Consider the following 57,671-nt stretch of genomic DNA (forward strand, 5'->3'; position numbering starts at 1 on the left):
CAGGCATCCGCTCTTTTCTATTGAAGTTCAACCAGAATAGAGGTTCAAACCGTAATCAATGTTGAACAGAGTCACCCCTCCCCCTCGGGGAGGGGCCGGGGGAGGGTCTGCCACTCATAAAGTTTTAGCGAAAAAATCCGTGAAAATGCCGGCGGCTACCGCCTGTCGTGAATTGCGGGACGCTCTTTTGCTTAACTTGTCCGCCTTAAAACTTAGCCGAACATTGATGAAACGCACACTGCTCGTACCTACCCTTTGCCTGCTTGCCCTTGCCTCCTTTGCCCAACCCGATCGCTGGCAACAGCGCGTGAAATACACGATGGATGTGGACATGGACGTCAGCACCAACCGCCTCGCCGGGAAGCAGAAGCTCGAATACTGGAACAATTCGCCCGACACGCTGAAGCGTGTGTTTTACCACCTTTACTGGAACGCGTTTCAGCCCAACAGCATGATGGATGTACGCAGCCGCCGCCAGGGCACCGTGGTGCTGGCATCGCGCGGTGGCCGCGATATCGTTGACTGGGATCCGCGCGTGAAAGACCGCATCGTGAACCTGAAGCCCGAAGAGCAGGGCTACGAAAACGTAGGCACCGTGCGCATGGACGGACGCGTGCAGAAAACAAAGCTGCACGAGACCATCCTCGAAGTGGTGCTCGACCGGCCCATCCTACCCAAATCGAAAGTCACCTTCGACCTCGACTGGACCTCGCAGGTGCCCCTGCAGATCCGCCGCAGCGGCCGCGATAACCCGCAGACCACCGTGCGCTACACCATGACGCAGTGGTATCCGAAGCTGGTGGAATACGATTACGAAGGCTGGCACCCGACACCCTATATCGCCCGTGAATTCTACGGCGTGTGGGGCGACTACGACGTGACGATCAAAATCGACAAGAGTTACCTGCTGGGTGGCTCGGGCACCATCACCAATGCCAACGAAGTGGGCTTCGGCTACGAAGCCAAGGGCGCCAAACCACTTGACCCCGCGGGCAAGCGCAACTGGAAGTTTTCGGCACCCAACGTGCACGACTTCGCCTGGGCCGCCGATCCCGGCTACAAGCACCTCGTGCGCAACGTTCCCAACGGACCCATCATCAACGTACTGTATAAGAACGTAAGCGGCAAGCCCGAAGAAGACAAGCGCTGGAACGATCTTGCCGACGCCGCGGTAACGGTGTACCCGTTCATCGCAAAGACCTTCGGTCCCTATCCCTACAAGCAATACTCGTTCATCCACGGCGGCGACGGCGGCATGGAATATCCCAACGCCACGATGATCGTGAGCTCCAGCGTGGGCACCGCCTTTCACGAATGGATGCACACCTGGTACCAGGGCATGATGGCCACCAACGAGTCGGAATATGCCTGGATGGACGAAGGCTTTACCGAATGGGCCTCCGAGCGCGTAGGCAAGTACTACGAGGCAGCGCTCCGCGCGAAGAAGGGCGGCGATCCCGCACAGCTCCGCAAGGAAGATTCGGCGGCGCAGGCAACGATGTTTGACGATATCTACGCCGGCTTCAATTCGCTCGTAAAGAGCGGCCGCGAAGAGCCCCTCACCACCCATGCCGACCAGTTCAACACCAACTACGCGTACAGCAACGCCGCTTACCTGAAAGGTGCCGTGTTCATTGAGCAGCTGGGCTACATCACCGGTGCAGCCGTGCGCGACCGCATCCTGCAGGAATACTACCGACAGTGGCGCTTCAAGCATCCCAATGCCAACGACTTCATCCGTGTTGCGGAAAAGGTGAGCGGCCTGCAGCTTGATTGGTACCGCGGCTATTGGGTAGGCACCACCAAGACCATCGACTATGCCGTTGACAGCCTCTGGGACGAGGGCGGCCATGCCCTCATTCGCCTGCGCAACGACGGAATGATGCCCATGCCGCTGGATGTGAAGGTGACCTTTAAGGACGGCTCGTCGGAGTGGCATTACATTCCGCAGTACCTGCAGTTTGGCGAAAAGGCACCCGAGCCGGGCCAGGAAGGCCGCACGGTGTATGCTCCCTGGAAGTGGACGCATCCGCAGTACAACATCTCTTCGAAGCGCCGTCTTACCGATATCGTTTCGGTGGAGATCGACCCGAGCGGCCGGATGGCCGACGTCAACCGGAAGAACAACCGGCTGGAGCTGAAATGGTAATAACAAATCTCAGATCTCGGATCTCAGATCTCAGATCTTAATACGAAGCAGAAAACGGATCGCTATGCGATCCGTTTTCTTTTGCGGATATATTTCTGAGATCTGAGATCTGAGATCTGAGATCCGAGATATCTTAGGGGTTGTTGCTTATGGGGATAATTTGGGTGTATCCTTATCGTATACATACGGTAATTTCCTTGTCCCGATTGCTCCTGCCCTTGACTCGTGTGTTTGATGGGACCCTTGATGACACCTTCATGATTTGTTAACCGGTGTTTCGCATTACCGGTATCCGGATCATGCATCTTTACAATCTGTCCGCAAACCCAAAACCCACACACATATGTACCAAACCGTACGTACGCTCACGATCGGCTTCAGCCTTTCCCTGTTTATCGTCAGTTGTAGAAAAGAAAAAGTAAGCGCGCCCGAAGCGGCGGCCACCCCGGAAGTAGCCTGGCACGACCAGCAGACGCCTGTCTCGATGAGCGCCGACCTGTTGCGCACCTCGTCCGACAACATGGCTCTCGGCAACCCGAGCGGCGCCGTTGCCGACCCGGCACAGTACACCAACTACCTGATGGTGAAAACGCAGTACTCGCTCAGCTACAACCGCGACCGCGCCACCCCTAACTGGGTTAGCTGGCACCTCGATCCCACCTGGCTGGGAACCACGGCACGCCAGGACAACTTCAGCGCCGACGCAACCCTGCCCACCGGCTGGTACCGCGTTGGATCCACTTCCTACAGCGGCTCCGGCTTCGACCGCGGTCACAACTGCCCTTCGGCCGACCGTACCTACAGCGTGGCGGATAACAGCGCCACCTTCCTCATGACCAACATGATCCCGCAGGCACCCACCAACAACCAGCAGACCTGGGCCAACCTCGAAAACTACGCCCGTACACTGGTGAACCAGGGCAATGAAGTTTATATCATCATGGGCTCCTATGGTACCGGCGGCACCGGATCCAGCGGCACATTCAACACCATCGACGCGGGCCGCATCACGGTACCCAACCGCATCTGGAAAGTGCTCGTGGTGCTCCCGCAGGGTACCGGCGATCTTTCCCGCATCACCACATCCACCCGCGTCATCGCCGTCAACACACCCAACACCAACAGCGTCTCCACCACCTGGGGCTCGTACCGCACCACGGTAGATGCCATCGAGGCGGCTACCGGCTACAACCTGCTTTCCAACGTTTCCTCGACCATTCAAAGCACCATCGAGTCGCGCGTGGACAGCGGCCCGACACAGTAAGAATATCGAATATCGAGCAAGGAATAGCGAATTACGAAATACAAAGCCCCCGCCATTGGCGGGGGCTTTGCGTTTAATAATCAATGTTCAATGCTCAATGTTCAATTTTCAATCGGAGTAGCTCCAAACCTTGAGCCCTGCGAATTGAACATTGAATATTTCCTTCAGCTTTCGTTATTCCCTGATCGCTATTCGATATACCTCAGGTTTCCACCAGCTGCGTGCGCAGCCCGCCGCGGGTATCGTCGGGGAGCGTGCCGAGCAGGAAGGCATCAACCTGCACCGTGCCTACGCGGTATACTTTAAGGTCTATGAGCTGGTGCTTCAGGAGGTTAAGCAGGTTGCGGAAGCGGGCGGCACGCGCTTCGGCCTCCGGGTCGCCTTCGGGTGCCTGGGTGTGGTTGCGGAAGAAATAATCCGCCTCCTGTATTTCTACGGGCGCCGTTTCGTCTTTTCCCGAAAGGCGGCGCAGCCCGCTTTCAACCGGCTCGCCGGCCTCCAGCAAAAAGGGCGTGAAGGGTGCGTCGGTTTCGCTGAGAAAGAACAGCCCGGACGCGGCATCGGTAAGCTCCTGTAAAACGGATGGGTTCATGCGTATTTGTTTTGTTCAAGATAAGGTACCCGGCCCGGCCTGATAAACCGGTTAAGGAATGTTATGCGGTTGCCGGCCCGGTCATGTCCGACACGTTTCCCGTGCGTTTCAGCACGCCCCACTGTTGCAGTTCGCCTTTGAGCGCCCGCCGTACCGAGCGGAACAGCACGATCCACATCAGCCAGCGATACACGAGCCGTTGCGGCAGCAGCCACAGGAGCCGGCCGAGCCGCTCGCGCTCCATGCGGAAGGCCACCACCGCAATGGCGGCGTCGAGCAACATAAAGGCCGCATAATAGGGAAGTATGCGGCCGGCATTGCCGGTGGCAAGTCCCAGCACCATAAAGAAATCGGCCAGCGGAATAAAGGCCGGGATGATATACTGAAACAGGATGATGTTGGGAATCGCCAGCCAGCCGAGCCACCCGTAACGTCCGTTGAAAAGAAGATCCCGGTGCTTCCAGAAGGTCTGAAGCACGCCGAAGCTCCAGCGGTAACGTTGTTTCAGGAACTGCTGCAGTTTCTCGGGCGCTTCGGTAAAGGCAAGGGCTCCGTTCTCATTGCGTATCGAATAGCCGGCACGCAGGATGCGGATGCTCAGATCGCAGTCTTCGGCAAGCGTATCGGTGGTAAAGCCGCCGGCCGCGGCGATGGCTTCCTTCCGGAACCCGCCGATCGCCCCGGGAACGACGGTCACGGCATCGACGTAGGCGAAAGCGCGGCGGTCGAAGTTCTGCGAGGTGATGTACTCGATCGCCTGCCAGCGGGTCAGGTAATTGACCTCGTTGCCTACTTTGACGTTTCCGGCCACGGCGCCGATCGTATGCGCCTCGTCGCTGAGAAAATGTTTCATGAGCTCGGAAACCGCATCCGGCCGGAGCTTCGTATCCGCATCAATGCAAACCACATATTCCGCGTCTGTCTGTGCAATGCCGAAGTTGAGCGCGGAAGCTTTCCCTCCGTTTGCTTTGGTGAACACCTTTACTTTCGGATGCCCCTCGAAGGCTTCGGCAACACGGGCATACGTGCTGTCGCGGCTGCCGTCGTCAACGAAGATGATGTTGTAGTTCGGGTAATTTGTCTTAAGCAGGTTCTGCAGGGATGCCACCGCATTTATTTCCTCGTTGTAGGCCGGTACGATCACCGATACCAGCGGGTAGTGGCCGAGTTGCGGAAAGACCAGCGCGGCGCGCGTTTCCCGTCTCTTTTCAAGGAGCGCCAGGGTTGCCATGAGGAGGATGCGCGCCATCGAGAAGATGATGAACAGCACGAACATCGAAAACAGGATGCTGCCGAGCCAGTAGCCCGAAAGCGCAACCACGTAGTTGGCCTGGATCAGCCAGTAGCCGCTGCCCTTCGGAACGGGCGGCATCACGGCATCGCGTGTTTTACCCAGGTAGTCGGCCACGGTGGTAAACTGGTAGCCGCGTGCCTTGTAATAGTCGATGATCATCGGCAGCGCCTTCAGCGTTTGCTCGCGGCTGTCGCCGCCGGCGTCGTGCAGCAGGATGATATTGCCACCGGTAAGATCGCGGCCCTCGGCTTCGATGGCGGCTTTGCGCGCCACCACGCGGCGGAAGATCGTATCGGCCCTGATGCCTTCTTCCCAATCTTCCGGGTCGATCGACTCCCCTACGTCGAGGTAGTTGTGGCTGCGGGCGATGGCCACCGGCAGCAGTTCTTCGATTTTCTCCGGTGTGAAGTCCGCGTTGTAGGGAGCGCGGAACAGCACGGTGGAATGTCCCGTGATGCATTCGATCAGCAGGCGTGTTGACTCCATTTCCACCACGGCACGTTTGCGGCTAACCTCGGCGATGTTGGGATGGGTGAAGGTGTGGTCGCCGATCTCGTGGCCCTCGCGGAAAATGCGCTTCAGCAACGGGATGTTGTTCTCGCAGTTTCTGCCCACGACAAAAAAGGTGGCCGGTACTCCTTTTTTCGAAAGCACGTCGAGGATGCGGGGCGTCCAGGTGGGGTCGGGGCCGTCGTCGAAGGTCAGTACGATCTTCTTCCGGTTGCGGATCGTGTCGGGCCCGTTCCAGCCATATTTTTTGGCCATGAAAGATGTGGGCAGGTTGGTGTATACTTCCTCTGAAATAAGCAGTTCGGAGGAGTCGATCTCGAACCGGATATCGCCTTTTTCGGGCGTTGCCAGCACATCGAGCACTTCGCCATAGCCGCTGTAGGAAACATTCTCCGGGCTCAGCACCTGTGCCATCGAGCCGAAGTTGAGACGCCGGGCGGCTTCACGGGAAAGGTCGTTGTTGTAGAATTTCCAGATGCGCTGGTCTTCCACGCCCAGGCGCCACAGCGCGGTGCCGGCTAGCTGTGCTTCGGTGGCAAAGCGCAGGGCGTTGAAGGTAGTGGCGGCGTCGGTGAAGTAAACATCATGAATGACGTCGGCATCGTCGTAGTAGGAGAAATACAGGTTGTAGGAGTCGTTGTCGAACACCGGGATCGTCTGTGCTTCTTTTGCCAGGGAAATGGCACTGCGGTAGGCGACGACGTCTACGTCGGCGGGATTATTTTCTTCGCGGGGCCAGTCGTATCCATAGGCGGCGAGGCAAAGCACCACCTTTTGCGGCGGCAGGTGTTTGAGGGCATCTTCCAGGGCCGCCTCGATCCATTTCTGGTGTGCCACCGGGCCGGCTTTCGTGCCTTTATTGTTCTGGTCGTAGGCCATTACAAAGAGGTAGTCGTTGCAGGCACCCAGCGCGGCATAGTCATAATCGCTGTTGAACGGCGACACATCCTGGCTCAGGAGCAGCCCCTCGGCATGGAGGCGGCTGTACAGCTCGCGCTGGAGCGCCACAAGCGGCTCGTTGGTGGGTTCCTCGAGCTCCTCGAAGTCGATGTTGACGCCGGCAAAGTGGTTCGTTTTCAGCAGGCCGATCAGCTGGCGGATGAAGCGCTCTTTTTTTGCCGGGTCGGTCAGGATGCGGTGCACGATGGCGCCCCGGAACGTTTCCTTCCATGCGTTCGTCATCACCGGCATCACCGGCACGCGGGCTGCGCGCATGATGGCAAGCGCCTTCGGATCGATCTGCGTCACGATGCTGTCGCTGTAGGTGATGATCCGCCGGCCCTGCGCATTGATCGTGGTGTCGGCTTTTTGCGCGAAGAAGAACCACTCGGGGATCACGAGGTTCATCTTATGGATATTGCGCTGGAGCGATTGGAACGAGTTGGGGTCCCAATTGACATAGAAGCCGGCACGAAGGGCGGCAGCGCCATCGCCGAAGGGGTGCGGGTAGGCGACGCTCTTGCTGCGGTACGAAGCCTGCTTCGCGGTGAGGTCTTTTTCGGTGAAAAACTGGCGGAAGCTTTTATAGCGGCGGGCCAGCGGGCTTTTTTCCGCCAGCCGGCTTTGGGGGTCGCTGAGTGCCTGCTTGAAATCCTTGAGCTGCGGCAGTTCCGGGCTGCGTGCGGTGGCCAGGGTAAACACAACCGCGACTACAGCCAGCAGCAGCAACAGGATGATCAGCCTGGAACTCCATTGAAAGCGGTGCCAGCGCGTGGCCGATTGGGTCTGGAAAACTTGCCTGCTCTGCATACGGTGGTAGCAATAAGAGGCAAGTTAAGTTGGAAGTCCCGGCCGGTAAGCAAAAGGTGTCCTAAGACCGTTTTTTGCCAAAATGACGCGTTCTAAGTCATTGACCTCCAAATCGTTTCTGTGCGAACATTGGTGTTTGGTGCCTGCAAACGCGTTTTTAAGGACAAAACAGCCGTGTTTGGTGCCTGCATACGCGTTTTCAGGGGCAGAACGACCGTGCCTGGAGGTTGCAAACGCGTTTTCAGGGGCAAAACACCGGTGTTTCCTCCTTTCAAACGCGTGGGAAAGGGCAAAACACCGGTGTCCCGCCCTTACATAGACCGGTTTTCATTTTTGGCGGCGGTTCTTTCGCCGCAATGTTTTCCTGTATTTAAAACGCAATATTCGTTGTGCCGTCGTGCCGTGGCGCCGTCGTGAAAAAGAAAAGGGCCGCAAGGCCCTTTCCGTTATCTGAACTCTACTTTTCGTTAATAATCCAGCTCCAGGCGCAGGCGGTCGCGGAGCTCCTGCACCAGCGGGTACTGCTGCACCAGCATCATGTATTGCTCGCGCGCCGAGGGGGGCAGGTCGGAGAGGTCGGGCGCCTCGTTGCTTTCCACGAGCGTGAGCAGCATCTGCAGCTGGCGGTTGTTGAGCCGGGCCTTGAGGTATTCGGTGGCCTTGGCGCGCTCCGATTCGAGGAAGCGGTAGGCGATGTTATCGGTAACGGTGACTTCGAAAATATTCGCTTCGCGGATCTCGATGGTGGCCATGCCAAAGGGCGTAGCGGCCGGGTTTTTCTCGGCGCGGAGTACGTCGATGAAGGATTTCCAGCCCGTTTCCAGCTGCCCTTTTTCGAGCGGCTGGTCCACCACGGTCTTGGCGGCCTCGGCGCTCATCTTGTTGCGCAGCGCCTCGAGGTTGAACATCGGCTTGGTGGCCGGTCTGGCTGCGGCGGCCGCGGGCTGCGGTGCCGCCTGCGCGGGGGCGGAAGCAGCGGGCGGCGCCGGCTGCGGCGCCTCGGGCACCACGGCGGCTGCCGCCACGGAAGGCTTCGGTTCTTCAATCACGAGGCGGGCGCCGGCCGCTTCGGCAGCGGGCTTCTCCGGGCGCATCTGCGGGATGGCGCGGAAGGCGATCGAGCGGACCGTATCAACTACTTTTTTTTTACCCACGGCGCCGCCCTCGGTGGTGAGTTGCAGGGCCTGGCGCAGGTAGCAAAGCTTGATGAGCGTGAGCTCCACATGCAGGCGCTTGTTGCGGGCGGCACGGTAGCCGATCTCCGATTCGTTGAGGATGTTGAGCGCGCTCACGAGGTAGCCGGTCTCCACCTTCTGGGCATAGTCGGCGTAGCGCTTGCGGAAGCTCTCCACCACTTCCAGCAGTCCCGATACGCGCGGGTCTTTGCACACCAGCAGGTTGCGGGTAAACTCGGCAAAGCCGTTGAGCACCGAGTCGCCCTCGAAGCCCTTGCGGTTAATGTCGTCGAACAGCAGCAGGGCGCCGGAGAGGTCCTGCTCCTGCATGCAGTCCATGAGGCGGAAGTAATAGTCGGCGTCGAGGATGTTGAGGTGCTCGAGGGTGTTGTTGTAGGTAAGCTGCCCGTTGGTGAACGACACGATCTTGTCGAGGATGGAGAGCGCGTCGCGCATGCAGCCTTCGCTCTTCTGGGCGATGAGCTGGAGGCCTGTTTCCTCGGCCTGTACGCCTTCCTTGGCGGCGATGCCGGCGAGGTGGTTGACCGTGTCCTGGAGCGTGATGCGCTTGAAGTCGAAGATCTGGCAGCGGCTCAGGATGGTGGGCAGGATCTTGTGCTTTTCGGTGGTGGCGAGGATGAACTTGGCGTACGACGGGGGTTCCTCCAGGGTTTTCAGAAAGGCGTTGAAGGCCGAGGAGGAGAGCATGTGCACCTCATCGATGATATATACCTTGTAGGTGCCGGCCTGCGGTGCAAAACGCACCTGCTCCACGAGGGCACGGATATCGTCCACCGAGTTGTTGGAGGCGGCATCGAGCTCGTGGATGTTCATCGAGGTGCCCTCGTTAAACGAAACGCAGGAGGGGCAGGTGTCGCAGGCCTCGCCTTCCGCCGTCTGGTTCTGGCAGTTGATGGTCTTGGCGAAGATGCGGGCACAGGTGGTTTTGCCCACCCCGCGTGGACCGCAGAACAGGAAGGCATGGGCCAGGTGACCGGTTTTGATGGCGTTGCGGAGGGTCTGGGTAATATGTTCCTGCCCCACGACGGTGTCGAAGGTCTGGGGGCGGTATTTGCGGGCGGAGACGATGAATTTTTCCATGGGAGCTAGAGGGTGCAAGTTAACGAATTGGCGTGGCAGGGAAGTGTGAAGAAATGGCAGGGGGTGGCCCTGCGGCTTCCGGCCCGGTCGCTATTTTGGCGAACACAGGGTAGTGGCCATATGGTGTCGGCCCATTAATGTCAGTACCGTTTGCCAAGGAGCTCATTGGCCGTTAGAATCTTCGCATGCTGAAACTCCTCTCGGGGCTTTGTCTTGGTAAACACAACAATGTTTCTGACCGGAACTTTTTTGTTTCCCCAATGATGCTCTTTCAAGCGCAGGTGATCATTGCTGTTTTCATTGTTGAGGAGTTTGAAGAGCACGAAATTCGTCCTCTTTACTTGTTGCTAACGACTTGAAGACATAGATGTCGTGCTTTTGCAAATGTGATTTTATCGTCGTTAGCGAACCAATCGTAGTGTAAGTTCTGCACATCGTCTGCCGGTTGTTGGTAGTAGGGCGTCATTGCCTGTAACCCTAAGATAGACGCAACCGCACGTAAGGCCAAATCCCCCGGTTACCCCAGGTTCTCCCTTCGCGGCCCCGGAACAGCCTTGCCGGATAGAAGAACGGATCGCACAGCGCTCCGTTTTTTTCAGCCTTAAATCAGACATCAGGCATCGGACATCAGCGATCTACGCCAGCACCGGGTGCGGCTTGAACTCCTTTGTCCGGTCAAAAAGGTAGCGGTAGGTGGAGAGCTTGCGGCTTACATAAGTGTTGTCGGCGATGTTTTTCGCCACGTTGATCATCTTGGGGTTGAAGTCGCCGATCCACTGCATCTCGTACTCCTGGTATTCGATGTGCTGGATCACCTTGCCGGCTTCGGCAATGAGGAAGGCGTCAAGCCCCTTGCCCTGGAACTCGGGCACGATGCCGAAGACGAGGCCGGTGCACTTGGTGCAGGGAACGGTCTTCTTCACCCACAGGAACTTGAGCTTGTGCAGCAGGTCGAATTTGCCATTGAGCTTGCCGAACCACTGGTTCAGGTCGGGCAGGTTAACGAAGATGGCGACCGGCTTTTCGTTGTGGTACACGAACCAGACGAGGCGCTCGTCCATCACGGGTTTCATCTTTTTGAACATGATCACCACCTGCTCGGTCTTGAGCTCCTTGAGGCCGCCGTGACCCGCCCAGGCTGCGTTGTAAACCGTGGCGAAGTCGGCGGCGTATTTTTCGAGCTTGCTTTTTTCGATCGTGCGGGCTTTGAAGGCCGCGTCCTGCTGGTAGGGGAGGGCCCGCTCATGGATCTTCTGCGTCAGCGGCACCTTGAGGTGCATGCCGAAGCAGACCTGGTTGAAGAACACTTTGAAGCCGTAGTGTTCCAGCAGGTCTTTATAATAGGGCTTGTTGAAGTTCATGCAATACAGCGGCGGCTGGTAGCCTTCCACCTCGAGTCCCCACCAGCGGTCGCGCTCGCCGAAGTTGATGGGGCCGTCCATGGCCTCCATGCCGCGCTGCAGCAGCCAGTGTCTGGCCACATCCAGCAACATATCGGCCGCCCCCTGGTCGTTGATGCAATCGAAGAAGCCCATGCCGCCCACAGGAATTTCGTCGCCCTTGTTCCGGTATTTTTTATTGGTGAATGCCGCAATGCGCCCAATCAGCTTATCGCCGTCTTTCAGCACCCAGCGGGTTGCCTCGCCAAAGCGGTAGGTCTTGTTCTTCTTCGGGTCGAAGACGTCTTCCACGTCCTTATCGAGGGGGCGGATATAATTAGGGTTGTCGCGGTTCACCTCAACGTTCGCCAGCAGAAAATCGCGGGCGAGTTGCGGGGTGGTCACTTCGTGCAGCTGTAGCATGCCGCAAATTTAATGCGGTAATGTGGGTAATGTGGTAATACGGTAAATAAGGGAGCCGCAACTGTTAAGAAGCGGCTCCCCAGGCCTATTTGGTACTAATTGTTATCACATTATCACATTACCGCATTATCACATTATCGCTTCGCTGTTTGCTGATTTCCAGAAAACATTTTCTGCGCCAGCTCGCGGTCGTGGGCATAGATGTCGTCGCGGAAGTTGAGGCGGCCGGCGTCGTCCACCCAGGCGGTATAGTAGGTGATCACCACGGGGACGGGCTTCCTGAGGCGCACGTATTTTTCGGTGCCGGCGTTCATTGCTTCCTCAATGCGGGCGGCGTCCCATTCGGGCATATCCTGGAGGAGGTAGTTGGCCAGCTTTTCGGGCTCTGCGAGGCGGATGCAGCCGTGGCTGAAGGCGCGCTTGTCTTTCGAGAAGAGGCTCTTGGCGTTGGTATCGTGGAAGTAGATGTTGAGGCTGTTCGGGAACAGGAACTTCACGCGGCCCAGCGAGTTGTCGGGGCCGGGGCGCTGCCGGATCTTGGGCAGGCCGCCTTCCGTACCGATCTGCTCCATGTTCTGGGCGTCGAGGTAGCCGGGATTGCTGGCCAGCTTGGGCAGGATCTCGTTCTTCACGATCGAGGGCGGCACGTTCCAGTAGGGACTGAACACCACCTGGTTCAGGTCGCCGTTGAAAGCGGTGGTGGTATGCCCTTCCTTGCCCACCACGATATTCATGTCGAATACCTTTTGCTTGTTTTCATACACGTGGAGTACGAACTCGGGAATATTCACCACGATGATACGGCCTTCGGGCGACTGCGGCAGCCAGCGCATCCGCTCGAGGTTGATCAGCACCTGCTCGAGCCGCGCGCGGGCGGGCACGTTGAGGTCTTTCAGCTGCTGATCGGTGAGCCTGTCGGAAGGCGTGTAGCCCATGCGCTGCTGGAAGTTGCGGATGCCCGTCAGCAGCGTGTCGTTGAATACCGCGCTGGTGTCGCCGCCGGGCAGGTCGCCGGTAATGGCCAGCCGGCGCTTTAGTTGTGCGACGATGGGCGCGGAGGAGCCCGGCTTCAGGCCTTTCATCGAGCCCGTCACTGGTTGCCAGCCGCCGGCCTTCACGATGTCGTAATAGCGCTTCAGCTCTTTTTTGAGTGCGCCGTAGGATGCATTGGCGTCTTCGAAATATTTATTGTCCTTGTGCTTCTTGGTCAGCAGCGAGTCGGCGAGCTCCATCGGGTCGCGCTTTTTCACCGGTACGAAGCGCTCCATTTCCTTGCGCTTCACCTGCCCGTCGGGGTAGTTGCGGCGGATGTACTGGATGAAGTGCTCGGTAAGGGTGAACTCGGTCTGCAGCACGTTCTTATCGGTCGCGGCAAAGCGCGGGTTCTCCTGCGTGGTCCAGTCGTCCATGCGGCGCTGGAGGTTCTTGTCGTGGAAAGTGGTGTCGTGCTGGTAGGTGGTATGGTAGTCGTGGAGGTTCCAGAAGCCGCGGGCCTGCTCGGTGAGGCCGGCGGAAGTGAACCACGCGAACTGGTAGTTGCGGGTGTTGTAGAAGGACACCATGCGGCGGGCCGTGGAGTCGGGCACCTTGCGGGTGCGGATAAAATCGATCAGCGCGGTGCTGTCGAGAAACAGGTCGCTGTAAGCGTTGGTGCGCGTGATGTAGCGGTCGCGGCTCGATATCTTTTTCTCGGCAACGGCATCGGCGCCGGGACCCGTGGTCCCGCCGTCGGCGCTGTCCGTCTGCGCATTGCAGGCCGAAAGGGCGGTCCACAGGAGGGCGGTGTAGAGGAGTAGCTTCTTCATACCGCTCATTTTACAAAAGCTGTGCCTGTAGCGCTGAGGTAATGTGGGTTGGTATGAATATCGGGTATCGTGTATGAGGTAACCAATGCCGGATACTCAAAAGCAGTCTTGTTGTGGGAAAAGCCTTTGATTACAACCTGGATTTTAACAATACCGACTTCCGCGCCCGCCCCGGGCTGTACCGGATGGGGAAAGGGGAGCAGGGCGTTTTGCTGGTGCAGCCTTATAAAGGTGAGCTGTTGCCCCACTGGCGCTTCCGCACTCCGGAGATCGCGCGGGCTTCGGCTGAAAAGCTGTACCAGTGCTTCCTGGAATACCGCGACGCGGGCGACTTCGTGGGTATGGACATGGCGCGCAAGTTCCTGCAGATGGGCTACACCCGCAGCCGTCGCTATGCCAACCATGCGTCCGGGCAGAAATATGCCGGTTCGGTGCCGGCCGATAAGAAAGGGCGGAGCGGGGCCCATGGCCGCCCGCAGCTGCCCCGCGACCCGGACCCCGTAAAAGCCGAAAGCGCCCGGATCTTTTACGAGGTATGGCAGCGGGCGGCTGCCGACCCGGTGTACATGGCGGCTGTGGCGGCGCATAAGGCGCGTCTTCGTGAATCGTGAACCGGCAATCGTGAATGTGTTGCCGGCGAACAATGTTGGTAGCTCGCGAAGCGGACGGCCTCCGCTCGCAATGACAGCTGCGTTGTCGGCTTCGCCCGCCTTCGCACCCCCGACTCCCGGCTCACGATTTGCACCACTGCTCCCGTTATGCTCAATCTCGGATACGCCTGCATCAACGTTCAGCTTGCCGCCGAAGGCATCACCACCAACCGGGGGATGATCAAGCGGACCTTTCTTCAGAAAGGCGTCGCCTATGCTTCGCAGCTTGCTTTGCAGAACGTGGAAGCCCTGTTGTGCATCCTGAAATGGAACGTGGCCCAGGGTATCCGGGTGTTCCGCATCACTTCGGAGCTCTTTCCCTGGGCCTCGGAGTACCCGCTGGAGTCGATGCCCGACTTCCGGGCCATCCGCGCCGTGCTGGAGCAGGCGGGCCGGCTGCCCATCCGCGTAAGCACCCACCCGGGGCCTTTTAATAAGATGGGAGGCACCGGCGCCACCCTCGAAAACACGATCCGCGACCTCGAGATCCACGGCCAGCTTTTCGACCTGATGGGACTGCCGCCCTCGCACTGGAACAAGATCAACATTCATGTGGGCGGTGCCTATGGTGATAAGGAGGCGACGATCCGGCGCTTTGCGGAGAATTTCAGGCGCCTGTCGGTAAGCGTACGGCGGCGCTTGACGGTGGAAAACGACGACAAGCCCGGCCTCTACACGGTGGCCGACCTGCTGCCCCTCCATGAAATGACCGGCATCCCGGTTGTGTTCGACTACTTCCACCACAGCCTGCACAACGGCGGGATGCCCGAAGAAGAAGCTTTTCATCTCGCTTACGGCACCTGGGACATGCGGCCGGTGTTCCACTTTTCCAGCTCGCGCCGCGACCACGAGGAGCCCAGCGCACCCAGGGAGGCCCACGCCGATTTTATTTATGAGCCCATCCGCACCTATGGCAAAGACGTGGACATCGTGCTGGAAGCCAAAATGAAGGAGCGGGCGCTGGAGCGCTACCGGACTGCGTTCGGAATATCGAATATCGATCAGGGAACACCGAAGGCCGAACCTAAGTAGGAAGGCGGCTTGCGGCCTTCAAATTTCGATATTCCTTGCTCGTTATTCGATATTCAACTACCTTTGCCGCCTGAAAACGGGGGGTACTGCTTGCTGTGCCGCCCATCACCCAAAAAAAACGCTACATAAACGCTTTTTATGGCCAAAGTCGGTAAGGTAAAACAGATCATCGGCGCCGTTGTGGACGTACAGTTCGAAGGCAGCCTCCCCGAGATTTACAACGCATTGGAAATAAAGAAGGAGAACGGCGATACGCTGGTTCTCGAAGTACAGACGCACCTCGGTGAGGACAGCGTGCGCACGATCGCCATGGACGGTACCGAGGGCCTCACCCGCGGCCTCCAGGTTGTGGATACCGGCGGTCCCATCAAGATGCCGGCTTCCGAGCAGATCAAAGGCCGTCTCTTCAACGTAACCGGCGACCCCATCGACGGTCTGCCCCCGGTGCCCAAAGTGAATGGCCGCGCCATCCACGCCAAGCCGCCGTTATTTGAAAACCTGTCGACCGCTACCGAGATCCTGTTTACCGGTATCAAGGTGATCGACCTCATCGAGCCCTATGCAAAGGGCGGTAAGATCGGCCTGTTCGGTGGTGCCGGTGTAGGCAAGACCGTACTGATCCAGGAGCTGATCAACAACATCGCAAAAGCATACTCCGGTCTCTCCGTATTTGCAGGCGTAGGTGAACGTACCCGCGAGGGCAACGACCTTATGCGTGAAATGATCGAAGCCGGTATCATGAAATACGGCGACGCTTTCAAGCACTCCATGGAAGAAGGCGGCTGGGACCTCAGCAAGGTTGATATGAACGAGCTCGCCGACTCTAAGGCCACCTTCGTGTTCGGCCAGATGAACGAGCCCCCGGGTGCCCGTGCCCGCGTAGCCCTCTCCGGTCTGACGATCGCCGAGTACTACCGCGACGGTGACGGCTCCGGCAAAGGCCGCGACATCCTGTTCTTCGTCGACAACATCTTCCGTTTCACGCAGGCCGGTTCCGAAGTATCCGCCCTCCTGGGCCGTATGCCTTCGGCCGTAGGTTACCAGCCCACCCTCGCTACCGAGATGGGTCTGATGCAGGAGCGTATTACCTCTACCAAGAACGGTTCCATCACCTCGGTGCAGGCCGTTTACGTACCGGCGGATGACCTTACCGACCCCGCTCCGGCTACTACCTTCGCCCACCTCGACGCTACCACGGTACTGTCGCGTAAGATCGCTGACCTTGGTATCTACCCGGCGGTGGATCCCCTCGACTCGACCTCGCGTATCCTGATGCCGTCGGTTGTTGGTGAAGCGCATTACAACTGCGCCAACCGTGTAAAGCTGATCCTCCAGCGCTACAAGGAACTGCAGGATATCATCGCCATCCTCGGTCTGGACGAACTGTCCGACGAAGACAAGCTCACCGTATCCCGTGCCCGTAAGGTGCAGCGCTTCCTGTCGCAGCCCTTCCACGTGGCGGAGGCATTCACGGGTCTGAAAGGCGTACTCGTTCCCATCGAGGAAACGATCCGCGGCTTCAACATGATCATGGACGGCGAGGTAGACGACTACCCGGAAGCTTCCTTCAACCTGGTCGGCAGCATCGACGATGCGATCGAGAAAGGCAAGAAGCTGATGGCGCAGGCGCAGGGTTAATGCGGTAATTGGTTAATGCGTAATGTGGTAATCAAGTCACATTGGCGCATGACCACTACCAGAAGTTACCTCATTACCACATTATCACATTCGATTTTTATGACACTTGAAATACTGACTCCCGAACGCAAGCTCTTCTCCGGTGAAGTTTACGGTGTGCAGATGCCGGGCATCAGCGGCTCCTTTGAGGTGCTGGACCGCCACGCGCCGCTGGTAAGCGCCCTCAAGGCGGGCCGGGTGAAGGTGCTGCGCGACCGCACCAACCACACCGCGTCCTTCGAGATCCAGGGCGGCTTCGTGGAAGTGCTGAACAACAAGGTGACGGTGCTTGTAGAAGGCGCCACCACCATCGACTAAGCGTCAATTTCCTTAAGATAAAGGCCGCTCCCGGAAGGAAGCGGCCTTTTTTATGTTGGCGGAATGTGGTTTAGAGCTGGTCCTGGAAACGGTCGGCTTTTACCACGAGGGTGCCGGCCATCTTGTCGTGCAGGGTTTGCTTGCGGTCGTCCCATACCATCATCAGGTAGCCGATAAACAGGATGATCGAGGAAAGGATTTTGCCAAAGTAGCGGCCGAGGCCCTGCATGAAGGTGATGCGGCCGCCGTTCATATCGGTTACGCGAAGACCGAGCGCCATTTTGCCGAGGGTTGCGCCCCGCTCGCTCGATTCCATCAGCGCGAAATAAAGGCAGTTGACAAGAATGCCAGCGACAGCGCCTTCGATTTCACCGATGGCCAGCTGGATCACTTTGTTGATAACGCCCATGACAATGCCGTCGATGATAGCCGCGGCAAAGCGCTCCCAGAAGCCGCCGTAAACCGGTATGCGGTGCTCCTGGTTGAAAAGATGGGTTTCTGTGGTTGGAGTTTCGGTGTAATAGTTACTCATGTGACAGGGTTTTGTATCCTAAGTAACTAAAAAAAGAGGAAAGTCAAGTGGTCTATTTGTCTAATGGTAAATGCGCTTGCATCACCAACAGCTCTCTCGAAGAAACGTGCGTGCGGCCTGGGCGCGGCGCCGGTTACCAACGGACCAGTATACCAATAGACTAGTTCAGCTGCGGGTCGATCGGGAAGTTGATCATCATTTCATAATCGCCACCGAGGTGCTTGAGGGCATCGCGCCAGATCTCGCCGGCATTTTCGTGAAAGACAAGGCGGCGGGTTGCCTCCACCGTCAGCCAGGTCTTTTCGTCGAGCTCGCTCTGCAACTGCCCGTTGCTCCAACCCGAGTAGCCGATGAAAAAGCGGATCATGCCCGGATCAACTTCGCCGGAGTTGATGAGTTGCACCACAGAGTCGAAGTCGCCGCCCCAGAACACGCCTTTAATCACCTCGATGCCCCCCTGGATCCGCTCGGGATAGCGGTGCAGGAAATGGATCGTGTTCATCTGCACCGGGCCGCCGTAATACACCGGGATCTGGTGCCCCTCGATCTCGGGAAGCAGCTCGTCGAGCGTATTCTCGTACTGGCGGTTGATCACAAAGCCGATCTCTCCCTGCTCGTTGTGTTCGGTGAGGAGCACTACGGTGCGCATGAAGTTGGGGTCTTTCAGGAAAGGATCTGCGATAAGCAAAACTCCGGGTGCAGGCGCTGGCATAAAATAAAAGTACGGGTTAACCGGGCAGTAACAAATCGGGTTTAAGCAGGTGCTAACAAATTGATGCCACGTTTACCGGGGGCGGCCCCCTATTTTTGTGACCCGGGTGTGTTGCGCCCCTCCCCAACGTGAAAAAGGTATTTCCCGCCATATTGGTGCTCATCACGCTGTCGCTGGCCAGCCTCTTCTATATGCAATATGCCTGGCTCGACAACGTGCAAAAGGTGCAGGAAGAGCAGATCCGCCACCAGGTGGCCGATGCCGCCACGCGCGTTGCCGACGAGCTCAGCGCCTTCAAAGGCAATGTGGCCTCGCCGGCCTCGGGTATCCGTCCCTTTTCCGGACTGGAGAGCCCGCTCGACATGCCGCACAACTTTTCCATCGCCCAGCGCTTTACGGCCCAGGAGATCTACGACAAGATCCGCCTCCAGTTTGTGGCCCAGAAGCTGGACAAGGTGCCGTTTGAATTCGGTATCGCGACCTATAACAACGGGTATTATTTCACCCGCCGCTCCAACAATTTCGAAGCCTGGTACGCCGATACGATCAATCACTACCAATATGTAACGCCGATCCGGACACCCTCCGGCTCGGAGGTGGAAAACCTTTCGGCCGACGAGGTGCTCTATCTTATCATCCCGCGCGTGGACGATATCGTGGGCAAGCAGCTCCGCTCGCGCATCGCGCTGGCCATCCTCTTTACCATCATCATCATCGCGGCCTTCGGACTTACGCTGATCACGATGCTGCGGCAGAAAAAGCTGGCGCAGATCAAGAACGACTTCATCAACAACATGACGCACGAGTTCAAGACGCCGATCGCCACCATCTCCCTGGCGGTGGATGCGCTCCGGAATGAAAAGGTGCAGACCGACGTAAAAAAGCTTTCTTACTTCAGCGATATCATCAAGGAAGAAAACCAGCGGATGAACCGCCAGGTGGAGACCATCCTGAAAGCGGCCCTGCTGGAGCGCCAGGAGATCGAGCTGAACCGCAAGGAGCTCGACGCGCACCAGATCATCGAGAACGTGGCCGACAACTTCATGCTCCGCCTGCACGAGAAGGGCGGCGACCTGGAGCTGCGCCTCAACGCGACCAATGCAAAAGTGTATGCCGACGAGGTGCACTTTTCCAACCTGGTGAACAACCTCATGGACAACGCGGTGAAGTATTCGAAAGACAATGTGCCGCCGCGGATCGGACTTGTTACCCATTCCGACGAGAAGCGCTTTTACCTGCGCATTGAAGACAACGGCATCGGGATGAACCGCGAGACCGTCAAGCGCATCTTCGAGAAATTCTACCGCGCCCACACGGGCAATATCCACAACGTAAAGGGCTTCGGTCTCGGCCTGTCTTATGTGAAAGGCGTTGTAGAAGCCCACAACGGGCACATACGCGCCGAGAGCACCCTGGGCAAGGGTTCGACGTTTATTATCGACCTGCCTTTGTTCAGGGACCAGGATTCGTAAGTCGTGAATCGTCAATCGTGAATCGCTGGCGCCGGTTTACGAAGAAAGGCTGCCAAAGGCAGCCTTTCTTCGTCATTGCGAGCGAAGCGAAGCAAACTCCAGAGTTACGCAGGGTGTTCGCAGGCGTAAGATGGAAATCGAAGCACTTCCGGTCTACGGTCAGTCATCAGGTCGGGGAGTTTGCTTCGCTGCGCTCGCAATGACAGCTGTGCTGTCGTTTCGCCGGCACCCGCATTCACTTGTTGCGCCATAACAAGCTGCTATCTCCATAACTCAGGAAGCGATAGCCTTCATCGAGGGCATGCTGATAAATACGGCGCCAGTCTTCGCCGACAAATGCGGCTACCAATAAAACGAGTGTAGAGCGGGGCTGGTGGAAGTTCGTTACCAGCGCGTCGGCGGAGCGGAACCGGTAGCCGGGGCGGATGAGCAGGGCGGTGCGGCAGTTCAGCTCCTCGCCGTTCTCCTGCTCCAGCAGGCCGAGCAACACCTGCAGGCTTTCCGTATAACTACGGTCGCCGCTGAGCTCATAGGCTTCCCACTGACCCAGCTCGGGCTGCAATGTGCCGGCCGCGGCCGACTTGATCCCGATCCAGTAGAGGCTTTCGAGCGTGCGCAGGCTGGTGGTGCCAACGGCCACGATCTGTGTGGCGGCGATGAGCTTGCGCAGCGTGTCGCGGCTTACCGAGAAGTTCTCTGCGTGCATCTGGTGGCCGGCAATGCTTTCAGCCTTCACGGGTTTGAAGGTGCCGGCGCCCACGTTCAGCGTAACCGGCGCTCTTGTGATGCCTTTCTCTTCCAGTTCGGCAAAAACGCGGTCGGTGAAGTGCAGGGCGGCGGTAGGTGCGGCCACGGAGCCTTCGCGGCGGGCAAAGACGGTCTGGTAACGCTCCGCGTCGGCCGTTTGCGCCTCCCTTCTTATATAAGGTGGCAATGGGATGGCGCCGGCTGCATGAAGCACTTCGGCAAAGTGGTGGCCGCCGCCCCAGTGAAGCTCCACGATAAAGTCGTCGGGCTGGCGGGAGATAAAACGGGCTTCGAGACGCACCTCGCCGTCGCCTATGCGTAGCAGCTTTTCCAGCACCTGGCCGGGCTTCCACTTGGAGGCGCCGCCGATGAGGCAATGCCACTGCACGGGGCCGGTGCTTTCGAGGGCGCGGCTCATGTCAGCGGGCACGTGCGGTTCCAGGCAAAAGAGCTCGATGACGCCGCCCGTCGGTTTCTGAAAGAAGATCCGGGCCTCGATTACGCGGGTGTCGTTGAGCACCAGGGTGGCACCCGGGGGGAGTAAGTGGGGGAGTTGGCGGAAGGCGCTGTTCTGGATCTTCCCACTTTTATACACCAGCAGGCGCGAATCGTCCCGTTCGGGCAGGGGAAAGGCCGCAATCCGGTCATCGGGGAGGGGATAGTCGAAGCCCTCCATCAGCAAATCATCCATGTTGTACACGATTATTCGAGGTTATCCACATTTTGCAAGGGTTATTCACATCGAATCCACCTAACGCATGCGTATAAGCGCATATATGTGACGTGGAACGCAGTGAAACGGACGCTTTTTCGGGCAGCCTGCCTGTGGAAAAATTAACGGCGTCCACCTTACCCTCCTAAAGTGGTAAAAAGTGTTATTTTGTGTCAACTTATCCCAAAAATGACGTCTATCAGCTTTCTCGGCGAATTCGAATCGACCCTTGATGCCAAGGGACGTTTCCTGTTGCCGGCTGGCTTCAAGCGCCAGCTGCCGGAAGGCGAAGCTACACGATTTGTCATTAACCGGGGTTTCGAGAAGTGCCTGACCCTGTACCCGTTACAGAGCTGGCAGCCGCTCTACGAGCAGATCGCAACGCTCAACGATTTCGATCCGGCCGTGCGTGCTTTCCGCCGCACCTTCCTCAATGGTGCCATCGAGGTGGAGCCCGATACCGCGGGCCGCATCCTGGTGCCGAAGAACCTGGCCGAATACGCCGGGCTCGGAAAGGACATCGTGCTGGCTGCCGCGGTGAACAAAATCGAGATCTGGGATAAGGCTGAATACCAGAAGTTCTTTGATACCTACTCCGCCAACGAGTTCAGCGCCCTCGCCGCACAGGTGATGGCGCCCAAAGCGGGAGGGATGAATGGGTAAGAAGCGTCAGGGCCCCACCCCTGGCTCCTCCCCGAAAGGGGAGGGGAATGTGCTCCCTTCCTCCATTGGGGAAGGGCAGGGGATGGAGTCTGTTCCCAACGCCGGCTACCACATCCCGGTGCTCCTCAACGAGGTGCTGGAGGCGCTGGCCATTAAGGAAGACGGCATTTATGTCGACTGCACCTTCGGTGGTGGCGGGCACAGCAGCCACATCCTGAAGGCCCTTGGCCCGAAGGGGCGCCTGTTGGTGTTCGACCAGGACGCCGATGCTGCCCGCAATGTGCCGGAAGATGCGCGCGTCACGTTTGTGCCGCACAACTTTCGCCACTTGAAGCGCTTTCTGCAGCTGCACGGCGTTCCGCAGGTGGATGGCATCCTTGCCGACCTGGGCGTATCGTCGCACCAGTTCGACGAGGGCAGCCGCGGCTTCTCCACCCGCTTTGAAGGTGCGCTCGATATGCGCATGGATCAGCGGAGCGGAAAGACGGCGGCTGACGTGCTGCAGACCTACAGCGAAAGCGCACTGCACAAGCTGCTGGAGCAATACGGCGAGGTGACCAACGCCCGCACGCTCGCCCGCACCATTGTAGAAGTACGGAAGACCGTGAAGTTCGACACCACCCTGGCCTTCCGCAACGCGGTATCGTCGGTGGTGAAGGGCAACCCGAACAAGTATTTCGCCCAGGTATTCCAGGCGCTGCGCATCGAGGTGAACGACGAGCTGGGTGCGCTGAAGGAGCTGCTGGAGCAGGTTCCCGCAGTGCTGAAGGACGGCGGCCGCGCGGCCATTATCACCTTCCACTCGCTCGAAGACCGGCTGGTGAAAGTGTTCTTCCGCAACGGCACGTTTGAAGCCGAAGAAGATCATCCTTTCGAGTCGCGTGTCCGGAAAAGTCCGCTGAAACTGGTGAACAAAAAGCCGATCGAAGCAGGACAGGAGGAGCTGAAGCGCAACCCCAGATCGAGAAGCGCCAAGCTGAGAGTTGCAGAGAAAATTTAGAAAGAGAGGACGAGAGAACAAGAGAAAAAGAGAGCGGGATAGCAATGAACGGGATAGCAAAGAACAGGTTACCAAATAACTAATAGACCAATAGACGACTTAACCTTGGAACAGGCAACAAATAAAAAGGAAATCGGAATCCGCTTCCGCTGGAAGCGGCTACTGAACTACGGGAGCGTGGTGAAGCAGATGCCGTTCTTCCTGTTCCTGGCGGGGCTGGCCGTGATCTATATCTATAATGGTCACCTGGCCGACAAGCTGAGCCGGGATATCGCGAAGACAGAGAAAGAGCTCAAAGAGCTCGAATATGAATATAAAACTGTGAAGGGGCAGGTGCTCTTTCAAAGCAAGCAAAGTGAACTGGTAAAGGCAGTAGCGCCGCTCGGTCTCCAGGAGATGAGCGTGCCGCCGCTGATTCTAGCTGATTCAACCGGCAACAAGAACTAAACGAAAACAAGCAAGCGGGCGTGGAGATCAAGAAAGACATACTGTGGCGGGTTTACCTGAGTTTCATCGGCATTGTGCTGCTGAGCCTCGTGGTGCTGGGCCGCGCCGTCTACATCCAGCGCTTCGAAGGCCCGCACTGGCGCGCCCTGGCCGACTCCCTGCACCAGAAATACGTGGAGCTCGACGCCGAGCGCGGTACCATTTACAGCGAGGACGGGCAGATGCTCTCGACCTCGATTCCTTATTTCGACGTGTATATCGACTTCGGTGCCGAAGGGCTCCGCGAGAAGAACGGCAAGCGCTTCAAGGCCAACCTCGATTCCTTTGCCATCGCCTGCACCAACTTCTTCCGCGACAGCACCGGCACCCCGGAGAAAACGATCAACGAATACAAGAAAGAATTGAAGGGTGCTTACAACCAGGGCAACCGCTACTACCTGTTGCGCAAGAACCTTTCCTTCGACCAGTACAAGACCTTCCGCACCTTTCCGCTCGTGCGCCTGGGCCGCAATAAGAGCGGTGTGATCGTGAAAACGAACACGCGCCGCCTTAATCCTTTCGGGCTGCTGGCGCGCCGCACCATCGGTCTTTCGCGCGCCAACGCACAGAATGTAGGCCTGGAGCGTACCTACGACTCGCTGCTGAAAGGCAGCACCGGCAAGCAACTCATGCGTTTTATCGCCGGCGGTGCCTACGTGCCGGTGGAGGGCTACGAGATCGACCCCGAGAACGGAAAGGATGTCATCACCACCATCGACGTCAACATCCAGGATATCGCGGAGAACGCCCTTATGCGCACCCTCACCGAGAGCGGCGCACAGCACGGCACCTGCATCGTGATGGAAACGAAGACCGGCAAGATCAAGGCGATTGCCAACCTGGGCCGCCGCCCCGACGGCCGGTACGATGAAGACCTGAACTATGCACTTCATACCACCGAGCCGGGCTCGACCATCAAGCTGGCCACCTTGCTGTCGGTGCTGGAGTCGGGCAGCAGCCGGCCCAACGACCGGGTGGACGTCGGTACTTCGGGCTCCCAGTTCGTTGGCGTACGCGTCATCAACGACGCCGAGCGCCAGCCTGCGCCGGTGCTGACGGTAACCGAGGCATTTGCACACTCTTCCAACGTGGGCATGGCCAAGCTCGCACTCAAGGCTTTTGGCGACAATCCCGACAAATTCAAGAATTACCTGCATCGTTTTCGTCTCGATAAAAAAGCCGGTATCGGTCTGGTCGGCGAAGAAGCGCCCCTGTTGCCCAAGTGGCGCAAGAACAAAGAAGGTCTGCACGCGATGCTCACCATGAGCTTCGGATATGCCATCGAGGTGAGCCCGCTGCAAACTCTCATGTTGTATAATGCCGTTGCCAACGGCGGCAAGCTGATGCGCCCTTACCTGGTAAGCGCCATCCGCCAGAACGGGGCCGACGTGAAAACGATCGAGCCAGAAGTGCTGGACCCGCAAATTGTAAAGCCGGAAGTCATCGCCGCGGCGCGCAATGCCATGGAGCAGGTGTGTACAATCGGTACAGCGAAAGATGTATTTAAAGATTCTCCCTTCCCCGTTGGTGGCAAAACCGGTACGGCCCACGTTGCAGAAGGTCCGCGCGGCTACGGAGAGGGCGTTTACCAGGCTTCTTTTGCCGGCTATTTCCCAGCCGATGCGCCCGAATATACCTGCATCGTGGTGGTGAAGACCCAGGCACATGCGGTGAAGCACTTTGGCGGACAGCTGGCGGCGCCCGTGTTTAAAGAAGTTGCCGGTAAGCTTTATGCGATGAACGTGCAGGGCCGCCGTGGTACGAAGATGCTGCTGCCCGCCGACAGCGCCCGTTACAACTACGCCGGCTATGCGCCCGGTATGAAAGAAGTGCTTGCGGCTGTTGGGCTGCGGGTGCGCGACTCGGCGAAGCTCGACGACTGGGCCCGCCTCGACGCATCTTACAACGGCATGACTGCAAAGCCGGTGACCGTTGCCCAGAGACAAATTCCCGACGTGCGCAACATGACGATGCGCGACGCTTTATACGTGCTCGAGAACCTGAATGTGAAAGTGGCCGCACGCGGCCGCGGCAAAGTGGTGTTGCAGGATCTCGCACCCGGAACACCCATTACCCGTAACCAAACGATCAACCTCCTGCTCAACTAATGATGCTCCTCACCGACATATTATATAAGGTGCCGCTCCGCGCGGTCAACGGTAACCGGGAAGCCTCGGTCGCCTCGGTGCAGATCGACTCGCGCAAGGTGACGCCGGGTGCGCTCTTTATCGCGGTGAAAGGCACTGCCTCCGACGGGCATGCCTACATTCCCAAGGCACTGGAGCTGGGCGCCACCGTGATCGTTTGCGAAAAGATGCCGGGTGAGCAGCGGGAGGGGGTTACTTATGTACAGGTTGCGGATTCAGCCGAAGCGGCCGGTATCATCGCGCACAATTTCTACGGCCAGCCTTCTTCAAAAATGAAGCTGGTGGGCGTTACCGGCACCAACGGAAAGACCACCATTGCAACCCTTCTTTACAAATTGTTCACCGGTCTCGGTTACACCTGCGGCCTGGTGAGTACCGTGGAAAATGTGATCGCCGGCAACGTGATCCCGTCGACGCATACTACACCCGATGCGGTGAGCCTCAACGAGCTCCTGGCGCAAATGGTGAAGGCTGGCTGCAGCCACGTATTTATGGAAGTGAGCTCGCATGCCGTGCACCAGCGCCGCATCGCGGGGCTCCATTTCGCGGGCGCCGTCTTCAGTAATATCACCCACGACCACCTCGACTACCACAAGACCTTTGACGAATACATCAAGGCCAAGAAGGCCTTCTTCGACGGTCTCAGTGCCGATGCCTTTGCCATCACCAATGCCGACGACAAGCGCGGGGCGGTGATGCTGCAGAACACGGCGGCAAAGAAGCTGAGCTACAGCCTGAAAACGGTTGCCGACTTCAAGGGCAAGATCCTGGAGAACGCGCTTACCGGGCTGGTGATGACCATTAATGAAAATGAAGTGCACTTCCGCCTCATCGGCGAGTTCAACGCCTATAACCTGCTGGCGGTTTACGGCGCGGCGGTAAGCCTGGGCGAGGAAAAGCAGGAGGTGCTGCAGGTGCTGAGCAGCCTTACGGGTGCCGAAGGCCGCTTCGATTATATCGTATCGGCTAAAGGCCGCATACTCGGCATCGTGGACTACGCGCATACGCCCGATGCGCTGGTGAACGTACTCACCACCATCAAAAAGCTGCGCAAGGGCCACGAGCAGGTGATCACCGTGGTGGGCTGCGGTGGCGACCGCGACAAGACGAAACGCCCGGTGATGGGCGAGGTGGCCTGCACCCACAGCGACAAGGTGATCTTCACTTCCGACAACCCGCGAAGCGAAGACCCGTTGCAGATCCTCGCCGATATGGAGGAGGGGCTGAGCACGGCGGCACGCCGCAAGTTCGTGGCGATCCCCGACCGGAAGCAGGCCATCAAAACCGCGGTGAGCATGGCAGGTCCGGAAGACATTGTGCTCATTGCCGGTAAAGGACACGAAAAGTACCAGGAAATAAAAGGCGTAAAGCAACACTTCGACGACAAGGAAGTGCTGCAGGAAATGTTCGAGTTATTGGACAAGTAGGGTGAATGGTCAATGGTGAATGGTCAATATGCATTCGCCGGCACAGGAACCCGTAAGATGAATAAACGAAAACGAATGAGAACGGCTGGCGGTGAGCCTATTCACCATTGACCATTCACCAGTCACCAACCAGAAACAATGCTCTATCACCTCATACAATGGCTTGAGTCGAACGGGACACATATCCCGGGCAGCGGCGCGTTTGCCGGTATCACCACGCGGGTGCTGCTGGCCGTGCTGTTGTCGCTGTTGATCTCAACGGTCTACGGCAAGCGCCTTATCCGCTACCTGCAAAAAAAGCAGATCGGTGAGAGTGTGCGCGAGCTCGGGCTTGCCGGCGAGAACCTGAAGAAGGGCACGCCAACGATGGGTGGCCTTATCATCATCCTGGCCATTCTTATCCCAACCCTGCTCCTGGCGAATCTCACCAAGGTGTACTTGCGCCTGATGATCTTCAGCACGATCTGGCTGGGCGTTATCGGCTTTATCGACGACTACCTGAAGCTGCGCGCCAAGAAGCTGGCGCAGGCGCAGGGTGCAGCCTACAAGAAGAGCGACAAGGATGGCCTCGCCGGCTGGTTCAAGGTGTTTGGCCAGGTGGCCCTCGGCATCACCGTGGGTGCCACGCTTTGGTTCAACAGCAGCGTAAAGACCTGGCGCGAGTACGAGGGCGCCAACCCGCCCGCCGGCGCCCACGTGACGCAGATCAACGGTAAAACACGCACCTACGTGGATGCCAAGGAAGTGGTGACTACCATTCCTTTTGTTAAAGGACATGAATTCAATTACGGCCGCCTGCTCCCGCAAAGCCTGCGGCAGCATGCCTGGATCCTGTATATCCTGATCGTGATCGTGATCGTGACAGCGGTGTCGAACGGCGCCAACCTCACCGATGGCCTCGACGGTCTTGCGGCCGGCACTTCCGCCATCATCTCGGTGGCTCTGGGCATTTTCGCCTATGCATCCAGCTCGCTGCTGGTGGCCGATTACCTCAACATCATGTTCATCCCGAACCTGGGTGAGCTGGCCATCTTCATCGGCGCCATGATCGGAGCCTGCGTAGGCTTCCTGTGGTACAACTCCTTCCCGGCGCAGGTATTTATGGGCGATACCGGCTCGCTCACCCTGGGCGGACTCATCGCGGCCCTGGCCATCATCGTCCACAAGGAGCTGCTCATCCCGATATTCTGCGGCGTGTTCCTCGTGGAGAACCTGAGCGTGATGCTGCAGGTGGGCTATTTCAAATACACGAAAAAGAAATACGGTGAAGGCCGGCGGATCTTCCTCATGAGCCCGCTGCACCATCACTATCAAAAGAAAGGATACCACGAAGTCAAGATCGTTACGCGCTTCTGGATCGTCACGCTGCTTTGCGTGGTGCTCTCGATCGTAACCCTGAAGCTTCGCTAAAGAGAACCGATTGAAAAACCTCCGTACTGTGAACAGACCGGATGGAAAACACCAATTTATATGTCTGATGTCCGATGTCGGATGTCGGATTTGAAAGAAAGAGAGAACAAGAGAACGAAGAGCCGGTTACCAATTAACCAATAGGCCATTTAACCAATTATATGAAGCGACTTGTCATACTGGGCGGCGGTGAAAGCGGGGTGGGGGCAGCATTGCTGGCCCGCCAGCGCGGCTACGACGTGTTCCTGTTTGACGAGGGCGCGCTGAAGCCGATCTATAAAAGTGAGCTTGAGGCAGCCGGTATTCCTTTCGCTGAGAGGACGACCGACGTGGAAGGTTTGGTGCTGACGGCTGACGAAGTGGTGAAGAGCCCGGGTATCCCGGAGAAGAACGAGCTGGTGAAGCGGATCCGCGCGAAGGGTATTCCCGTGATCTCCGAGATCGAGCTGGCCTACCGCTACAAAGGCGACAGCAAGATCATCGCCATCACGGGCTCCAACGGAAAGAGCACCACGACTGCCCTGATCTACCATATCTGCAAAGTGGGCGGCCTCGACTGCGCGCTGGTGGGTAATATCGGATACTCCTTTGCGAAGCAGGTGGCGGAAGATCCGAAGCCGCTGTACGTGGCGGAGATCTCCAGCTTCCAGCTTGATGATATCCAGGCGTTCCGTGCCGATGTGGCCCTGTTGCTCAACATCACCGAGGATCACCTGGATCGCTACGACTACAAGTTCGAGAACTACGCCCGCAGCAAGTTCCGCATCGCGATGAACAGCACGGCCGGCGACTACTTTATTTATAACGCCGACGACGAGGTGATCGTGTCCGGCCTTAATCATATTTCAAACAGCGTAAAAAAAATTCCCATGAGCATGAAGCGAAAAGAAGAGCCGGGTGCCTACATCCAGGATAACGAGCTGAACGTGAACGTACCGGGCGCCGAGCAGCAGCAGATGAGCATTTACGACTTCGCCCTGAAAGGGAAACACAATCAATTCAACACTATGGCAGCATGCGTGGCGGGTGCGACGATGGAGATCCGCAAGAGCAAGATCCGCGAGGCGGTGCAGACCTTCCAGAGCCTCGAGCACCGCATGGAGCCCGTGGCAACGGTGCGGGGCGTGGAGTTTATCAACGACTCCAAGGCTACCAACGTCAACTCCACCTGGTATGCCCTGGAAAGCATGACCAAGCCCACGGTGCTTATCCTGGGCGGTGTGGATAAAGGCAACGACTACGGCCTCATCGAGGAGCTGGTTACCGAAAAGGTGAAAGCCATCGTGTGCATGGGTACGGACAATAGCAAGATCCGCGCTGCGTTTGAAGGAAAGGTGCCGGTAGTGGAAACGGCTTCAGCCGAAGCCGCCGTGCAGGCCGCCTACGAGCTATCCGTTCCCGGCGACGCGGTGCTGCTGAGCCCCGCCTGCGCTTCCTTCGATCTTTTCAAAAACTACGAAGACCGCGGACTGCAGTTCAAGCAAGCCGTTAAGAACCTGTAATGCCCCAAGCTGCCGACATATCGTTTGCCGAGCTCGCCAAGAATGCGAACGTGCTCCGGAAGACCCGCGGCGACAAGGTCATCTGGGCCCTCGTGGGCCTGCTGGTGCTTGTGTCGCTGCTAGTGGTGTACAGTGCCACCGGATCGCTCGCTTACAAGAACTATAAAGGCAACACCGAAGTATACCTGTTCAAGCAGGTGGTGTTCATCGGCCTTGGGTTCTGCGTGATCTACTTCGCCCACCGCGTGAATTATACGCTGTATTCGCGCGTGGCCAAGGTGCTTTTCCTCCTGTCGATCCCCCTGCTGCTCTATACGCTCTTCTTCGGGGTGAGCCTCAACGAGGGGAGCCGCTGGATCCGCCTGCCCATCATCAATATGACGATGCAGACCTCCGACCTGGCGCGTCTGGCCCTGTTCATGTATCTCGCACGCACGCTGAGCCGGAAACAACAAAACATCAAAGATTTTAAAAAAGGCTTCCTGCCCGTGATCATGCCGGTGGCCGTTACCTGCGCGCTTATTGCACCGGCCAACCTGTCGACCGCTTTGCTGCTGGGTGCTTCCTGCATGATGCTGCTTTTCATCGGCCGGGTTTCGGCAAAGCACCTGGCGCTTGTAGTGGGTGTGGCTGCCATCCCGGTAATGGTCCTCATCTCCGCCGCCGTTATCAAGCATAAGTCGGGCGGAGACGAAGACGAAGCCATCCAGCCGAAGAAAGAGAAAGGCTCGCGCCTCACCGCGCGGGTAGACACCTGGGTCAGCCGCGTGGAGAACTTCATGTATGGCGGCAAGGAAGCACTCAGCGATAACTCCTACCAGAGCGACCAGGCCAAGATCGCCATCGCCAAGGGCGGCATGCTCGGCCTCGGCCCCGGCAACAGCGAGCAGCGCAACTTCCTGCCGCAGGCCTACAACGACTTTATCTATTCCATCATCATCGAAGAGTACGGGCTCTTTGGCGGTGCCTTTATCATATTCCTGTACCTGGCGCTGCTGTACCGCTGCATCCGCCTGTACAAGCGCTGCCCTTATGCCTTTGGCGCCTTCCTGGCCCTTGGGCTTTCGTTTACGCTGGTGCTGCAGGCTATGGCCAATATGGCGGTGAACGTGAACCTGTTTCCCGTAACGGGTGTAACGCTGCCGCTCGTTTCGATGGGCGGCTCGAGCTTTCTCTTTACCTGTCTCGCCATCGGTATCATCCTGAGCGTGGCGCGCAACGTGGAGCAGAGCGAAGGCAAGGAGCGTCTCAAAGAGGAACGTGCGCGCCAGGCAGAAGCCGAGGGCGATGAAGAAGGGGAAGTAATTGAAGAAGAGGAGGGCGTGACGGTATGAGCAAGCGGATCATCATAGCAGGCGGCGGCACGGGCGGGCACATCTTTCCGGCCCTGGCCATCGCCGGCGCGCTGAAGCAGCTGGACCCTACGGTAGAAATACTGTTTGTGGGCGCCCGCGGCAAAATGGAGATGGAAAAAGTTCCGCAGGCCGGCTATCCCATCAAGGGGCTGGACATTGCGGGCTTCAACCGGAGTTCTTTGATTAAAAATTTTGCGCTGCCCTTCAAGCTCATTAAGAGCTTCTTCCAGGTGCGCTCCATTATGAATGGCTTTGCCCCCGACGCCGTGATCGGCGTGGGCGGCTACTCGTCGTTCCCGGTGCTGCGCCTGGCACAGGCACGTGGCATCCCCACCTTCCTGCACGAGAGCAATTCCTTTGCGGGCAAGTCGAACATCCTGCTGGGCCGCAAGGCAACGGCGGTGTTCGTGGCGGCTACGGGGATGGAAAAGTTCTTCCCGGCCGAAAAGATCCGGGTGGTGGGTAATCCCATCCGCCCCGGCATCCTGAAGGCGGCGCAGTTGCCAAAGCGCGACGCGCTCCGCTTCTTCGGGCTGCAGGAAGGACGGTGCACCGTGCTTGCCGTGGGCGGCTCGCTCGGAGCCCGCTCCATCAACGAAGCGCTGGCCGGAAGGCTCGACGAGCTCGTGCGCGCCGGCATCCAGCTCATCTGGCAAACGGGCAAGGCCGACGCCCAGCGCTGGAAGCAGGCGGCCGACGGCAAGCCGGGCGTGTGGGTAGGGGAGTTCATCTCGCAGATGGAGCAGGCCTATGCCGCCGCGGATATCGTGGTGAGCCGCGCCGGCGCCATGGCGGTGGCCGAGCTCTGCGCGGTGGCCAAACCCACCGTGTTTGTGCCCTACCCCCATGCGGCCGAAGACCACCAGACGGCCAACGCGCAGCACCTAGTACACCAGAACGCGGCGCTGCTGGTTAAAGACAGTGAGGTGAAAGAGAAGATCGTTCCGGAGCTGCTGGCACTGGCCGGCGACGGGAACGGGCAGGAATTACTGAAGACGAACATCGGGAGGCTCGGGGTGACCGACGCCGACCGCACCATAGCACAGGCCATTTTAAAACAGATCGCGTAAGAACCACCATGATGAACGAACCCATCGACGTACCACCGGTACGGGCTGCGAAGTCCGTATACTTTATCGGCATCGGCGGCATCGGCATGAGCGCGCTCGCCCGCTACTTCAAGGGGCGCGGCGTACGCGTGAGCGGCTACGACAAGACCGAGAGCGACCTGACGCGCCAGCTGGTGAGCGAAGGGATCGCGGTGCACTACAGCGAGGACCTGTCGCTCATCGACAAGGAAGCCGAGATCGTGGTTTATACGCCGGCCGTTCCGAAGGAGCATGCCGAGCTGCTTTGGTACCAGCAACACAACTTCCCCGTGCTCAAGCGCAGCGACGTGCTGGGCAGCATCACCGCGGAGGCCTTCAATATCTGCGTAGCCGGCACGCACGGCAAGACCACTACCTCCACGATGGTGGCCCACATCCTGCGCAACACCGGGCACGGCACCAATGCCTTCCTGGGCGGCATTTCCGTCAACTACAACACCAACTTCTGGGCTTCCTTCAACGACGTATACGTAGTGGAGGCCGACGAATACGACCGCTCTTTCTGGAAGCTGAGTCCCGACGTAGCCATCATCACCTCGATGGATCCCGACCACCTCGACATTTACGGGGATGCGAAAACGATGGAAGACGCCTTCGTCACCTTCGGCAACAAGATCAAGCCGGGAGGCCTGCTGATCTACAAGTTCGGGCTCAAGCGTGCCAAAGAGATCCGGGCCGACCGCACCTGGAGCTACAGCCTGCAGAACGAGGCCGCCGACGTGTACGGCGCCAACATCCGCATCGAGAACGGCGGCTACACCTTCGACGTGCACCTGCCGGATACGACCTTATATAATGTGCGCCTCAATATCGGCGGGATGCACAACGTGGAGAACGCCATCGCCGCCATCGCCGCGGTTCATTCGCTCGACGAGCCCGGCGACCGCATCAGCAATGCCGTGGCTTCCTTCAAGGGCGTTCGCCGTCGCTTCGAATATATTATCCCGCCGGCAGCGCAGGAGCCGGGTGCCTATGTGCAGCCCGTTCTCATCGACGACTATGCGCATCATCCCGAAGAGCTGAAGGCCTTGCTGAAGAGCGCGCGCAGCCTCTTCCCGGGCCGTATTATCACGGTCATTTTTCAGCCGCACCTTTTTAGTCGAACAAAAGACCTGTTTCACGGATTTGCTTCTAGTTTGTCTGTGGCCGATCGCATACTTTTGCTGCCCATTTATCCGGCCCGCGAGCTTCCCATCGAAGGCGTCAGCAGTGCGCTGATCCTGAATGAGATCGACAGGGAAGACAAGCAGCTGCTGAGCAAGGAGGAGTTGATGATGTGGGCGGAAAACCATTCCAAAGAATTGAACAAGGAGTTCGGCGAAGTCATTATCACCGCGGGAGCGGGCGATATCGACCTGCTTGTGTCCCGGCTGAAAGAAATTTTTGAAAAAGCGTGATGAATAAAAAGCGCATCATACGGAAAGTGCTCACCGCCTGTTTCTGGATCCTGTCCGGAGCGGGACTGGTGACCCTGCTGGTGGCGGCCAACCGCCGCGACGCGGGGCATGTTGTCCGTGAGGTACGCATCAACATTCACGGTGACGGCGAGCAGTTCTTTATCGACAAGAGCGATATCCTGCTGCAACTTACCGTTGCCGCCAAGACCGCGCTGGTGGGCCGTCCGCTCGACGGCATCGACCTGGCCCGCCTGGAGCGTGCGCTCGAGCGGGGTGTATGGATCCGCGACGCCGAGCTCTGGATCGACAGCCGCGACGTGCTGCATGTGCAGGTGACCGAGCGTGAGCCCGTGGCCCGCATCTTCACCACCGCCGGCGCTTCTTTCTATATCGACTCGTCGGGCCAGCGCATGCCGCTGCTCGAGAAGGAGAGTGCACGCGTGCTGGTGGTGAGCAACTATCCCGGCTCGGCGCATTTCAACCACCAGGACAGCCTGCATGCTGCCGACGTAAAACTTTTTGCCAACCGCATTGCCGGCGATGCTTTCTGGAAAGAACAGATTGCCCAGCTGGACATTACACCGTCCGGTGTATACGAAGCCGTGCCGGTGGTGGGCAACCACGTGATCCGCTTCGGCGATGCCGAAGACCTCGATGCGAAGCTGGCCCGCCTCTTCACCTTTTATAAGAAGGTGCTGGCCAAGACCGGCTTCGACCGCTATGCCGTGGTGGACGTACAATACGACGGGCAAGTCGTGGGTGTACGCCGCGGCCCGGTATCGGCCATTGACTCGCTGCAACTGCAGCGCAACATCGCCGACCTGCTGGCACGCTCGCAGGCGCAGCTGCTGCATGACAGCCTGATGGCCGTAGAGCAGCTGTCGGCTTCTGCCGACACCCAGCATGTGCGCCGCTCGCTGCCGCTCGATTCCATCGCCAACGTCATTGAGCCGCTGATGCCTTCGGCGGCGCCGGTGACGCTGCCGAAGCCCGACACCGCCCGGCGCGCTGCGCGTTCCGCAATTGCGGCACCGGTAGTACGCACCCCGGCTCCTGCAAAGCCCAGGGTGACTGCAATGGTGCCGAAGCCAAAGCCCAAAGCCGTAGCGCCGAAGCCAAAACCGCAGCAAGCGCAGCCGGCTCCGCCAAAGCCAAAGCCGAAGCCCAAAAGAGCGACGCGGAACGAGTATTAAGCAACACGTAAAAGAACAACCGATAACACCCTTAACCCAAAAACGATAAAGACGCACCCGGTGCGTCACCCAAAAACAACAACTAAAAACAACGATAACATGAACAACGAGCAACCAATCATCGTGGGGCTGGACATCGGCACTACCAAGATCGCGGTCATTGCCGGACGTAAGAACGAGTTCGGCAAGCTGGAGATCCTGGGCTTTGGCCGCTCCAACTCCAATGGTGTAAAGCACGGGCAGGTGCTGAACATCGACGAGACGATCAAGGCGATCCGCCAGGCACTCGAAAACTGTTACGCTTCCAACCCCAACCTGGAAGTGAATGAAGTTTACGTAGGCATTGCGGGTCACCACATCAAGAGCCTCCAGACGCGCGGCGACATCGTTCGGCACGACACCGACGATGAGATCTCGCAGAAGGAAATCGACCAGCTCATCTCGGACCAGTACAAAACCTATATCCCGGCCGGCGACCAGATCATCGACGTGATCCCGCAGGAGTTCACCGTGGATAATTTCCAGAACATTCCCGACCCGATCGGCTACAGCGGGGTGAAAGTGGGCGCCAACTTCCACATCATCACCGGCGACAAGAATGCCATCCGCAACATCAACCGCTCGGTGGAAAAGAGTGGTCTCATCACCAAGGACCTCGTGCTCCAGCCCCTCGCTTCTTCGGCCGCCGTTATGGCGCAGGAAGACATGGAGGCCGGCGTTGCGATCGTGGATATCGGCGGCGGTACCACCGACCTGGCCGTGTTCTACGAAGGCATCCTCAAGCACACCGCGGTGATCCCCTTCGCCGGTGAGAACATCACCAACGACATCAAGACCGGTCTCGGCGTACTGAAGACGCAGGCCGAGCAGATGAAGGTGCAGTTTGGCTCGGCGCTCGCCAACGAGGCCAAGACGAATGCCTATATCACGATCCCCGGCCTCCGCGGCATGCCGTCGAAAGAGATCTCGGTGAAGAACCTGGCCAATATCATCCAGGCCCGCATGAGCGAGATCCTCGACTTCGTGACCTACCACCTGAAGCAGGTAGGACTGGACAACAAGACGCTCAACGGCGGTATCATCCTCACCGGTGGCGGCTCGCAGCTGAAGCACCTGATCCAGCTGACGGAATATGTAACGGGCCTGAATGCACGCATCGGCCTGCCGACGGAGCACCTCTCTGCAGGACACATCGAGGAGCTGGCCAAGCCCACCTACTCGACCTGCCTGGGACTCATCCTGAAAGGCTACGACGACTACGAGCACAACCGCAAGCAGTTTGAGCACAGCTACCGCCGCGTGGAAGTGCCGCAGAACCTGCGCCAGGAAGAAGAGCCCGTTGCCGTGAGCACCGAGGAAGAAGCGCCGCTTGCTTCGCCGGTACGCCGCCGCAACATGCCCAATTTCTGGGATAAGTTCCGCAACAGCCTGATCGACATCTTCAAGGAAGAGGAAGATCACCAGTTTTAATCCCGGCTTCGGCTTCGCTCAGCCTGACAATGCTGTCATCCTGAGCGGAGCGCAGCGGAGTCGAAGGATGACGCATCTCGTCTCTCGTCCACCATTAAATTCTCTACCCGCGCAAGCGGACTCAAAATATTCAAGCAATGATCCACTTTGATCTGCCCAAGGAGAAATCCTCCATCATAAAAGTCATCGGCATCGGTGGCGGCGGCTCCAATGCCGTTAATCACATGTTCAGCCAGAACATCGAAGGTGTGAACTTCATCATCGCCAACACCGACGCGCAGTCCATCGCCACGAGCCCCGTGCCCAACAAGGTGCAGCTCGGGCCGCACCTGACGCAGGGCCTCGGCGCCGGCGCCAACCCCGAGATCGGCCGCCAGGCAACCGAGGAAAGCCTCGAAGAGCTCAAAGCCACTCTTGAAGTAAATACCAAGATGGCCTTCGTTACCGCCGGCATGGGCGGTGGCACCGGCACCGGTGGCGCACCCATCATCGCCAAGGTGTGCAAAGACCTCGGCATCCTCACCGTGGGCATCGTTACCACGCCCTTCGCCTACGAAGGCCGTAAGCGCCAGATCCAGGCCGAGGAGGGCATCAAGAACCTGAAAAACTACGTAGACACGCTGCTCGTTATTTCCAACGACAAGCTGCGTCACCAGTTTGGTAACCTCAAGATGCGCGAAGCCTTTGCAAAGGCCGACAACGTGCTGGCTACCGCTGCCAAGTGCATCACCGACGTGATCAACAGCACCGGCCAGATCAACGTCGACTTTGCCGATGTGTGCACCGTGATGCGCAATGGCGGTGTGGCCATCCTGGGTAACGCTGCCTGCGACGGCGAAGGCCGCGCGCAGCGCGCCATCGAGGAAGCCCTCAACTCGCCGCTGCTCAACGACAACGATATCCGTGGCGCCAAGTGGATCCTCATCAACATCAACTCCTCGGAAGGTGAGCACGAGTTCACGATGGACGAAGTGGATATCATCCAGAACTACCTGCTGTCGCAGGCCGGCGAGCACACCGATGTGATCCTCGGTCTTGGTTACGACAACACCCTCGGCGCCAAGCTGGGCATTACCCTCATTGCCACCGGCTTTGAGCACAAGGATCCCTTTACGGCACGTACGACGACGGCGCAGGCCACGCCTGTTGAAGCTCCGCGTGAAGAGAAAATCGTGATGACGCTCGGTGAGCAGCCTGCCGCGCCGAAGGCCGAAGCACCGGCGCCCGTAGTGGCCATGGATCCGCTCGCACCGCAGCTGGTGGATGAAAATTTTACACCGGAGCCGGCTGTGTTTGCGCAACCCGAGCTCGTGTTTTTTGAAGCCGACGTACCCGCGGTGGAAGACACCGATGCGCCCCTCGTGCTGCAGCTGAAGCTGAAAGACGAGGAGGCGGAGCGTGAGCGCGAGCGCCTCGAGCTTGAAGCACAAAAAAAGCAGCTCGACGACAAGTTTGAGCAGCTTCGCCAGAATATTATCGGCGCCGCGGGAAGCCAGCCCGCCGCCACAAACGGAATCCCGTCGTCTGCAGCGGCGGGAGGTTATCTGGCCAGACCGTCCAATATCTACGCAGAATCCAAGCCGGATGTTTCTACACCGACTTCTGCAGGAAAGCCCGTTCCGGGACCTGCTGCATCGAACGAAGAAGAGGAAACCTTCCAGATGCATTTGGTGATCCGTAACGATCAAAAAGCGGCGGATGAGGCCGTATCGCAACAAGCTCACATGCCAAACAAACCGGTAGATGACCCTGCAGTGCAGGACGCGGCCGGCGAAGAAAAACGCAGGGCTGCCGAAAGGTTACAGAAATTACGTAATCTGTCTTTTAACCTGCATTCGGCGGATCCCAACAACGAGTTTGAATCGGTACCGGCCTACATCCGACGCAATATGGAGCTCCAGAACAACCAGAGCACCGTGGAGAATTTCTACAGCAATTACACCGTGCAGCCCGATGGCAACAACGGCGCGCACATTTCAACGATCAATACCTTCTTGGACGGCAAAAAGCCGGACTAAGCGACGTGCCCCGGCCTTGCCCGGCCGGGCCGCCGTTCGAAAACAAGCCACTGATTGGGCTCCTGTTTTTAGTTGTTAACCCCGCTGTTTCTGCAGCGGGGTTTTTTTGTGCATCCGGCGCGGGAAGGAGCGCTCCGTTTTTATGTGCTAGTTTTGCCAGCCAATCTTATTACGATGATGAAGTTCCTGTCGGGTACGCTGACGCTGCTCCTTTGCTTGTTTACGGCTACCGCTTTCAGCCAGAAAGGCAACAGCGCCTATGTTCAGTCGATCAACGATTACGTGCGCAATTATATAACCACGCATGAAGTGGTGAAGGGCGCCGACCGGAAGCACCTGCACTTTTTCGCGCCCGACAGCGCCTACCGTGTAGTAGCCACTTTTGAGCCGATCGATGACAAGGCCGGCTTCAAAATGCCTACCTCGCAGCAAACCTTTCAGCCGTACTTCCGTTATGGAAAAATCCGTTTTACCATCAACGGGGTGCCCTGTGAGCTGACGGTATACCAGTCGAAGAGCCTGATGAAAAATGAACAATACAAGAGTTACCTGTTCATTCCTTTTACAGATCGCACCACCGGCGACGAGACCTATGACGGAGGCCGCTACATCGATGTGTCGATCCCGGATATCACGAACAACCGCATCGAGATCGATTTCAACAAAGCCTACAACCCCTATTGCTGCTACAGCGAAGGCTACAGCTGCCCGATACCGCCCAAAGAGAATGCGCTGGCTGTTGCCATCAGGGCCGGGGAGATGAAATACACGAAACCCGTGCACTGAGAAATGCTTCCGGCTTTTCACTTGCTGATCCGTTGCCTGGCAGCGGATTTTTTATGTGTACGCGCTAGTTTTGCCGCATGGGCAACAGCGGGTATATCGAAGACGAAATATATCGCCAGGTCGATTTTGCGGAGCGGGGATTCCGGAAGGCTACCTACGAGGGCTGCCGCTTCGAAGGCTGTAACCTCGAGCGCGCCGACCTTTCCGGCGCCCGTTTTTCCGACTGCGTGTTTGTGAATTGCAATATCAGCAACGCTTCGCTGCGAAAGACCGCTTTCCAGGATGTGGAGTTCACGGGCTGTAAGCTGCTGGGGCTGCACTTCAATGAGTGCGAGGCAATGCTGTTCGAGGCCTCCTTCCGCGCGTGTGTGCTCGACTATTGCTTGTTCACCGGGATGCGCCTGAAAAAGCAGGCATTTTGGAATTGCAGCCTCCGCGAGGCTGATCTCTCCCGTGCCGATCTTGCCGGCGCCCGCTTCGACGGGAGTGTGCTGAGCGGCACCCGCTTTGAAGGAGCCAACCTGGAAAAGGCCGACTTCCGCAGTGCCCTGGATTTCAGCATCGATCCGGCCAGCGTAAAGCTGAAGGGTGCGCTTTTTTCGCAGGCCGGCCTCGAAGGACTGCTGCGGCACCTCGGCATCCGGATCGAAGCATAGGCGACAAAAAATTTTTCTCCGTGTGCAACGGTCCGGGCTACGCGCTTGTCAGTAGCCCAAACCGAATACTATGCGCCTTCTGAAAATCACCGTTGCTTTCCTCATACTGGTGTTTTATTCCTGCTCAAAGAATCAACATGCCGGAAGTACCCTGGAAAAGACAGCCGCCTTGTCTGTGGACTTTGACAGCCTGTCGGTAAAAACCGTGCAGGAGCAGATCAAAGGACGCTGGCGGCTTCGCCGCATCACCGGTGGCTTTGGCGGTCCGCAGGTGACCCATCCTGTGACGCACAATCCTTACATCATCCTTTCCGAAGATCACCTGGTCATGGGTAACGACTCGCTGGGCGTGTTTGTGGATGCGCCCATCACCTGGGCGCCCGCAACGCAATTCGGCAGTGGTTATGTGCTGAGTACCCCCAACGACGCAGTGCAGCTGGTGCCGTCGGGCATCCGCAACGATACGCTTTACCTGTTGCAATATGCGGCGGATGGGGTGACGTATCATTATACCCGGTGACCTCACCCCGGCCCAGACCTCACCCCCGGCCCCTCTCCCGGGGGTGAGGGGTGACTCTGTTGGACATTCATTACGGTTTGAACTCTTACTTTGTTTGAACATCAAAAAAAGAGCGGATGCTGAAGGCATCCGCTCTTTACTTTATTAGCATCAAACAAGAGACTGTTTGAAAACAATAGTAACTCTACCCGAGAGTCACCCCTCTCCGTCCCGGAGAGGGGGCGGGGGTGAGGTCTTGGAGGTGTGCCGTGAGGTCAGCGCATATTCATCAAATCAATCATCAGATTAAATGCGTCCATCGACGATGGGTTGTTGATCTTCAGCGGCTTCACGATATAGCCGGAAACACCCAGCTCGGAGGCGGCCACGCGGTCTACCTTTTCGTCGGAGGTGGTGATGATAAAGCATTTCAGCCCTTTCCATTCGGGATGGCTGCGTACGGACTGCAGGAACTCGATGCCGTTCATCTTGGGCATGTTGATGTCAACCAGCGCCACGTCGGGCACGCTGCCCTCGAGCAACCGCAGGGCGTCTTCGCCGTTGCGGGCGTGTTCGAGGTGATACACGATATTCATCTTGTCCAGCGTGCGCCGGATATCGATCACGTCGAGTTCGTCGTCTTCTACCAGCAGTATGTTAATTACTTTTTCCATGAGTTTTCTTTTTCCAGGTGAATGAGAATACGCTGCCCTGCCCGGTTTCGGAGTCGAGCCGGATCTGTTCGCCGCGTGCCTCCAGGATCTTTTTTACGATCGCGAGCCCCACTCCGGTGCTTTCAACGCCTTTGCGCTCGCCGAGTGTCTGGAAGATGCCGAAGACCTTACGGTGGTAGGCCGGCGCAATGCCGGGCCCGTTGTCCTGCACGAAGAATTCATAATGCTCCGCGTATTCGTTGTGGTATACCAGGATGCGCGGTTGGATTTTGTCGTTGTACTTGATGGCGTTGCCCACGAGGTTGGAGAACACCTGGAACAGGGGCAGGCGCTCCGTGTACAGCAGCGGCAGGGCCGGCGACAGCTCGACGTGCGCACCGCTTCTGAGGTCCTGGTTGCCGATGATCTCGTGCAGCAGCTCGCCCACGTGAACCGCTTCCGGGGCCTCTTCCTCGCGGCCCACGCGCGCATAGGAAAGTATGCCGCCAATGAGGCTCTCGCCGCGCTCCAGGCGCCCCTTGATCAGGTTGAGGTACTCTTTCACCTTGGGCGAAAGCTCCGACTCGTGGTCTTCCTCGATCCACGACACCACATTGCCGATGCCGCGGAGGGGCGACTTGAGGTCGTGCGACACGATGTGTGCAAACTGGTCGAGCTCAGCGTTCTTGCGTTTGAGTTCCGAGATGTTGGTGTCGAGGGTGCGGGCCATGTGGTTGAGCGAAACCGCCAGGTGCCCGAGCTCGTCGCGGCCGGGCTCCACCTGGGCCTTGTAGTTGCCGGCGGCAATCGTGTCGGCCATCCGCACCATGCGTTGCAGGCGCGTGGCGATGATGCGGGTAACCGAGCCGGCGATCAGCAGCCCGATGACGATCGATACAAGCGTAAGTGTAAAAGAAAGGCGTCGTGTAGACGCGATACTGGCCGCGAGTTGCAGCCGGCTTTCCTCGCGCCGCCGGTATTCGTTGTTGATAAAGTTTCGGATATCATCCTGCAGGTCTTCGGCAACGTTGCCTTTCACAACGGCGGGAAACTGGCTGCGGTACAGCACCAGCAGGGCTTTGTCGCCACCGGTGGCCGCATTCTGCCGCGCGGTGTGGAGGATGTTGCCGAACTCCGCGCTCCAGCGCCGGTTGAGTGCATCGATGCGGTTGAGCGCGGGAAGCTGTGTTTTGTCGGCGATGCTGGTCAGCTCGCGGATGATGGCATTGTTTTCCTGTGCGGTGGTGTCGAAGGTTTCAATGAAGCTGCGCTCCCCGGTTAGAAAGTAGGCGCGCATGCTGCTGATGATGTTGAGGATATTGCGCGAGAAGCGGTTGCTCTGCCGCACCATGGTCGTAGAGCGCTGGAAGAACTCCGTGTTCTCCTTCACCCGCTCCGTCTGCCGGTAGTTCATCCAGGTAGTGAGGGAAAACAGGAGCAATATGAACAGGAAGCCGAAAAATATCAGCTGGGCAATCTTCATGTAGTGGCGAAAAGGGTAGCTGCAAAGTTCCGCCGCATGGCCGCCGGCGGGGCGGATTGCCTGTTAGAATACGATTAAAAGGGGAAAGGCGGTACTGCTGCCCGCAGGCACGCTTCCGCCAACAATGCCCGACCTTTGTTGTTTAATAAGCTATGGCAACGATCCTCATCACCGGTGGCACCGGCACCATCGGCAGCGCGCTTTCCCGGGCCCTCCTCGACGCGGGGCATTCCGTTATCGTGCTTACCCGTGGCGGCGGGGAGCGCTCCATTAACGCGCGGCTGCGCTTCGCCCAATGGGATGTGCTCAAAGGCAGCATCGACCGCGACGCGTTGGCCGAAGCCGATGCCGTGGTGCACCTGGCCGGCGCCAATGTGGCCGACGGCCGCTGGACCGAAAAGCGCAAGCAGGAGATCGTGCGCAGCCGCGTAGACAGCGGCAACCTGCTCGTGCAGGCCCTGCGCGATCTTCCCAACAAGGTACAAACAGTCATCAGCGCATCGGCCATCGGCTGGTATGGCCCCGACCCGCAGGTGCCCAACCCGCGGCCTTTCATGGAGACGGACGCTGCCGCCAGTGACACCTTCCTTGGCAGCACCTGCCAGCAGTGGGAGAGTGCCATCCGCCCCGTGGAGGGCCTCGGCAAGCGCCTCGTCATCGCCCGCATCGGCATCATGCTGTCGCGCGCCGGCGGCGCCTATGCCGAGTTCCGCAAGCCAATGCGCTTCGGCCTGGCGCCCGTCATGGGTAGCGGTAAGCAAGTGGTGAGCTGGATCCATATCGGCGACCTCGTCCGCTTTTTCATCAACGCTATCGAGGATACGCGCTTCTCGGGCGTATACAATGCGGTGGCACCGGCACCAGTAACCAATGCCGCCCTGGTGAAAGCCATCGCTGCGGCCAAAGGCGGGCTCGCAGTGCCCCTGCCCGCGCCGGCTTTTGCGCTCAAGGCCGCCCTCGGCGAGATGAGCGTGGAAGTACTCAAAAGCGCTACGGTGAGCAGCCGGAAGCTGCAGGAAACGGGCTTTCATTTTCTTTACCCGGATATAGCTAGCGCGGCGAGGAACCTGGAGGGGCGGTAGACTCTCCGGCCGCCGCTTCGCCAATAAATACAAAAAGCCCGCAAAGCGGGCTTTTTGTATTCTGACCTTTACTGCGCTACTAGAACGTCTTTACAGGCGTATCCTTCTGCTTGAACAGCGCCGGGTCGGCCTTGGCGGGATCGCCCTGCAGCACCCAGCTGATGTTGGTCACGTACTTGTTGAACACCCGGTTAAGGTCCTGCAGCGACACCTTCTTCATGTCTTCGGCGATGGTAAGCGCGCGGCGCCAGTTGCCGTGCACCGCCTCGTTCTGGGCCAGCGCCGCGGCCTGTTCGGCATTGGTTTCCTGCCGGTACCATACTTGGGCGAGGTAGCCGGTCTTGATGTTGCGCAGCTCGTCCTCGGTAAAGCCCTCGCGGCGGATCTTGTCAATCAGTTGGCGGGCGGTGATGACGTACTTATTCGGCTCCGTGGTAGACGCAAACAGCACCGAGAAGGGCGTCAGGCCACCGCTGAACCAGGTGGCGGGTGCATAGGAGAGCCCGTTGTTGGACCGTATTTCTACAAAGTGGCGGGTATAGAAGATGCGCATGGCCAGCACGAAAGCGTTGTAGTCGGGGGAGCCGGGCTGCGGGCCGGCGGAGATGCCCTGCACGTAGTTGGTGGCGAGGTCTTTCTTCACCGGCGTAAAGGTGTTGGCGGCAGCGGTGAAGCTTTGCTTCTGGAGGTGCAGCGGCGGCCCGGCGGGGATGCGATCGAGCAGGGCCTTCATCTGGCTTTCGAGCTCGGCGCGGTCGATGTCGCCCACCACCACGATGGCGATACGGCCGCGGTGCAGCAGCTTTTTATAATAGGCTTTGGCGGCGGCGGCCGTGAGCTTGCTCACCGTGGCTTCCGTACCGATCGGCTCGCGGGCATAGGCTGTACCGGCAAAAGCCGTGCGGCGCGCCAGGCGGTCCACGTCGTCGTCGGGCTGCGAGTTGCGCGAGCGGATCATCGTCAGCTGGTCCTGCCGGATGCGGGCGAACTCTTTCTCTTCGAAGCGCGGCGTCGTCAGCGCGTCCACGTACAGCGGCCACACTTTGCGGAGGTCGCTCTTAATGCAGTTCATGCGGAAGGTGGCGTAGTCCATCCCGCTCTCACCGCCCATCTGCGCCGAAACGGCGTCGAGCGCGTTCTTGAACGTGTTCTTGTCCATCGCCGTGGTGCCGCATTCGGTGAGCGCAGTCATCGCCAGCGTTTCGATGCCGGCGGTTTCATTGCTGTAGTTCTGTACGCCGCCCTTGATCACTGTCCGTATTTCTACAATGTCGTTCCCGCTGGGCTGCACGATCACCTTCACACCGTTGATGTTCATTTCATATGCCTTGCCCATTTGTGCCGGCAGCAGGGTCGGCGCCAGCAGGCAAAGCAGGATCAGTAGCTTTTTCATATCGATCGGTTGTGCTTAGTTTTTGAAAAATGTTTCGGGTTGCGCGGCTTTTGCCATTTCCTCGTTGATGATGAGGCCGGCTACGAAGGGCTTGCCTACGATATAGCGGCGGGCATAGGCGGCCAGGTCGTCGAGGGTGACGCGCATCAGGTTCTGCTCGTAGTCTGTATAGTACTCGAGCGAAGTGCTGGCCCACTGGTAGGAGAGCTGGCCGGGCAGCGACGAGGGCTTTTCCCTGCTCCGGATGAGGTCGCGGCGGATCACCTCGCGGGCGGTCTGCAGCTGCTCCTGGGTAAAGTAGCCGGGTGTGGCAAACTGGCTGATCTGCTTCATCGCCTCGTTGTAGCACTCTTTGATCTTTTCCGGGTTCGGGATCACGTAGGCCTCGATGGGACCGGTGAAGTGATTGGTGGTGTATTGCAGGCTGGCCCAGGAGGCAAGTCCCTTATCCACCAGTGCCTGCTGCCAGCGCGAGGCGTTGAGGCGCAGCACGGCCGAGAACACGTCGGCAATGACGGTGCCGGCTGAGTCTTCCTGGTACGAAGGGCCCTGCCAGCTGAAGATGATATAAGGCGTGTTTGCGATCGACGACTTCTTGATGAAGTACTCCGTTTTCTCCAGCGGCCGGAAGGCCGGGATGGGATATTTCTGCATCGGGTCGAAGCCGCTGTGCTGCCAGTCGCCCCAGATCTTTTTAGCAAGCGTGAAGGCCTGGTCGGGCTTTACATCGCCGGCGATGATGAGGAGCGAGTTGTTGGGGTGATAGTATTTGTCTTTGATCACCATCATCTTTTCGGGCGTGGCCGTGTTGATGATATCGTGCTCGCCGATGGGGTTCTTGCGGGTGAAGAGCTCGCCCCAGAGGCGCTTCTGCGACTCGTACCAGATCTGGAAGCCCGGGTCGCTCTCGGCGCGCTGAAACTCACCGTCCACCACCGGTCGCTCCTTGGTCATGTCTTCGGCGCGGTAGATGGGATAGCGCATGGCTGCGTTCATAAAGCGCAGGCCGGCATCAAGAGAATCTTTATCAAACGTGAAGAAGTAGTTGACGCGCTCCACATTGGTGGTACCGTTCCAGATGGCGCCAAGCTCTTCGGTTCGTCGCAGGAACTTTTCCTGGTCGGGGTAGTCCTTGTTGGCCTTGAAGAACATGTGCTCGAACAGGTGGGAAAGGCCGCTGTACTCGGGCCCTTCGGTGTAGGCGCCGTTCTTAACGGCGATCTCGATGGTGGCCAGCGGCACCTTGTGGTTTTCAATCACCACAACCTCGAGCCCGTTGTCAAATTTTTGCCAGTGATAGTTCGGCGGAAGCCGGCGCTGCGCCTGCGCAGAAAGGCAGGTGGCGCCCAGCAGAAGCAGGAGCCATGAATATTTCATAAATGTGGTTTTGGATAAGTAAAAGTTACAAAGAAGGTGGAATAAGAAAAAGAAGGTTTTTCACCGCGAAGAAAAGAAGTTGAAGAAGCGTTTCGCTAAGGAATACATTAGAAAAGGTCCCGCCGCAGGCGGGACCTTTTACGTAACAACTTAGCGTAACAACTTCTTTTCTTTTTCTCTTTGCGGTGAAAAACCTTCTTCCCCTTCCGAACCTTATTGATGGGGCCAATGAAAGATATTGCTGAAGTCGCCCACGATGGCCCTGCCAGCGCGCCAGCGGAGGCGGTGCAGGTCGAGGGCGGCGATGTCTCCGGGGAGCACGCGGCGGTGCATGGGGTGCATGGTGCCGCCGGTGAGGCCAGCCGGCTTGGTGGGGTCGTACTGGTACTCGGGGTCTACCAGGGTGCCGCGGGGATACATAATGCCGGGACGACCCTTGCCGCGCAGGTCGAGGTCATGCGGGTGGTCGAGGCCGAGGGTGTGGCCAAACTCGTGGGCGGCGGTGGTCCAGCCGGGCAGCAGGTTGTCGCGCTTGAAGAAGCCCGTGTTGCAGCCGAGACCGTCGACGAATGAGATGTTGCCGTCGACGTACTCCTCGATGCGGAAGTAGTTGTTGCGCGGGTCGGTGTTGGTCAGCACCTCCAGCTCGGAAATATCGGGGCGCCATTCGGCCGTGATGACGAAGCGGGGGCGGTATTCCCTTCCTTCAAAACGGACATATGCTTCCGGCTCGTTCCACATCGCCCCGATCTCATTCCGTATTTGTACGGTGAGGTCCGCGTCGGCAGCGCTGCCGTAGGTGATGATGTGCGCCGCTATTTCAATGATGTCGTCTTGTATCAGTGATGCTTCGCCCACGGTTAGCCCTTGATGGTGATGCGTAAAATCAGGCAACGCGATTTCTAAAAAACCTTCGTGCCGAGGCGCAGGTTCACGACCTGGCTTTCCGGCGTGATGCCATAGGCAACGGTGATGGCGAAGCGGTTGAAAGGCGCCATCATAATACCGCCGCCGAAGCCGGTATGCCAGGTGTTCGAGTTTTCGCCCGGCACCCACACCCGCCCGTCGTCGAAGAAGCCGATGATGCCGGCCTTGCCGTTGAAGAGCCAGCTGTGGAAGTCCCACAGGAAGCGGAGCTCGTTCTGGTTGTAGGCCACCGTCTTGCCGTAAAAGCGCTCGCGCTTGAAGCCCCGCAGGCTGGCGCCGCCGCCGAGGGTGGGCAGCTGGTAGAACTCGGGGTCTCCGTCCACGGTAGCGGCGCCGCCGTGCAGCACCAGCGAGATCACCCGCGTCAGCGGTATGTACCCCGTGGCCATAGCTTCGTAGCGCTGGAAGGAGCGATCCGTATGGTTTGTATTCACGGTGTGCCGCGCCAGGGCGCCGAAGGAGAAGCCTTTGGTGGGAACAACTTCGTTGTTGACGGAATGGAAACCGTAATACAGCGTGGCATTGCCGAAAGACTGGTGCTGCAGGGTCTGGCTTTGCGTCAGCGGCAGCACTTTGCCCGAATAGCCGGTGTCGTTGAGCACGCGGATATTGTCATACCCGAAAGAAAAGCCCACCCGGTGATGCCGGCCGATGGGGCGTTCCAGGCCGGCACTGGCGGCGGCTTCCTCGGTGAGCAACTGGTAGAAGTTGCGGGTTTTGTTTTCAAACACGGTTTCGTTGCCGATGCCGAAGAAATAGTGCTTCAGCTTCTGGTCGTAGCGCGCATTGAGCAGCACGTTCCATTGGCCGATCACCTGGTTGAAAATGCCGTAATAATCACCGCCTACCGAGCCGCGCGAGAACGAGTAGTTGAACCGAAGGCGCTGCTCCCAGCTGAAGGGCTCCTTGCGGAAGTGGTAGCGGCGGTAGATATACCCGACGTTGAAGTAAATACCGCGCAGGTTGCTGTAGCTCGGGAACTTGATGGCGTGGCCCGTATTGGGCTTAAAGGCCTTGTATTCGTAGTGGTTGATGGCCGTATCCGAAGACAGCTTTTGCTTCATCGGGCCGCTGAGCGCATCGCCGGGGTTGTCGTATGTAACGACGCGCCTGCCGCTGCCGGCCACCGACACGGTGTCGGGGTCGGCGCTGCCGATGACGCGCACCTGGATCTTCCGGTTGCCGCCGACGTGGAAGGCGTCGGCGCCGGTGAGCCCGAAGAGGCGGATCTCGTGCGTCTCACCCGGGTTGAAGTTGCGGCTATAGTAGGGTGTTGCCGCGCCGGCGCCATACACATCCACCTGCAGGCCGCCGTTGGCGCCGTCGATCACCTCGAAGCGGTCCGCGCTGTGGGTGCCCACGATGTCTACGTCTTTCGAGATGTAGGAAGCGTATTTCTCCGCCCAGGCGCGGAGGTGACCGCGCCGGCTTTTAAGCTTGGCGATGATGTTGGGGCCGGAGTATTGGAAGATGGAGTCGGGCAACTGGTGCACGGAGCGCTCGATGAGGTCGTCGGTGAGGCGCTGCTGCAACTCTTCGGCGATGGCCACCCAGCGGCTCGTGGGCACTTCGTTGGCCAGCTGCCGGTCGATATAGCGGGCGGGGAAGTTGTATTTCTTCAGGTTTTTGATATCGCCCTCGAAGGACTGCAGCACTTCGAGCTCCTCGGGCGAGGTGACGATGAAGGGAATAAGGCCATCGAAGAGGGCGAAGGCCTGGTCGCGGTCGCGGGGGATGGGGCGGTATACGGTGCGGCCGCCTTCGTCGAACTGCGCCCAGCGCCACTGGTCGTCGTGGCGGCCCCAGTCGCCGAGGAACATATCGAAGAGCCGGGCGCGCACGAAGGCCTCGCCGTCAACGCGGCGACGCGGGTCCTGGCGGAGACGCTCGTAGAGCTTCTCGGTGCCGATCACGTTTTTCGAATTGCCGAAGTTGGGCGCGGTGCTTTCGTCTTCGTCGGGGCGCTCCTCGAAGAGGCAGAGCAGGTTGGCGAAGGTGCTCCGGTACTGGCCGAGGCGCGGGTCGTCGGGCACCAGCATGATGGCGGGGCGGGTGTGGTAGATGCCGGCGGCATCGGCCAGCATGGGCACGGTAAGTGCCGCATAGGGATGCCCGCTCGACACCTGGTCTTTGGCGAGGCGCTCCACGAAGGTGCCGTGTGTGATCTCGGGCAGGGCGCCGCCATAGTTCTTATCTACCGAGCGCAGCACGTACTGGCGGCCCTGCGCGTCTTTAAGGCGGAGCGTTTTCGTTTGCCGGCCGCCGCCCTGCTCCACCGGGGTGAGGCCACCGAGGGTATCCATGCTCAGCACGGGCACCCAGGTAGGCTGGGCCCACTCATTGCGGTAGTGACGGCCCAGCAGGAAGCGGTGCGTCTTACCGTTCTTGTATTCGGGGCCGGCCACCACGCGGGCGCGGGGCGGCTGGCCCGTGGGGCCTTCCAGCACGGTTGTTTGCTGCGCGCCGGCGAGCAGCGGAGCGGCAAAGAGCAGAAGGAAGAACTGTGTCTTTAGCAAGGCGGAGCTTCGGTTCATGATGACGGTTTCTAAGGGCTATTGCTAAAAAACAGTGCCAGCACACCCGTTTAGGGCGCCTTCCTACATTTAGAGAAACCCATCGCCATGATCCCGATCCGCAAGGAAGACAGCCGCCGGGAGGTGTTCGATCTCTACGATGACTATGCGCACAGCCGCATCGACCGGCGGCGCTTTGTGCAGCAGCTCGGCACCTATGCCGTGAGCGGGCTTACCGGCCGGCGCTAATGAGCTTCCTGAGTCGTTGAATGCATCGCTCAGGCCCGCAACACGTAACCCATACCCACCAACGTGTGAATGAGTTTTTCCGGAAAGGGCTTGTCTACCTTGCCGCGCAGGTAAGAGATATACACGTCGATGTAATTGGTGTTGGTTTCGAAGTTGATCTCCCACACATGAAAGGCGATATCTGCGCGGCTGACCACGCGGTTGGCATTGCGCACGAGGAACTCGAGGAGCTGGAATTCCTTTGCCGTCAGGCGGATTGGTTGACCGCCGCGCATCGCTTCGCGGGTGTTGAGGTCGAGCACAAGGTCGGCGGCGACAAGTTGCAGCTCCGGCTCCTGGCGCGTAGCGGCGCGGCGGAGGATGGCGCCTACCTTAAGCCGCAGCTCGCGGAACTCGAAGGGCTTTACCATGTAGTCGTCGGCGCCGGCCGAATAGCCCTTCACCTTGTCTTCGAGCTGGCCCAGGGCGGTGAGCATGATCACCGGCACCTGCGGGCGCAGCGAGCGGATTGATGCGCAGAGACTATAACCGTTTTGTTTCGGCAGGTTGATATCCAGCAGCACCAGGTCGAACTGCCCGGACTGGAACTCCAGCCATCCCTGTATGCCGTCGGATGCGACGGACACCTGGTGCCCTTCTTCCCGGAGGCCCTGGGCGAGGGCCTGCGCCAGGCGCGTCTCGTCTTCTACGATCAGGATCGCTTGCTCACTCATGGTTGCAAAGTACAGGCTGATGGCGGCGGCATGGCTCCCGCCGGTCCGAATTAACAGGGGTTGAAGGATATTCTAATTGGCCTTTAATCGCCGTTGCCTGATTCAATTGCCGGCAGTTGTACCGGGCAGTGTCTTGCCTTCCGGCTGCGCGTTCGCCTCTTCGAGGTAGTCGTGTTTCAGCACCTCGTAGAATGACCTGCGTGAGATGACGCGCGCCGCCAGTCCGGCAAACAGTGCGGCCAGCAGCAGGTGGAAGATGACGCTGTGGCGGTCGGTCATTTCCAGCACCAGGATGGCCGAAGTGAAGGGTGTTTGCGTAACGCCGGTAAGAAAGGCCACCATGCCGCAGAGGATGAGGATATTGGCGTTGCTGCCCACGAGGTGCAGCAGGCCCGCGCACAGTGAGCCCACGGCGGCGCCCCCGGAAAGCGAAGGCGCGAAAACGCCGCCCGCGGCACGGGTGTTGAAGCACAGCACGGGCCCCAGCATGCGGGCCAGCACCGTGCTGATACCGCAATGCTTATCGGCCGTGAACAAGGTGCGGTTGAGCAGGTCCTTGCCCGAGCCGAGCACCTGTTCGTCCACGAAATAAGCGATGCCCGCAAACAGCAGCCCGGCCAGCACGACAAAAGCGACGGTTTGCACCGGGTTGAGCCGCTTCTTCCAGCGCATGACGGCAAGGATGGCGCGGCACATAAGGGCGCCGGCGGCGCCGGCAACCACGGCTACGAAGATGACGCCCAGGAAGATCTTGGGCCCGAGGCCGCTGACGTCGGGATAACCCAGGTACAGGTAGGGGCCGAGGAAGCCCTGCGCAGCGAGCCCAGCAATGATGACCGAGGTGAACAGGGCGGTGCGGAAAAAGCGGACGTGGATGCGGGCCAGTTCTTCCATGCCGAACACGAGCCCGCCGAGCGGGGTGTTGAAGGCGGCGGCGAGGCCGGCGGCAGCGCCGGTGAGCAGGAAGCTCTGGCGCGAAAGGCCGGTCCAGGCCCTGGGCACCCAGTTGCTGATGGTGTTGAAGATGGAGCCCACGATCTGGATGGTGGGGCCTTCGCGGCCGATAGCGCCGCCGCCCACCACCATCAGCAGGCTGGAGAGTACCTTGGTGAGGAGAATGCGGATGCTGAGGAGGCGGGAGATCTTTTCTTCGTGGCCCGGCTGCGACAGCTCGATGGCGGCCATCACCTGCGGGATGCCGCTGCCGCGCGCACCCGGGGCAAAAAGCCGAACGGCGCCCCAGGCGAGCAGGAAGAAGGAGGGGGCGAGGATGAAGATCATCCAGGGCTGCTGCCGCAGCTCGTAGTGCAAAACGCTTTCGCAGAGACCGAATAGCCTGGTGTAGGCCACTGCCACCAGCCCCGTGAGCAGGGAGGCGATCCAGAGCGGCAGGGCTTGCCGCGCGTGCGCACCCACGCGGATCTGCAACAGGTTTTGTAAGGGTCCACCAGCCTTGCTCCTCATTTTTCTCCAGGTAAATCGCGGCATGAGCCGCAAAATTACCCGCGGGACGGGCGGGCGCGGGTAAGCTGCGGGAAATCTAATCGGGTTCTCATGTAGCGGAGCCCATTTCTTTGCGGCCGGCATGGCTTCGGTCCTCCGCTCCGTCCCGAAGCCACGGGAAGGCCCTCGCAATGACGGCTTACCGGGAAACCGCACAATAAAAGCCGGGATGGAAATCCCGGCTCAGTTGTCTCTATTAATTAACCAAAACGTGTGACCGTGATCCGGCGCCCGCTTCACCAATGGCGCCGGCACGCGCAGCCTTGCGGTCGGTTTCGCGGCGCACGATGAAATAGGTTTCGATGAATTGCTGGTCTTCGGTGAGGCCTTCTGCTTGGGCATCGGGCAGCACGTAGATGCCCCGCACCTTTTTTTACAAGTGCTTCGGTCAGGCGGTAGAGCCCACCAATGGCGTCACCTCTTTGGAGCCTTTCCGCTATGAGTATAAGGCCCGGGATCAGATCCGGACTTTATGATTCGGTATTTGCCTGGCTTTCGGAATCTGTCCGGGGCTGCCGGCGCCGGTTGTATTCTTCCTGGAGTGTCTTGAAGGCATTGTGCAGCCGGTTGATTACATCATAAGGAAGGCCACCTGCAAAGGCATTTTCAAGTTCTACCTTGCTCCGGGCAAGGGCGGCTTCCAATTCGGCGTCATTAAAATGATCAAACAAGATTGTAAGGGTTAAGGGCGAAAAAGGGGCCACGAAACTAAACAAACATTAACATCCGCAAAGTTTTCGCCGATAGGAAAACCCTTAACTGGCCTGCTTTGGGTTGTATTTGTCTACTTTGGGACGCCCTTAGCTACTACCCAACAAGATGAACATACGAAAGCAGGTGCTTTATGCCGATGATGATCCTGATGACCAGGACATCATGAAACAGCTTTTCCTGGAATACCCGGAATTGGATCTCCACACCTTCGGTGATGGCATCGATCTTATTGCCCACCTTTTGCAGCAAAAGTCTCAGGTTGGCCTCGTAATACTGGATCATGACATGCCGGCTTTTTCCGGAAAGGAAACCCTGCAACGCATCCGGCTTTTACTCCCTGATATTGAGTTGCCGGTAATTCTATATACGACAACGCTATCGCCCGTGCTCGACGCGCAGACGGCCGCATTGGGTGGAATCTCGTTTAAAAGGCCAACCTCTTTTTCAGAAACAAGAGAAAACCTTAAAAAGATGGTACAGTATTGTGAATAGAATAATCGGAGTCTACTCCTGAAGTAACTCCGGCCACTGCCTCGGCAGTAGCTAAGGAAACGGCCCCGGTTTTAACCGGGGCCTATTTACTGACAAATAGCCGGGATCAGTTACGCAGCGACCCGTTTTGAATCTGGTTCTGCAGCCGGTCGTGGCGCAGCTTCTCCTGCAGCCGGCGCAGCATCGGGTGATCCCGCATCTCTACAGGCACGATTTGCTCCTGGGGTTCTGAGGATTTTTCTTGGTTTACTGGTCTTGCGGGTCACATCGGCTGCTCTGATTCAGAAAGCGACAGCAGGCGCGTAACGATTTTTTCGTATTCGTGGTATTCGGTAGGCTTCAGGAATACGAGCTGGCGCTCATCGACTTTTCCCGTCGCCGAAGCCGGCGTCGTTGACAGGAGTGCAACGGGAATGCGTTTGAACTTCGGTTCCACTTTGAGCAGGTGGAGCGCTTCGATGCCGTCCATAACGGGCAGGTTGATGTCCAGGATGATCAGGGTAGGCAGGAACTCGTCTGCATGCAGGGCGTGAAACAGCTCCACAGGATTCGGGAAGACGGTGATGCCATAGCCAACGCCGGCGAAGGCGTCCGTCAGCAATTCAGCGTCATCCCGGTCATCCTCTACATAATAGATTTTGGTCGGGTTCATATGGGTTGGGTTGATGATCGTCTAACCCAAGATACCCAAAATGATCTTGTGTCAGACAGGGAAGCTTTGAATTTAGTGCAGGAAAAGGCTGGCATCGCATAGTCACGGGGATAACCAATTGAAAACCAGCCTTCTTGGAAGCCTGAAATTTATGTTGAGTTGCGATTACTCCTAAGGCTGCCTATGCACACCTTCCGCGAAATAATCCAGCGGGAATACGGAAATAAAAAGAGCCGGAATAATTCCGGCTCTTTCGGAGAATCAGTCTTTTCAGTGAATGAACGTAAAGCCGGCTGTGCCGTTTTTTCCCTGCAACCGCACTAAATACTGCCCCGCCGGAAGCAGTGACACTGGTATAGTAATGCTGCGCAGGCTTTCGATACGGCGCACTTCCACTACCCGTCCATCGCTTGCCAGCAGCGTCATTGTTTGCCATTTATCCTGCAAGTGGAGCCCATTGACAAACAGGTGTGTTTGCGCGGGCACCGGATACCAGCTGATGCCGTATTCGCCCGCGGAAATATTGGAAACTGCCGTGGCAGCGCCGACGCTGAAGGTTAGCGTATTGCTGTATACCGTGGCAGGCGCTACGCAGGTGGCATCGCTCGTCAACCTGCAGCGAAGTTTTGCGCCGTTAGCCGTCGGAGTGTACGTATAAGTTGCTGCGGTTGCGCCGGCTTTGTTTTGCCAGCCCAGTGCCGACGTACTATCCTGCCACTGGTATTGCGGCGCGTTGCCGGCGTTTACCAGCGCGGAGGTGATAGCGGAAGATCCTCCAACGGCGAGCGAGGTGTTCCCGCTGATGGTCATCGCTGCCTGTACGTTGGGATTGATTGTCATCCGGATGGCAAGGCTCGTATCCCAGGAATAGGACGTACAGCGGGAGCTGTCGTTGTTGGTTACCCGGAACTGAACGCGGTCCCCGTTCGTGAGGCCGCTTGTATTCCAGCTGCCCGAATTCGGCCCCGTATAATTACCGTTCACGAACCATTGCAGGAAGGGATTTGCCCCCCAGTTGGATCCCGTGGCCGAGAAAGTCACATTGGCGCCGGCGCAGGCCGGGTTCGAACTTGTCGTCACGCTCACCAGCGGCGTGGGGTAGGTGAGCTGGTTGAATTTGCGCGGCGTTGTATAAAGGCTGTTGTTCACGACACAACGGAACTTTGCCGTGCCCCAGCTGGCGGGGTAGCGCGAAATAGTAAGCGTGCCTGTCGTTGCACCAGTCACATTACTGCTATTGCTTAAATCCATGTAACCGCTGCCATTATCGCACTGCCATTGATAACTGCTGCCACCGAGGTCCGAAACAAGCTGCGCGTAGCCATTGGTGCAAATGTCAGCACTAAAGACGATGCCGAGATCGTTTCGGAAAACAGAAAGCAGTTGCTCCGTCGACGCGACCGCATAGTCAACCTTTCCATCGAGGTTGAAGTCGGCCGCGCAGACTTCATAAGGGAGCGTGGCATACGGATAGGGCGCCGACACCGGAACCAGAGGGTCGAGCAGGGTCGCGGGGGTAGCGGAGCTGTTGCGAAGCAAGTCCACGGAGCGAAAACTCCAGTTCGGGATTGCCACGTCCGGACGACCATCTCCACTGAAGTTGTCGACGGCAATTCCGTTGGTGCCCCCTGTTATTTTTTGCGCGGGCCCAGCTAAAAACGAAAACGATCCCGGCCCGGCGCTCGTATTGCGCAATACGTTGACAGAATCGTTGCTGATCATGACGATATCCATTTTCCCGTCGCCGTCAAAATCCGCAGCGCGGATCGCCCGGAAAGCAATCAGCCAGCCCGGCACCAGCGGAATGTCCAGGCGCGGTGCAAAGCTGATCGCGCCGATGGTGCTTTGGTTGCGGAATACAGAAAACCCGGTATTGGTATTGTTTGCAGAGATGGCGAGCAGATCTTTCTTTCCATCGCCGTCGAAGTCGGCTGCTACGAGGTCTTTGGTGTATCCGGCCACTGTATAATCCGTATTCGCCGAAAACGAAATATTACCCGGCGTTCCGGTGTTACGCAGTACCGAGATCTGCCGGTTATTGTAGCAGGCAACGGCAAGGTCGGGACGCCCGTCCCCGTCCAGGTCGGCGGTAGCGGTTGTATTACAGCCCTCGGATGTGGTCAGGGACAAGGAAGGGGCGAATGAAATAAGACCGGGGCTGCTTGTATTGCGCAGAACCACTACAGAATCGACATTGGTGGGCACTACGAGGTCCAGGCGGCCGTCACCGTCCATGTCGCGCAGGTACATGGTGCCGAAGCTGGAAGGCCACAGCCCCCCGACGCTTACGCCGGCGGCGAAATCGAAATTTCCGCCGGTGCTGAGGTTGCGGTAGATCACGAGCGAGTCGTAAGCGCCCATATTCCGCCGGAAGGTGAGCAGGTCCGGCTTGCCGTCTCCATCCACATCGCCGGCGGCGGCTCCTTTACAACCTAATGGGTACGAATAGGGAATGCCATAAGCATAATTAAAATTGTTCGTTGTGAAATTCGTGCTGTCCGAAAACGTGACCGAGAAAGGCAGGTTGGACGTTGCCGAAAGCCCATTGCCGCTGTGTACCACCGTGATCGGTGCATACTCCGCGCCAGCCGGAGCCTGACAGGTTATCTGCGTTGTGGAGGCTGCCGTGACGGTGGCGCGCATGCCGCCGAAGTAAACGAAATTGCCAGCCGCGCTACCGTTAAAGTTCGCGCCGGTTATCGTTACCGTAGTGCCTGCCGGCCCTCTTACCGGTGCAAAGGAATTAATAGCGGGAGCGGCGGCAACCGGCGCGGCTAAATAGGTGAATCCCGGCATAGTGATGGTGCCGGCGGGGTTGACCAGTGTAACGCTCCCGGTTGCGCCCGCTCCCACGATAGCATCGATCCGGCTATCGGAAATGACGGTAAACGAAGCTGCGGGCGTGCCGCCAAAGCGCACGGCGCTTACCGTGCTGAAGTTCGTGCCCGTGATGCGCACGCGCGTGCTGGTGCTGCCCGAGGTTGGCGTGAAGCCGGAAATGAAGGGCATTGGCGGGACGTAAAAATAAATTATCCTATCGAGGGTGTCGCTGCTGCCGCCATAGCTGACGATCAGGCGTACGGTATCGGAGGCCCGTGCAACATTGTGGCTATAGACAGGATTGTTGAGCGTGCTTACCTGCGTGCCATTGACCAGCCAGCGGTGATTGTAATAGCGCTTTGAGTAGCTGAACAATTTCACGGTGCCTGACGCCAGCACGCCAAGCGTATCGTAGGAAAAAAATGCTTTCGGAAGAATTGAGCCGCCACCGTTGGTGCTGAGTTGTATCATGTCGCGCGCACCCGCGGCCCAAAACTGTTGCGATGAGGCACATTGCAGGTCATTATTGCCGTAACCGAGGTAGGAAAAGTTATTGTCGCGGGGAACAGGCTGCCAAATCTTGCCCGAGTCGGTGGTCTTGTACACATCGTATCCATAAAGCGCATAGCCCATGCTATCGTTGGCGAATTTGAACTTGCCACCGGCAAATGGAGTGATGTCGCCGTTGT

General features: G+C 58.4%; 47 protein-coding genes (1 of these 47 only partly in view). 27 read left to right on the forward strand and 20 right to left on the reverse strand.

Annotation, left to right across the window (positions count from 1 at the left end; genetic code table 11):
* Nucleotides 1–226: 226 nt before the first annotated feature.
* Both EPD60_RS10960 and EPD60_RS10965 read left to right on the forward strand, forming a co-directional pair.
* The gene (locus EPD60_RS10960) at nt 227–2,149 is read left to right on the forward strand and encodes a M1 family metallopeptidase (protein ID WP_131449488.1); all 1,923 of its coding nucleotides are present in this window, start codon (nt 227–229) and stop codon (nt 2,147–2,149) included.
* 343 nt (nt 2,150–2,492) lie between these two features.
* Nucleotides 2,493–3,413 (forward strand): DNA/RNA non-specific endonuclease, encoded by a 921-nt coding sequence (locus EPD60_RS10965; RefSeq protein WP_131449489.1) that lies wholly within the window; start codon nt 2,493–2,495, stop codon nt 3,411–3,413.
* Nucleotides 3,414–3,615: 202 nt separating this feature from the next.
* Here EPD60_RS10965 and EPD60_RS10970 read toward each other — a convergent pair whose 3' ends face one another.
* The 3 genes from EPD60_RS10970 to EPD60_RS10980 all read right to left on the reverse strand — a co-directional run bounded on the left by EPD60_RS10970 (nt 3,616) and on the right by EPD60_RS10980 (nt 9,834).
* Nucleotides 3,616–4,005 carry a nuclease A inhibitor family protein gene (locus tag EPD60_RS10970; protein WP_131449490.1) on the reverse strand — a complete coding sequence of 130 codons (390 nt, stop codon included), beginning with the start codon at nt 4,003–4,005 and terminating at the stop codon, nt 3,616–3,618.
* Nucleotides 4,006–4,066: 61 nt separating this feature from the next.
* Nucleotides 4,067–7,558, reverse strand: a complete 3,492-nt coding sequence (locus tag EPD60_RS10975; RefSeq protein ID WP_131449491.1) for a trifunctional glycoside hydrolase family 18/polysaccharide deacetylase/glycosyltransferase family 2 protein — start codon at nt 7,556–7,558, stop codon at nt 4,067–4,069.
* 467 nt (nt 7,559–8,025) lie between these two features.
* Nucleotides 8,026–9,834 (reverse strand): DNA polymerase III subunit gamma/tau, encoded by a 1,809-nt coding sequence (locus tag EPD60_RS10980; RefSeq protein ID WP_131449492.1) that lies wholly within the window; start codon nt 9,832–9,834, stop codon nt 8,026–8,028.
* A 185-nt stretch (nt 9,835–10,019) separates the two neighbouring features.
* Here EPD60_RS10980 and EPD60_RS16980 point away from each other — a divergent pair, with 185 nt between their 5' ends.
* Nucleotides 10,020–10,193, forward strand: coding sequence for a hypothetical protein (locus EPD60_RS16980; protein ID WP_165871507.1), 174 nt, complete (start codon nt 10,020–10,022; stop codon nt 10,191–10,193).
* Between the two features lie 276 nt (nt 10,194–10,469).
* Here the strand turns inward: EPD60_RS16980 and EPD60_RS10985 are convergent, their stop codons facing one another.
* Together EPD60_RS10985 and EPD60_RS10990 are read right to left on the reverse strand one after the other, a co-directional pair.
* Entirely contained in the window at nt 10,470–11,636 is a 1,167-nt protein-coding gene (locus EPD60_RS10985) for a hypothetical protein (protein WP_131449493.1), read from the reverse strand.
* A 134-nt stretch (nt 11,637–11,770) separates the two neighbouring features.
* Nucleotides 11,771–13,441 (reverse strand): L,D-transpeptidase family protein, encoded by a 1,671-nt coding sequence (locus tag EPD60_RS10990; protein ID WP_131449494.1) that lies wholly within the window; start codon nt 13,439–13,441, stop codon nt 11,771–11,773.
* A gap of 113 nt (nt 13,442–13,554) precedes the next feature.
* Here EPD60_RS10990 and EPD60_RS10995 point away from each other — a divergent pair, with 113 nt between their 5' ends.
* The 4 genes from EPD60_RS10995 to atpC all read left to right on the forward strand — a co-directional run bounded on the left by EPD60_RS10995 (nt 13,555) and on the right by atpC (nt 17,118).
* Nucleotides 13,555–14,052 (forward strand): DUF4385 domain-containing protein, encoded by a 498-nt coding sequence (locus EPD60_RS10995; protein ID WP_131449495.1) that lies wholly within the window; start codon nt 13,555–13,557, stop codon nt 14,050–14,052.
* 147 nt (nt 14,053–14,199) lie between these two features.
* The gene (uvsE, locus tag EPD60_RS11000) at nt 14,200–15,123 is read left to right on the forward strand and encodes a UV DNA damage repair endonuclease UvsE (RefSeq protein ID WP_131449496.1); all 924 of its coding nucleotides are present in this window, start codon (nt 14,200–14,202) and stop codon (nt 15,121–15,123) included.
* Nucleotides 15,124–15,261: 138 nt separating this feature from the next.
* Complete coding sequence (gene atpD, locus EPD60_RS11005; protein ID WP_131449497.1) at nt 15,262–16,761, forward strand: F0F1 ATP synthase subunit beta; 1,500 nt, start codon at nt 15,262–15,264, stop codon at nt 16,759–16,761.
* 99 nt (nt 16,762–16,860) lie between these two features.
* Nucleotides 16,861–17,118, forward strand: a complete 258-nt coding sequence (atpC, locus tag EPD60_RS11010) for an ATP synthase F1 subunit epsilon (RefSeq protein WP_131449498.1) — start codon at nt 16,861–16,863, stop codon at nt 17,116–17,118.
* 70 nt (nt 17,119–17,188) lie between these two features.
* On the opposite strand, the gene EPD60_RS11015 is transcribed toward atpC, so the two are convergent.
* Nucleotides 17,189–17,650, reverse strand: coding sequence for an RDD family protein (locus tag EPD60_RS11015; RefSeq protein WP_131449499.1), 462 nt, complete (start codon nt 17,648–17,650; stop codon nt 17,189–17,191).
* A gap of 160 nt (nt 17,651–17,810) precedes the next feature.
* Nucleotides 17,811–18,338: a YqgE/AlgH family protein gene (locus tag EPD60_RS11020; protein ID WP_243647812.1), complete on the reverse strand. Its 528-nt coding sequence runs from the start codon at nt 18,336–18,338 to the stop codon at nt 17,811–17,813.
* A 152-nt stretch (nt 18,339–18,490) separates the two neighbouring features.
* Here EPD60_RS11020 and EPD60_RS11025 point away from each other — a divergent pair, with 152 nt between their 5' ends.
* Complete coding sequence (locus EPD60_RS11025; RefSeq protein WP_131449501.1) at nt 18,491–19,834, forward strand: sensor histidine kinase; 1,344 nt, start codon at nt 18,491–18,493, stop codon at nt 19,832–19,834.
* 235 nt (nt 19,835–20,069) lie between these two features.
* Here EPD60_RS11025 and EPD60_RS11030 read toward each other — a convergent pair whose 3' ends face one another.
* Nucleotides 20,070–21,272 carry an S-adenosylmethionine:tRNA ribosyltransferase-isomerase gene (locus EPD60_RS11030; RefSeq protein ID WP_131449502.1) on the reverse strand — a complete coding sequence of 401 codons (1,203 nt, stop codon included), beginning with the start codon at nt 21,270–21,272 and terminating at the stop codon, nt 20,070–20,072.
* A gap of 210 nt (nt 21,273–21,482) precedes the next feature.
* Between EPD60_RS11030 and mraZ the strand changes: the two genes are divergently transcribed.
* The 16 genes from mraZ (at nt 21,483) to EPD60_RS11110 (ending at nt 40,432) form a co-directional block, all read left to right on the forward strand.
* Nucleotides 21,483–21,956, forward strand: a complete 474-nt coding sequence (gene mraZ / locus EPD60_RS11035; RefSeq protein ID WP_131449503.1) for a division/cell wall cluster transcriptional repressor MraZ — start codon at nt 21,483–21,485, stop codon at nt 21,954–21,956.
* Entirely contained in the window at nt 21,949–22,956 is a 1,008-nt protein-coding gene (gene rsmH, locus EPD60_RS11040) for a 16S rRNA (cytosine(1402)-N(4))-methyltransferase RsmH (RefSeq protein WP_243647813.1), read from the forward strand. The genes mraZ and rsmH overlap by 8 nt, the downstream gene beginning before the upstream one ends.
* A gap of 105 nt (nt 22,957–23,061) precedes the next feature.
* The gene (locus tag EPD60_RS11045; RefSeq protein ID WP_131449504.1) at nt 23,062–23,403 is read left to right on the forward strand and encodes an FtsL-like putative cell division protein; all 342 of its coding nucleotides are present in this window, start codon (nt 23,062–23,064) and stop codon (nt 23,401–23,403) included.
* 20 nt (nt 23,404–23,423) lie between these two features.
* On the forward strand, nt 23,424–25,550 hold the full coding sequence (locus EPD60_RS11050) for a penicillin-binding protein (RefSeq protein WP_131449505.1): 2,127 nt from the start codon (nt 23,424–23,426) through the stop codon (nt 25,548–25,550).
* A complete protein-coding gene (locus tag EPD60_RS11055; protein WP_207896614.1) occupies nt 25,550–27,016 on the forward strand; it encodes a UDP-N-acetylmuramoyl-L-alanyl-D-glutamate--2,6-diaminopimelate ligase in 1,467 nt (488 codons plus the stop codon). The genes EPD60_RS11050 and EPD60_RS11055 overlap by 1 nt, the downstream gene beginning before the upstream one ends.
* 138 nt (nt 27,017–27,154) lie before the next feature.
* Entirely contained in the window at nt 27,155–28,426 is a 1,272-nt protein-coding gene (gene mraY, locus EPD60_RS11060) for a phospho-N-acetylmuramoyl-pentapeptide-transferase (RefSeq protein ID WP_131449506.1), read from the forward strand.
* A gap of 161 nt (nt 28,427–28,587) precedes the next feature.
* Entirely contained in the window at nt 28,588–29,928 is a 1,341-nt protein-coding gene (murD, locus tag EPD60_RS11065) for a UDP-N-acetylmuramoyl-L-alanine--D-glutamate ligase (protein ID WP_131449507.1), read from the forward strand.
* Nucleotides 29,928–31,262: an FtsW/RodA/SpoVE family cell cycle protein gene (locus EPD60_RS11070; RefSeq protein ID WP_131449508.1), complete on the forward strand. Its 1,335-nt coding sequence runs from the start codon at nt 29,928–29,930 to the stop codon at nt 31,260–31,262. Before murD ends, EPD60_RS11070 begins: the two co-directional genes overlap by 1 nt.
* Nucleotides 31,259–32,353 carry an undecaprenyldiphospho-muramoylpentapeptide beta-N-acetylglucosaminyltransferase gene (gene murG, locus EPD60_RS11075; protein WP_131449509.1) on the forward strand — a complete coding sequence of 365 codons (1,095 nt, stop codon included), beginning with the start codon at nt 31,259–31,261 and terminating at the stop codon, nt 32,351–32,353. The genes EPD60_RS11070 and murG overlap by 4 nt, the downstream gene beginning before the upstream one ends.
* Nucleotides 32,354–32,361: 8 nt before the next feature.
* Nucleotides 32,362–33,789: a UDP-N-acetylmuramate--L-alanine ligase gene (murC, locus tag EPD60_RS11080; protein WP_243647814.1), complete on the forward strand. Its 1,428-nt coding sequence runs from the start codon at nt 32,362–32,364 to the stop codon at nt 33,787–33,789.
* Nucleotides 33,786–34,982, forward strand: a complete 1,197-nt coding sequence (locus EPD60_RS11085; RefSeq protein ID WP_131449510.1) for a cell division protein FtsQ/DivIB — start codon at nt 33,786–33,788, stop codon at nt 34,980–34,982. Before murC ends, EPD60_RS11085 begins: the two co-directional genes overlap by 4 nt.
* Nucleotides 34,983–35,081: 99 nt before the next feature.
* Nucleotides 35,082–36,452, forward strand: a complete 1,371-nt coding sequence (ftsA, locus tag EPD60_RS11090; RefSeq protein ID WP_131449511.1) for a cell division protein FtsA — start codon at nt 35,082–35,084, stop codon at nt 36,450–36,452.
* Between the two features lie 137 nt (nt 36,453–36,589).
* Nucleotides 36,590–38,470 carry a cell division protein FtsZ gene (gene ftsZ / locus EPD60_RS11095; RefSeq protein WP_131449512.1) on the forward strand — a complete coding sequence of 627 codons (1,881 nt, stop codon included), beginning with the start codon at nt 36,590–36,592 and terminating at the stop codon, nt 38,468–38,470.
* A 174-nt stretch (nt 38,471–38,644) separates the two neighbouring features.
* Nucleotides 38,645–39,256 (forward strand): DUF1684 domain-containing protein, encoded by a 612-nt coding sequence (locus EPD60_RS11100; protein ID WP_131449513.1) that lies wholly within the window; start codon nt 38,645–38,647, stop codon nt 39,254–39,256.
* 77 nt (nt 39,257–39,333) lie between these two features.
* A complete protein-coding gene (locus EPD60_RS11105; protein WP_131449514.1) occupies nt 39,334–39,912 on the forward strand; it encodes a pentapeptide repeat-containing protein in 579 nt (192 codons plus the stop codon).
* Between the two features lie 70 nt (nt 39,913–39,982).
* The gene (locus EPD60_RS11110; protein WP_131449515.1) at nt 39,983–40,432 is read left to right on the forward strand and encodes a hypothetical protein; all 450 of its coding nucleotides are present in this window, start codon (nt 39,983–39,985) and stop codon (nt 40,430–40,432) included.
* A 254-nt stretch (nt 40,433–40,686) separates the two neighbouring features.
* Here EPD60_RS11110 and EPD60_RS11115 read toward each other — a convergent pair whose 3' ends face one another.
* Together EPD60_RS11115 and EPD60_RS11120 are read right to left on the reverse strand one after the other, a co-directional pair.
* A complete protein-coding gene (locus tag EPD60_RS11115; RefSeq protein WP_131449516.1) occupies nt 40,687–41,085 on the reverse strand; it encodes a response regulator in 399 nt (132 codons plus the stop codon).
* The gene (locus tag EPD60_RS11120; protein ID WP_131449517.1) at nt 41,069–42,547 is read right to left on the reverse strand and encodes a sensor histidine kinase; all 1,479 of its coding nucleotides are present in this window, start codon (nt 42,545–42,547) and stop codon (nt 41,069–41,071) included. The genes EPD60_RS11115 and EPD60_RS11120 overlap by 17 nt, the downstream gene beginning before the upstream one ends.
* Before the next feature lie 152 nt (nt 42,548–42,699).
* Here EPD60_RS11120 and EPD60_RS11125 point away from each other — a divergent pair, with 152 nt between their 5' ends.
* The gene (locus tag EPD60_RS11125) at nt 42,700–43,629 is read left to right on the forward strand and encodes a TIGR01777 family oxidoreductase (RefSeq protein ID WP_131449518.1); all 930 of its coding nucleotides are present in this window, start codon (nt 42,700–42,702) and stop codon (nt 43,627–43,629) included.
* Nucleotides 43,630–43,708: 79 nt separating this feature from the next.
* On the opposite strand, the gene EPD60_RS11130 is transcribed toward EPD60_RS11125, so the two are convergent.
* The 4 genes from EPD60_RS11130 to EPD60_RS11145 all read right to left on the reverse strand — a co-directional run bounded on the left by EPD60_RS11130 (nt 43,709) and on the right by EPD60_RS11145 (nt 49,860).
* Nucleotides 43,709–45,022 (reverse strand): M16 family metallopeptidase, encoded by a 1,314-nt coding sequence (locus tag EPD60_RS11130; protein WP_131449519.1) that lies wholly within the window; start codon nt 45,020–45,022, stop codon nt 43,709–43,711.
* A gap of 15 nt (nt 45,023–45,037) precedes the next feature.
* Nucleotides 45,038–46,399 carry a M16 family metallopeptidase gene (locus EPD60_RS11135; RefSeq protein WP_131449520.1) on the reverse strand — a complete coding sequence of 454 codons (1,362 nt, stop codon included), beginning with the start codon at nt 46,397–46,399 and terminating at the stop codon, nt 45,038–45,040.
* A 213-nt stretch (nt 46,400–46,612) separates the two neighbouring features.
* Nucleotides 46,613–47,257 carry a zinc metalloprotease gene (locus EPD60_RS11140; RefSeq protein WP_131449521.1) on the reverse strand — a complete coding sequence of 215 codons (645 nt, stop codon included), beginning with the start codon at nt 47,255–47,257 and terminating at the stop codon, nt 46,613–46,615.
* A 44-nt stretch (nt 47,258–47,301) separates the two neighbouring features.
* Nucleotides 47,302–49,860 (reverse strand): BamA/TamA family outer membrane protein, encoded by a 2,559-nt coding sequence (locus tag EPD60_RS11145; protein WP_131449522.1) that lies wholly within the window; start codon nt 49,858–49,860, stop codon nt 47,302–47,304.
* 87 nt (nt 49,861–49,947) lie between these two features.
* Here EPD60_RS11145 and EPD60_RS11150 point away from each other — a divergent pair, with 87 nt between their 5' ends.
* Complete coding sequence (locus tag EPD60_RS11150; RefSeq protein ID WP_243647815.1) at nt 49,948–50,088, forward strand: hypothetical protein; 141 nt, start codon at nt 49,948–49,950, stop codon at nt 50,086–50,088.
* A gap of 29 nt (nt 50,089–50,117) precedes the next feature.
* Here EPD60_RS11150 and EPD60_RS11155 read toward each other — a convergent pair whose 3' ends face one another.
* The 4 genes from EPD60_RS11155 to EPD60_RS11165 all read right to left on the reverse strand — a co-directional run bounded on the left by EPD60_RS11155 (nt 50,118) and on the right by EPD60_RS11165 (nt 52,975).
* Entirely contained in the window at nt 50,118–50,801 is a 684-nt protein-coding gene (locus EPD60_RS11155) for a response regulator transcription factor (protein ID WP_131449523.1), read from the reverse strand.
* Nucleotides 50,802–50,903: 102 nt separating this feature from the next.
* The gene (locus tag EPD60_RS11160) at nt 50,904–52,265 is read right to left on the reverse strand and encodes a chloride channel protein (protein WP_207896616.1); all 1,362 of its coding nucleotides are present in this window, start codon (nt 52,263–52,265) and stop codon (nt 50,904–50,906) included.
* A gap of 235 nt (nt 52,266–52,500) precedes the next feature.
* Nucleotides 52,501–52,671: a hypothetical protein gene (locus EPD60_RS16985; protein WP_165871509.1), complete on the reverse strand. Its 171-nt coding sequence runs from the start codon at nt 52,669–52,671 to the stop codon at nt 52,501–52,503.
* A gap of 103 nt (nt 52,672–52,774) precedes the next feature.
* Nucleotides 52,775–52,975, reverse strand: a complete 201-nt coding sequence (locus EPD60_RS11165; protein WP_131449525.1) for a hypothetical protein — start codon at nt 52,973–52,975, stop codon at nt 52,775–52,777.
* A 148-nt stretch (nt 52,976–53,123) separates the two neighbouring features.
* Between EPD60_RS11165 and EPD60_RS11170 the strand changes: the two genes are divergently transcribed.
* Complete coding sequence (locus EPD60_RS11170; protein WP_131449526.1) at nt 53,124–53,510, forward strand: response regulator; 387 nt, start codon at nt 53,124–53,126, stop codon at nt 53,508–53,510.
* A 262-nt stretch (nt 53,511–53,772) separates the two neighbouring features.
* On the opposite strand, the gene EPD60_RS11175 is transcribed toward EPD60_RS11170, so the two are convergent.
* Nucleotides 53,773–54,162, reverse strand: coding sequence for a response regulator (locus tag EPD60_RS11175; RefSeq protein ID WP_131449527.1), 390 nt, complete (start codon nt 54,160–54,162; stop codon nt 53,773–53,775).
* Between the two features lie 270 nt (nt 54,163–54,432).
* Nucleotides 54,433–57,671 carry the 3' portion of an FG-GAP-like repeat-containing protein gene (locus EPD60_RS11180; protein ID WP_131449528.1) on the reverse strand. 811 nt of this gene lie beyond the right edge of the window, so 3,239 of the gene's 4,050 nt are visible here — the last part of the coding sequence; its start codon lies beyond the right edge, outside the window — the gene reads right to left on this strand; it ends in the stop codon at nt 54,433–54,435.

It is taken from the genome of Flaviaestuariibacter flavus, from assembly GCF_004337505.1.
GTDB lineage: Bacteria > Bacteroidota > Bacteroidia > Chitinophagales > Chitinophagaceae > Flavisolibacter > Flavisolibacter flavus.

What these genes read in the sequence shown, in the direction of transcription:
- EPD60_RS11015 (WP_131449499.1), bottom strand. Translation starts at nt 17,650, where the DNA reads ATGAGTAACTATTACACCGAAACTCCAACCACAGAAACCCATCTTTTC.
- EPD60_RS11150 (WP_243647815.1), top strand. Translation starts at nt 49,948, where the DNA reads ATGATCCCGATCCGCAAGGAAGACAGCCGCCGGGAGGTGTTCGATCTC.
- rsmH (WP_243647813.1), top strand. Translation starts at nt 21,949, where the DNA reads ATGGGTAAGAAGCGTCAGGGCCCCACCCCTGGCTCCTCCCCGAAAGGG.
- ftsZ (WP_131449512.1), top strand. Translation starts at nt 36,590, where the DNA reads ATGATCCACTTTGATCTGCCCAAGGAGAAATCCTCCATCATAAAAGTC.
- murC (WP_243647814.1), top strand. Translation starts at nt 32,362, where the DNA reads ATGATGAACGAACCCATCGACGTACCACCGGTACGGGCTGCGAAGTCC.
- EPD60_RS10960 (WP_131449488.1), top strand. Translation starts at nt 227, where the DNA reads ATGAAACGCACACTGCTCGTACCTACCCTTTGCCTGCTTGCCCTTGCC.
- EPD60_RS11100 (WP_131449513.1), top strand. Translation starts at nt 38,645, where the DNA reads ATGATGAAGTTCCTGTCGGGTACGCTGACGCTGCTCCTTTGCTTGTTT.
- EPD60_RS11105 (WP_131449514.1), top strand. Translation starts at nt 39,334, where the DNA reads ATGGGCAACAGCGGGTATATCGAAGACGAAATATATCGCCAGGTCGAT.
- EPD60_RS11155 (WP_131449523.1), bottom strand. Translation starts at nt 50,801, where the DNA reads ATGAGTGAGCAAGCGATCCTGATCGTAGAAGACGAGACGCGCCTGGCG.
- EPD60_RS11055 (WP_207896614.1), top strand. Translation starts at nt 25,550, where the DNA reads ATGATGCTCCTCACCGACATATTATATAAGGTGCCGCTCCGCGCGGTC.
- EPD60_RS11030 (WP_131449502.1), bottom strand. Translation starts at nt 21,272, where the DNA reads ATGGATGATTTGCTGATGGAGGGCTTCGACTATCCCCTCCCCGATGAC.
- atpD (WP_131449497.1), top strand. Translation starts at nt 15,262, where the DNA reads ATGGCCAAAGTCGGTAAGGTAAAACAGATCATCGGCGCCGTTGTGGAC.
- EPD60_RS11130 (WP_131449519.1), bottom strand. Translation starts at nt 45,022, where the DNA reads ATGAAAAAGCTACTGATCCTGCTTTGCCTGCTGGCGCCGACCCTGCTG.
- EPD60_RS11135 (WP_131449520.1), bottom strand. Translation starts at nt 46,399, where the DNA reads ATGAAATATTCATGGCTCCTGCTTCTGCTGGGCGCCACCTGCCTTTCT.
- EPD60_RS11160 (WP_207896616.1), bottom strand. Translation starts at nt 52,265, where the DNA reads ATGAGGAGCAAGGCTGGTGGACCCTTACAAAACCTGTTGCAGATCCGC.
- EPD60_RS11170 (WP_131449526.1), top strand. Translation starts at nt 53,124, where the DNA reads ATGAACATACGAAAGCAGGTGCTTTATGCCGATGATGATCCTGATGAC.
- EPD60_RS16980 (WP_165871507.1), top strand. Translation starts at nt 10,020, where the DNA reads ATGCTGAAACTCCTCTCGGGGCTTTGTCTTGGTAAACACAACAATGTT.
- EPD60_RS10965 (WP_131449489.1), top strand. Translation starts at nt 2,493, where the DNA reads ATGTACCAAACCGTACGTACGCTCACGATCGGCTTCAGCCTTTCCCTG.
- EPD60_RS11070 (WP_131449508.1), top strand. Translation starts at nt 29,928, where the DNA reads ATGCCCCAAGCTGCCGACATATCGTTTGCCGAGCTCGCCAAGAATGCG.
- EPD60_RS11120 (WP_131449517.1), bottom strand. Translation starts at nt 42,547, where the DNA reads ATGAAGATTGCCCAGCTGATATTTTTCGGCTTCCTGTTCATATTGCTC.
- ftsA (WP_131449511.1), top strand. Translation starts at nt 35,082, where the DNA reads ATGAACAACGAGCAACCAATCATCGTGGGGCTGGACATCGGCACTACC.
- mraY (WP_131449506.1), top strand. Translation starts at nt 27,155, where the DNA reads ATGCTCTATCACCTCATACAATGGCTTGAGTCGAACGGGACACATATC.
- EPD60_RS11175 (WP_131449527.1), bottom strand. Translation starts at nt 54,162, where the DNA reads ATGAACCCGACCAAAATCTATTATGTAGAGGATGACCGGGATGACGCT.
- EPD60_RS10975 (WP_131449491.1), bottom strand. Translation starts at nt 7,558, where the DNA reads ATGCAGAGCAGGCAAGTTTTCCAGACCCAATCGGCCACGCGCTGGCAC.
- EPD60_RS11145 (WP_131449522.1), bottom strand. Translation starts at nt 49,860, where the DNA reads ATGAACCGAAGCTCCGCCTTGCTAAAGACACAGTTCTTCCTTCTGCTC.
- EPD60_RS10985 (WP_131449493.1), bottom strand. Translation starts at nt 11,636, where the DNA reads ATGCTACAGCTGCACGAAGTGACCACCCCGCAACTCGCCCGCGATTTT.
- EPD60_RS10990 (WP_131449494.1), bottom strand. Translation starts at nt 13,441, where the DNA reads ATGAAGAAGCTACTCCTCTACACCGCCCTCCTGTGGACCGCCCTTTCG.
- murD (WP_131449507.1), top strand. Translation starts at nt 28,588, where the DNA reads ATGAAGCGACTTGTCATACTGGGCGGCGGTGAAAGCGGGGTGGGGGCA.
- murG (WP_131449509.1), top strand. Translation starts at nt 31,259, where the DNA reads ATGAGCAAGCGGATCATCATAGCAGGCGGCGGCACGGGCGGGCACATC.
- atpC (WP_131449498.1), top strand. Translation starts at nt 16,861, where the DNA reads ATGACACTTGAAATACTGACTCCCGAACGCAAGCTCTTCTCCGGTGAA.
- EPD60_RS11125 (WP_131449518.1), top strand. Translation starts at nt 42,700, where the DNA reads ATGGCAACGATCCTCATCACCGGTGGCACCGGCACCATCGGCAGCGCG.
- uvsE (WP_131449496.1), top strand. Translation starts at nt 14,200, where the DNA reads ATGCTCAATCTCGGATACGCCTGCATCAACGTTCAGCTTGCCGCCGAA.
- EPD60_RS10980 (WP_131449492.1), bottom strand. Translation starts at nt 9,834, where the DNA reads ATGGAAAAATTCATCGTCTCCGCCCGCAAATACCGCCCCCAGACCTTC.
- EPD60_RS11110 (WP_131449515.1), top strand. Translation starts at nt 39,983, where the DNA reads ATGCGCCTTCTGAAAATCACCGTTGCTTTCCTCATACTGGTGTTTTAT.
- mraZ (WP_131449503.1), top strand. Translation starts at nt 21,483, where the DNA reads ATGACGTCTATCAGCTTTCTCGGCGAATTCGAATCGACCCTTGATGCC.
- EPD60_RS10970 (WP_131449490.1), bottom strand. Translation starts at nt 4,005, where the DNA reads ATGAACCCATCCGTTTTACAGGAGCTTACCGATGCCGCGTCCGGGCTG.
- EPD60_RS11115 (WP_131449516.1), bottom strand. Translation starts at nt 41,085, where the DNA reads ATGGAAAAAGTAATTAACATACTGCTGGTAGAAGACGACGAACTCGAC.